Source organism: Flavobacterium hauense (assembly GCF_054457175.1).
Window position 1 is genome coordinate 1 of sequence record NZ_JBTKVX010000025.1, and the last position, 50,213, is coordinate 50,213.

General features: G+C 41.2%; 43 protein-coding genes. 19 read left to right on the forward strand and 24 right to left on the reverse strand.

What is annotated here, in order from left to right; translation table 11 throughout:
* The first annotated feature begins 259 nt into the window (after positions 1-259).
* Genes ACX0HA_RS15495 through mgtE form a run of 3 tightly spaced genes read left to right on the forward strand, consistent with a single transcriptional unit; the run spans position 260 to position 2,729 of the window.
* Positions 260-577: a DUF4286 family protein gene (locus ACX0HA_RS15495; RefSeq protein WP_458846213.1), complete on the forward strand. Its 318-nt coding sequence runs from the start codon at positions 260-262 to the stop codon at positions 575-577.
* A 30-nt stretch (positions 578-607) separates the two neighbouring features.
* The gene (gene rsmA / locus ACX0HA_RS15500; protein ID WP_458846214.1) at positions 608-1,387 is read left to right on the forward strand and encodes a 16S rRNA (adenine(1518)-N(6)/adenine(1519)-N(6))-dimethyltransferase RsmA; all 780 of its coding nucleotides are present in this window, start codon (positions 608-610) and stop codon (positions 1,385-1,387) included.
* Positions 1,377-2,729 carry a magnesium transporter gene (gene mgtE, locus ACX0HA_RS15505; RefSeq protein ID WP_458846215.1) on the forward strand — a complete coding sequence of 451 codons (1,353 nt, stop codon included), beginning with the start codon at positions 1,377-1,379 and terminating at the stop codon, positions 2,727-2,729. The genes rsmA and mgtE overlap by 11 nt, the downstream gene beginning before the upstream one ends.
* Here mgtE and ACX0HA_RS15510 read toward each other — a convergent pair.
* Positions 2,713-3,744, reverse strand: a complete 1,032-nt coding sequence (locus ACX0HA_RS15510) for a hypothetical protein (protein ID WP_458846216.1) — start codon at positions 3,742-3,744, stop codon at positions 2,713-2,715. The genes mgtE and ACX0HA_RS15510 overlap by 17 nt on opposite strands.
* 118 nt (positions 3,745-3,862) lie before the next feature.
* Here ACX0HA_RS15510 and ACX0HA_RS15515 point away from each other — a divergent pair, with 118 nt between their 5' ends.
* The 3 genes from ACX0HA_RS15515 to ACX0HA_RS15525 all read left to right on the forward strand — a co-directional run bounded on the left by ACX0HA_RS15515 (position 3,863) and on the right by ACX0HA_RS15525 (position 6,083).
* Positions 3,863-4,825, forward strand: coding sequence for a 2-hydroxyacid dehydrogenase (locus ACX0HA_RS15515; RefSeq protein ID WP_458846217.1), 963 nt, complete (start codon positions 3,863-3,865; stop codon positions 4,823-4,825).
* 194 nt (positions 4,826-5,019) lie between these two features.
* The gene (locus ACX0HA_RS15520) at positions 5,020-5,415 is read left to right on the forward strand and encodes a DUF805 domain-containing protein (RefSeq protein ID WP_458846254.1); all 396 of its coding nucleotides are present in this window, start codon (positions 5,020-5,022) and stop codon (positions 5,413-5,415) included.
* Between the two features lie 173 nt (positions 5,416-5,588).
* Complete coding sequence (locus ACX0HA_RS15525; protein WP_458846255.1) at positions 5,589-6,083, forward strand: DUF805 domain-containing protein; 495 nt, start codon at positions 5,589-5,591, stop codon at positions 6,081-6,083.
* Positions 6,084-6,136: 53 nt separating this feature from the next.
* On the opposite strand, the gene ACX0HA_RS15530 is transcribed toward ACX0HA_RS15525, so the two are convergent.
* Together ACX0HA_RS15530 and ACX0HA_RS15535 are read right to left on the reverse strand one after the other, a co-directional pair.
* Positions 6,137-7,054: a Fic family protein gene (locus ACX0HA_RS15530; RefSeq protein WP_458846218.1), complete on the reverse strand. Its 918-nt coding sequence runs from the start codon at positions 7,052-7,054 to the stop codon at positions 6,137-6,139.
* Between the two features lie 180 nt (positions 7,055-7,234).
* Entirely contained in the window at positions 7,235-9,058 is a 1,824-nt protein-coding gene (locus tag ACX0HA_RS15535) for a GNAT family N-acyltransferase (RefSeq protein WP_458846219.1), read from the reverse strand.
* A gap of 191 nt (positions 9,059-9,249) precedes the next feature.
* Here ACX0HA_RS15535 and ACX0HA_RS15540 point away from each other — a divergent pair, with 191 nt between their 5' ends.
* Together ACX0HA_RS15540 and ACX0HA_RS15545 are read left to right on the forward strand one after the other, a co-directional pair.
* Positions 9,250-10,011: an exodeoxyribonuclease III gene (locus tag ACX0HA_RS15540; protein WP_458846220.1), complete on the forward strand. Its 762-nt coding sequence runs from the start codon at positions 9,250-9,252 to the stop codon at positions 10,009-10,011.
* Between the two features lie 31 nt (positions 10,012-10,042).
* Positions 10,043-11,005: an OmpA family protein gene (locus ACX0HA_RS15545; protein ID WP_458846221.1), complete on the forward strand. Its 963-nt coding sequence runs from the start codon at positions 10,043-10,045 to the stop codon at positions 11,003-11,005.
* Positions 11,006-11,080: 75 nt separating this feature from the next.
* On the opposite strand, the gene ACX0HA_RS15550 is transcribed toward ACX0HA_RS15545, so the two are convergent.
* From ACX0HA_RS15550 to panC, 9 genes are all read right to left on the reverse strand, one after another.
* Positions 11,081-11,938: a T9SS type A sorting domain-containing protein gene (locus ACX0HA_RS15550; RefSeq protein WP_458846222.1), complete on the reverse strand. Its 858-nt coding sequence runs from the start codon at positions 11,936-11,938 to the stop codon at positions 11,081-11,083.
* Positions 11,939-12,184: 246 nt separating this feature from the next.
* On the reverse strand, positions 12,185-13,528 hold the full coding sequence (locus tag ACX0HA_RS15555) for a PQQ-dependent sugar dehydrogenase (RefSeq protein WP_458846223.1): 1,344 nt from the start codon (positions 13,526-13,528) through the stop codon (positions 12,185-12,187).
* Positions 13,529-13,600: 72 nt separating this feature from the next.
* The gene (locus ACX0HA_RS15560; RefSeq protein WP_458846224.1) at positions 13,601-15,223 is read right to left on the reverse strand and encodes a DUF4139 domain-containing protein; all 1,623 of its coding nucleotides are present in this window, start codon (positions 15,221-15,223) and stop codon (positions 13,601-13,603) included.
* Positions 15,224-15,563: 340 nt separating this feature from the next.
* On the reverse strand, positions 15,564-17,555 hold the full coding sequence (locus ACX0HA_RS15565; protein ID WP_458846225.1) for a transglycosylase domain-containing protein: 1,992 nt from the start codon (positions 17,553-17,555) through the stop codon (positions 15,564-15,566).
* 9 nt (positions 17,556-17,564) lie between these two features.
* Positions 17,565-18,926, reverse strand: coding sequence for a DNA repair protein RadA (gene radA / locus ACX0HA_RS15570; protein ID WP_458846226.1), 1,362 nt, complete (start codon positions 18,924-18,926; stop codon positions 17,565-17,567).
* A gap of 150 nt (positions 18,927-19,076) precedes the next feature.
* Positions 19,077-20,222, reverse strand: coding sequence for an alpha/beta hydrolase (locus ACX0HA_RS15575; RefSeq protein ID WP_458846227.1), 1,146 nt, complete (start codon positions 20,220-20,222; stop codon positions 19,077-19,079).
* A 44-nt stretch (positions 20,223-20,266) separates the two neighbouring features.
* On the reverse strand, positions 20,267-21,229 hold the full coding sequence (locus ACX0HA_RS15580) for a lysylphosphatidylglycerol synthase transmembrane domain-containing protein (RefSeq protein ID WP_458846228.1): 963 nt from the start codon (positions 21,227-21,229) through the stop codon (positions 20,267-20,269).
* A 2-nt stretch (positions 21,230-21,231) separates the two neighbouring features.
* On the reverse strand, positions 21,232-21,582 hold the full coding sequence (panD, locus tag ACX0HA_RS15585; protein WP_458846229.1) for an aspartate 1-decarboxylase: 351 nt from the start codon (positions 21,580-21,582) through the stop codon (positions 21,232-21,234).
* 13 nt (positions 21,583-21,595) lie between these two features.
* The gene (panC, locus tag ACX0HA_RS15590) at positions 21,596-22,441 is read right to left on the reverse strand and encodes a pantoate--beta-alanine ligase (RefSeq protein ID WP_458846230.1); all 846 of its coding nucleotides are present in this window, start codon (positions 22,439-22,441) and stop codon (positions 21,596-21,598) included.
* 103 nt (positions 22,442-22,544) lie between these two features.
* Between panC and ACX0HA_RS15595 the strand changes: the two genes are divergently transcribed.
* The 7 genes from ACX0HA_RS15595 (at position 22,545) to ACX0HA_RS15625 (ending at position 30,366) form a co-directional block, all read left to right on the forward strand.
* Positions 22,545-23,351 carry a glycogen/starch synthase gene (locus ACX0HA_RS15595; RefSeq protein ID WP_458846231.1) on the forward strand — a complete coding sequence of 269 codons (807 nt, stop codon included), beginning with the start codon at positions 22,545-22,547 and terminating at the stop codon, positions 23,349-23,351.
* Positions 23,352-23,370: 19 nt separating this feature from the next.
* Positions 23,371-24,969, forward strand: a complete 1,599-nt coding sequence (locus ACX0HA_RS15600) for a DUF4270 domain-containing protein (RefSeq protein WP_458846232.1) — start codon at positions 23,371-23,373, stop codon at positions 24,967-24,969.
* 5 nt (positions 24,970-24,974) lie between these two features.
* Positions 24,975-26,822, forward strand: a complete 1,848-nt coding sequence (gene glmS / locus ACX0HA_RS15605; RefSeq protein WP_458846233.1) for a glutamine--fructose-6-phosphate transaminase (isomerizing) — start codon at positions 24,975-24,977, stop codon at positions 26,820-26,822.
* Positions 26,823-26,927: 105 nt separating this feature from the next.
* Complete coding sequence (locus tag ACX0HA_RS15610; RefSeq protein ID WP_458846234.1) at positions 26,928-27,695, forward strand: M90 family metallopeptidase; 768 nt, start codon at positions 26,928-26,930, stop codon at positions 27,693-27,695.
* 269 nt (positions 27,696-27,964) lie between these two features.
* On the forward strand, positions 27,965-29,476 hold the full coding sequence (atpD, locus tag ACX0HA_RS15615; protein ID WP_458846235.1) for a F0F1 ATP synthase subunit beta: 1,512 nt from the start codon (positions 27,965-27,967) through the stop codon (positions 29,474-29,476).
* Between the two features lie 89 nt (positions 29,477-29,565).
* Complete coding sequence (locus ACX0HA_RS15620) at positions 29,566-29,853, forward strand: F0F1 ATP synthase subunit epsilon (protein ID WP_458846236.1); 288 nt, start codon at positions 29,566-29,568, stop codon at positions 29,851-29,853.
* Between the two features lie 267 nt (positions 29,854-30,120).
* Positions 30,121-30,366 (forward strand): hypothetical protein, encoded by a 246-nt coding sequence (locus ACX0HA_RS15625; RefSeq protein ID WP_458846237.1) that lies wholly within the window; start codon positions 30,121-30,123, stop codon positions 30,364-30,366.
* Positions 30,367-30,382: 16 nt separating this feature from the next.
* Here ACX0HA_RS15625 and ACX0HA_RS15630 read toward each other — a convergent pair whose 3' ends face one another.
* The 4 genes from ACX0HA_RS15630 to ACX0HA_RS15645 are packed head-to-tail and all read right to left on the reverse strand — an operon-like array spanning position 30,383 to position 32,433.
* On the reverse strand, positions 30,383-30,610 hold the full coding sequence (locus ACX0HA_RS15630; protein WP_458846238.1) for a helix-turn-helix domain-containing protein: 228 nt from the start codon (positions 30,608-30,610) through the stop codon (positions 30,383-30,385).
* 4 nt (positions 30,611-30,614) lie between these two features.
* Positions 30,615-31,115, reverse strand: a complete 501-nt coding sequence (locus tag ACX0HA_RS15635; RefSeq protein ID WP_458846239.1) for a DUF2975 domain-containing protein — start codon at positions 31,113-31,115, stop codon at positions 30,615-30,617.
* Positions 31,116-31,119: 4 nt separating this feature from the next.
* Positions 31,120-31,629 carry a DUF2975 domain-containing protein gene (locus ACX0HA_RS15640; RefSeq protein WP_458846240.1) on the reverse strand — a complete coding sequence of 170 codons (510 nt, stop codon included), beginning with the start codon at positions 31,627-31,629 and terminating at the stop codon, positions 31,120-31,122.
* Positions 31,630-31,632: 3 nt separating this feature from the next.
* Positions 31,633-32,433 (reverse strand): DUF2975 domain-containing protein, encoded by an 801-nt coding sequence (locus ACX0HA_RS15645; protein ID WP_458846241.1) that lies wholly within the window; start codon positions 32,431-32,433, stop codon positions 31,633-31,635.
* Positions 32,434-32,649: 216 nt separating this feature from the next.
* On the opposite strand from ACX0HA_RS15645, the gene ACX0HA_RS15650 reads away from it, so the two are divergent.
* The gene (locus tag ACX0HA_RS15650) at positions 32,650-33,801 is read left to right on the forward strand and encodes an aminotransferase class I/II-fold pyridoxal phosphate-dependent enzyme (RefSeq protein ID WP_458846242.1); all 1,152 of its coding nucleotides are present in this window, start codon (positions 32,650-32,652) and stop codon (positions 33,799-33,801) included.
* Here ACX0HA_RS15650 and ACX0HA_RS15655 read toward each other — a convergent pair.
* On the reverse strand, positions 33,779-34,942 hold the full coding sequence (locus tag ACX0HA_RS15655; RefSeq protein WP_458846243.1) for an AI-2E family transporter: 1,164 nt from the start codon (positions 34,940-34,942) through the stop codon (positions 33,779-33,781). The two genes, ACX0HA_RS15650 and ACX0HA_RS15655, sit on opposite strands and share 23 nt — an antisense overlap.
* A 182-nt stretch (positions 34,943-35,124) precedes the next feature.
* Here ACX0HA_RS15655 and bioD point away from each other — a divergent pair, with 182 nt between their 5' ends.
* The 3 genes from bioD (at position 35,125) to ACX0HA_RS15670 (ending at position 38,229) form a co-directional block, all read left to right on the forward strand.
* Positions 35,125-35,742: a dethiobiotin synthase gene (bioD, locus tag ACX0HA_RS15660; RefSeq protein ID WP_458846244.1), complete on the forward strand. Its 618-nt coding sequence runs from the start codon at positions 35,125-35,127 to the stop codon at positions 35,740-35,742.
* Positions 35,739-37,010: an adenosylmethionine--8-amino-7-oxononanoate transaminase gene (gene bioA / locus ACX0HA_RS15665; protein WP_458846245.1), complete on the forward strand. Its 1,272-nt coding sequence runs from the start codon at positions 35,739-35,741 to the stop codon at positions 37,008-37,010. The genes bioD and bioA overlap by 4 nt, the downstream gene beginning before the upstream one ends.
* Before the next feature lie 64 nt (positions 37,011-37,074).
* Positions 37,075-38,229, forward strand: coding sequence for a beta-ketoacyl synthase N-terminal-like domain-containing protein (locus tag ACX0HA_RS15670; protein ID WP_458846246.1), 1,155 nt, complete (start codon positions 37,075-37,077; stop codon positions 38,227-38,229).
* A 540-nt stretch (positions 38,230-38,769) separates the two neighbouring features.
* Here the strand turns inward: ACX0HA_RS15670 and ACX0HA_RS15675 are convergent.
* The 7 genes from ACX0HA_RS15675 to ACX0HA_RS15705 all read right to left on the reverse strand — a co-directional run bounded on the left by ACX0HA_RS15675 (position 38,770) and on the right by ACX0HA_RS15705 (position 50,106).
* Positions 38,770-40,488 carry a hypothetical protein gene (locus ACX0HA_RS15675; RefSeq protein WP_458846247.1) on the reverse strand — a complete coding sequence of 573 codons (1,719 nt, stop codon included), beginning with the start codon at positions 40,486-40,488 and terminating at the stop codon, positions 38,770-38,772.
* Positions 40,489-41,036: 548 nt separating this feature from the next.
* On the reverse strand, positions 41,037-42,917 hold the full coding sequence (locus ACX0HA_RS15680) for a tetratricopeptide repeat protein (RefSeq protein ID WP_458846248.1): 1,881 nt from the start codon (positions 42,915-42,917) through the stop codon (positions 41,037-41,039).
* The gene (locus tag ACX0HA_RS15685; protein ID WP_458846249.1) at positions 42,877-44,730 is read right to left on the reverse strand and encodes a tetratricopeptide repeat protein; all 1,854 of its coding nucleotides are present in this window, start codon (positions 44,728-44,730) and stop codon (positions 42,877-42,879) included. Before ACX0HA_RS15685 ends, ACX0HA_RS15680 begins: the two co-directional genes overlap by 41 nt.
* A 1-nt stretch (position 44,731) precedes the next feature.
* Positions 44,732-46,576, reverse strand: coding sequence for a tetratricopeptide repeat protein (locus ACX0HA_RS15690; protein ID WP_458846250.1), 1,845 nt, complete (start codon positions 46,574-46,576; stop codon positions 44,732-44,734).
* 99 nt (positions 46,577-46,675) lie between these two features.
* Positions 46,676-47,140: a regulatory protein RecX gene (locus ACX0HA_RS15695; protein WP_458846251.1), complete on the reverse strand. Its 465-nt coding sequence runs from the start codon at positions 47,138-47,140 to the stop codon at positions 46,676-46,678.
* A 59-nt stretch (positions 47,141-47,199) separates the two neighbouring features.
* Positions 47,200-48,072, reverse strand: a complete 873-nt coding sequence (locus tag ACX0HA_RS15700) for a cupin-like domain-containing protein (protein WP_458846252.1) — start codon at positions 48,070-48,072, stop codon at positions 47,200-47,202.
* 159 nt (positions 48,073-48,231) lie between these two features.
* Positions 48,232-50,106, reverse strand: coding sequence for an OmpA family protein (locus tag ACX0HA_RS15705; RefSeq protein WP_458846253.1), 1,875 nt, complete (start codon positions 50,104-50,106; stop codon positions 48,232-48,234).
* Positions 50,107-50,213 lie beyond the last annotated feature (107 nt).

The window sequence follows — 50,213 nt, forward strand, 5'->3', positions numbered from 1 at the left end:
AGTTAATTAAAAGGGAATTGTACCACACAAGATACACAAAGTTTTTTTAGTTAGAATAGTGCGCATAGGTTTTATTCTGCCTTGGCAGAATTTCTTTCTCTGAGTACTTTTAAAGATAATTTCTCCGTGATACTCTGTGAATTCTTTGTGTATCTCTGCGGTATAACTTATGTTGAACTCAGGATAATTAATTTGTACCTTTGCAATGGTTATAGATGTCAAATCAACAATTAACCAAATCAACAAACAAACTCCTTCAATGATAATATACAACGTTACTGTAAATATAGACGACAGCGTTCATGATAAATGGGTGCAATGGATGACTGAAAAACATATCCCTGAAGTGCTGGCAACAGGAAAATTTGTAAAAGCGGTTTTTGTAAAAGTGCTTATTGTTGAAGAAATGGGCGGGAGTACCTATTCTACGCAATATTTTACCGAAAATGCGCAACTTCTGGAGTCTTATCTTAGCGAAGATGCTCCTAAACTAAGGGCAGAAGGCATGAGCCTTTTTGGAGACAAGATGCTTGCCTTCAGGACAGAACTTGAAGTGCTGAAAGAATTTACGGTTTAGAAATTAAGCTGCCTTTAAGGCTAAAATGATATGGATAAAGTTAAAGCCAAAAAACATCTTGGGCAGCATTTCCTTAAAGATGAAAGTATAGCAAAAGATATTGCCGATACACTTACCCTGAAAGGTTATATTAAAGTGCTTGAGATAGGCCCCGGTATGGGAGTGCTTACCAAATACCTTTTGGATAAGCCTGTCGAAACCTATGTGATCGAGATCGATACCGAATCAGTAGAGTATCTTAATGCACATTACCCAAAACTGCACGGCAAGATCATCTCTGAAGATTTTCTGAGATATAACATTACCAAAGATTTTGCCGATGTGCCTTTTGCCATCATCGGTAACTTCCCGTACAACATATCAACACAAATCGTTTTCCGTACTCTTGAGCTTCGCGACAGGATCCCTGAATTCTCCGGTATGTTCCAGAAGGAAGTAGCTCAGCGCATCTGCGAGAAAAAAGGAAGTAAGGCCTATGGTATCCTTTCGGTACTGGTACAGGCATTTTATGATGCCGAATACCTTTTCACGGTAGATGAGCATGTGTTCAATCCTCCGCCAAAGGTAAAGTCGGGTGTGCTGAGGCTTATCCGTAAAGAAAACTACCACCTCTCGGTAGATGAGAAGCTGTTTTTTGCAGTTGTAAAAATGGCGTTTAACCAGCGCAGGAAGACACTTCGTAACAGTTTAAAAACATATAACCTAAGCGATAATTTAAAGGAAGATACTATCTTTGACCTTCGTCCGGAACAGCTTTCGGTGGAACAATTCATAGACCTTACCCAAAAAATAGCGGCCAATGGAGTTTAAAATCAGCAAAGATTTTATTGCTCAGATAGAGCAATACATAAGTGAAAATCGTGAGGAGCAGTTAGTTGCCTTACTAGAGGATATTCACTTTGCTGATATTGCCGAAATTATGGAGGAGCTGGACAGCAGTGAAGCCAGCTACCTGTTCCATATCCTTGACAGTGAAAAGACAGCAGAAATACTGCTTGAGCTGGATGAGGAAGTCCGCGAAAAGATACTAAAAGACCTTTCGCCAAAAGAAATTGCCGAAGAGCTTGATGAACTTAGTACCGATGATGCTGCCGACATTATCGCCGAACTTCCCGAAAACAAAAAAGGGGAGGTTATCCAGGAACTTATCGATGCCGAACACGCCAAAGACATTGTAGATCTTCTTCGTTATGATGAAGATACTGCGGGTGGTCTTATGGGTAAAGAGCTTGTAAAGGTAAACGAGAACTGGACGGTGCTTACCTGCGTGCGCGAAATGCGCCACCAGGCAGAGAATGTTCAGCGTGTGCATTCCATTTATGTGATAGATGACGAAAACAGGCTGAAAGGCAGGCTTTCGCTAAAAGATTTGCTGGTAACGTCGACCAAGACACCCATCAGCGACGTATATATTCCAAAAGTAGATTATGTAAGAGTGACAACCCCCGATGTTGAGGTTGCCCGTATCATGCAGAAGTATGACCTTGAGGCCATACCTGTGGTAGACGAACTGGGCAGGCTTGTGGGGCGTATTACTATTGACGATATCGTAGACGTTATCAAGGAAGAAGCGGACAAGGATTACCAGCTTGCTGCGGGTATCTCCCAGGACGTTGAGGCCGATGACAGTATCCTTGACCTTACCAAAGCCCGTTTGCCTTGGCTTATCCTGGCATTGCTTGGTGGTTTTGTAAGCGTAAAGGTATTGGGTATTTTTGAAGGTGCGATGAACAACCATAAAGAGCTGTTCTTCTTTACACCGCTTATTGCCGCAATGGCAGGTAACGTAGGTGTACAGTCATCAGCGATCATTGTTCAGGGTCTTGCCAATAATACCATTAGCGGGTCGCTTTTTAACCGATTGGTAAAAGAGGTATTGCTTACCCTGCTTAACGGTTCGATACTCGCACTCATCCTTATTCTGGGAAGCCATTTCCTTTTAGGAGTAGGCTATGAGGTAGGGCTTACTGTAAGCGTGTCGCTGGTTTCGGTAATTGTTATCGCATCACTTATTGGTACTTTCGTACCTATCCTTCTTAATAAGATGGGTATTGACCCCGCTTTGGCTACGGGGCCTTTCATTACTACCAGTAATGATATCTGTGGGATTTTGATCTATTTCTCTATAGCTAAGGCTATTCTTGGGTTTTAGATGATCTACCTGATTTTTTTACAGCATCTTTCTTTTTCTTTACTCCGTGCGGATACCTGAATTCTATATGTATGGCATAAATTATCTTATTCCGGATGGTGTATCTTACAATACCTTCGAGCTCGTCAATATATAGTTCATAGGTGTAATAGTTGTTGATGGCACTAAGCGGTGCATCCCAATATTTTAATAAGGTGGTGTTGTCATATTTATTGCAAAGCACCTCTTCGGGGTCGCCTATCTTTACATCATCGATGCTGACGGTGTTCATTCCCGGCTGGCTTCTTGATAAACTGGTATATTCCAGGGCTACTTCACTTATTCGGTCGCCTACGCCATCAAAACTGAATTTCATATCGTTGATATAAAATGCGGTTACTGTCTTGTAAAGCTTTCCGGCTCCCAGGAATACCGAATCGACCCTCGCGACATCAAAAGGATAGACGCTTTTTTCGAATTCCTTTCGTGTCAGCCCGTAAAAAGCTTTTTTGTTAAGAGTTATGCTTGAAGACGGAATGGAATCCATATTCCAACTGCTTATTTCGGATTTATAGTCCCTGCGAAAAAAATCTGTTAGATCTTTAGTAAGAACAGCCTGTATGTTTTTTTCAGGAGCTTCATATTGCAGCTGTTCTTTTGAAAAATAAATGGCCTTGTTGTCTACAGTTGTAAATACGGTATCCCTGAAGCTGTTGACTTCAATAACAAACATATTGGTTACATGAGGCCTTCCTGTTGCGAGCGAATCTTCGCCACATGTAAAGGGCTCACTTTTCCATGATTTAGCTTCAGACTTCAGCTTTAGCAGATTGTAGGCCAGTGTGTCATTGTACGATTCAATGGCCTGGATGTAATGTCCTGAGCGTTTCAGTTTTTTGGCATAATACTCAATACTGCATGGTCCGTGTGAGTCTGAATTTACCAGTCGGCAGGCAGTTACTTTTGTAGTATTCTTAAATTCCTGTGCGTTACACAGGCTGCCTAACAGTAGTAGAGTGAATAGCAGGTGTTTCATGATTGGTTGTTGAATTATAAAAATAACGAATATTTCCTGTAAGAATTGCATTTGTACAATTTGTGCAATTCGTGGTACAAAACTTCTGTAACTTTGTAAAGTAACTTAAAGATTGACGATGAACGTAAAAGTCCTTCACATAGACAGCAACAACCCTATACTTTGGGAACAGCTGGAACAGGCCGGTTTTGAGAACCACGCCGATTATAAATCAACTAAAGAAGAGATCGAGGCAAAGATAGCAGGCTATAATGGCGTTATTATCCGCAGCCGTTTTGACATCGATAAGACCTTTTTGGATGCAGCTACCAACCTGCAATTTATTGCCCGTGTAGGAGCTGGTCTTGAAAGTATTGACTGCGACTATGCCGAAAGCAAAGGAATTCACTTAATTGCTGCTCCGGAAGGTAACCGCAATGCGGTAGGAGAGCAGGCGTTGGGAATGCTATTGTCATTATTCAATAACCTGAACAGGGCCGACAGGCAGATACGCGATGGGCAATGGATACGCGAAGCCAACCGCGGCCATGAGCTGGAAGGAAAAACTGTTGGTATCATCGGTTATGGGAATATGGGTAAATCGTTTGCCAAAAAGCTGAGAGGTTTTGATGTAGAAGTGTTATGCTACGACATACTGCCTATGATGGGCGATGCCAATGCCAGGCAGGTTTCGCTGCAAGAGTTGCAGCAGAAAGCCGATGTGCTGAGCCTGCACACACCATGGACATCTGAAACCAATAAAATGGTCAATGCCGGTTTTATCAATGCGTTTGCCAAACCGTTTTGGCTGGTCAATACCGCCCGTGGCAAAAGTGTGGTAACGCAGGATCTTGCTGATGCCCTTAAATCAGGAAAAGTATTGGGCGCTGCACTTGACGTGCTTGAATATGAAAAACTATCGTTTGAGCACCTATTTACAGATGGTGATATTCCTGAGGCATTTCAATACCTTTTGGATTCAGATAATGTACTGCTGTCTCCGCATATAGCGGGATGGACGTTTGAAAGTCACGAGAAGCTGGCGCAGGTAATAGTTGACAAGATAAAGGCGGTATATTTTGGTGCTGCCGAAAGCGAATAAGCCGAATTTTAGACCCTGAAGGGAATAAGATAGAATTTGGGAGCCTGTTGATAATGCGTTCCTATAATGTTTGTAAGAGTTTTGCCGTCGATATCTGACAGCTTAATAAATTTTGTTATTTTAGCTATTACAGCAGGAGAATCCCGAAAATCCTTAAGAGTAGGGGCAAACCAAAAACAATTATTGAAATGAACATGATCGATTGGTATTTAAAAGTTGTAAGAGATAATTATGCGAACTTTTCGGGAAGGGCAAGAAGGAGTGAATACTGGTGGTATGCGCTTTGTAATTTTTTAATCGGTGCGGTATTACAGGTGGCAGACTATTTTATTGGTTTTGATATAGGTATACTTGGAAGTCTTTACGGACTTGCTGTGCTTGTTCCTGGTCTTGCAGTGTTTGTGAGAAGAATGCACGACGTAGGAAAAAGCGGATGGTTCATACTTCTTCTTTTATTGCCAGTCATCGGATGGATTTGGTTGCTTGTTCTTCTATTTACAGAGGGTAACCAGGGACCTAACGAGTACGGACCGGACCCAAAAAGGCCATATGATGATATCAATGAGATAGGTAGTAAAGAAGACTACTAAAATAGAGATCCCCCGCCATTCGCGGGGGATTTTGTTATAATCTGGTCAATAAAAACAGGGTATGTGTTTTGATTTTTTCGTGTTAATATTTATTTTAGGCGTCGCTAAGAAATACGGAGAAACCTGAAAATCCTTAAGAGTAGGGGCAAACCAAAACAATTATTGAAATGAACATGATCGATTGGTATTTAAAAGTTGTAAGAGATAATTATGCGAACTTTTCGGGTAGGGCAAGGAGAAGCGAATACTGGTGGTATACGCTTTGCAACATCTTAATAGGCCTGGTGCTGCAGGTTTTAGATTATTTCATAGGCTTTGATATAGGAATCCTGGGAAGCCTTTATAGCCTTGCGGTGTTTATTCCGGGACTTGCGGTTATGGTAAGGAGATTTCACGACATCGGTAAAAGCGGCTGGTTTGTAGTATGGACCGGCTTACCTATATTTATAGGAGCAGTATGGCTGGCTGTTGTTTCAGTAACCACAATTTCAGGAGGTAGCTCAGGAGCGTTAGGCTTTATAGTTCCTTTGTTGTTAGTGTTCGGAGGTGCTATATGGCTATTAGTACTTGTATGCACAAATGGTGATACGGGAGTTAATGAATATGGCCCGGATCCTAAACAGCCGTATGATAGCCTTGATGAGATAGGCTTTAAAGAAGAATATTAAAAATATAAATCCCCGCCATTGGCGGGGATTTTGTTTTTTGAGCCGGACTTAAGTTATTCGAAATCAATCTCAAAATAGTTAAGTAGATATTTATAATTGTCTTGGGCAGTTAGGCAGGTGTCTAACAGGTATTCTTTTATTTGTGGCCATTCCTGCAGGCCTCTGTAATAGAATAGTTTCAGGTCTTCATTAATGATAAATGGCACAATATTATTGGCCAGACATTCTTTAAATAGGATCAGCCGTCCTACGCGACCATTTCCATCCTGAAATGGGTGTATAATTTCAAACTGATGATGAAAGCCGATAATGTCTTCAAAAGTTTTCTTTTCTATGCTGTTGTAGTTGGCAAGAAGTTCTTTCATTTTTGCTGATACCTCTTTGGGAGGGCAGGTTTCATTACCTCCTACTTCATTAGGGAGTTTTTTGTAATCTCCAATTTTAAACCAGCCTTTTCTGCCATCTGAGGTTCCGGATTTTAAGATAAGGTGTAGTTCTTTTATAAACGATTCTGTAAGTTTCCCTTTTTCTTTATCAATAATCAGATCAATGCATCGAAAGTGATTTGTGGTTTCAATTATATCGTCGACATTCACACTTTCTTGAGAGACCCCAATGGTGTTGGTTTCAAAGATATGCCGTGTCTGGTCGTGGGTAAGCTTGCTGCCTTCAATGCGGTTTGAGTTGTAGGTAAGGTCAATTTGCGTGCGATGATAAATGCCTCCTTTTAGCCTCATGTCCTTTTGCTCTTTTAGGATATTAAGCAAAATATTAGAACTAAATTTCTTCTTATTTTCTTTTTCAGGCAAGGTAGCTTCTTCAGGGATATTCCATGTTTTACCTGTTAAAAAAGCTCCTGCTATCTTGCCTGTTGCACAATAATGGCGCACTGTCCTTTCGGGCAGGTTTCTACTTTTTGCAAATTGACTTACTGAAATATAGGCCATGACATTTTCTGTTAGCTTTGCCATTATCGGCAAATTGAGGGTAAAAATAATATTTAATTTACAAACATTGCCGTTATCGGCAATGTTTGTAAATTAAATATTAGGTTTATTTTCTTGCCGATAGAATGCTGGCGACATTCAAAAGCCGATTAAAATATAAATCCCCGCCATTGGCGGGGATTTTGTCTTTTGAGTATGGTGATCTTATAGGTGCTCTTCTCCTTTTTCGGCAAGCTTGCGTTCCAATTCGGCCTGGAATTCTTCCATTACGGGCCTCACTGTGCTTTCGGGAAGGTCAGCAATGCGGATGTACATCAATCCGTCAATAGCATTGTTGAATAGTGGGTCGACATTAAAGGCTACAACCCTTGCATTTTGCTTTATGTACTTTTTGATAAGTACCGGAAGCCTAAGGTTGCCCGGCTCTACTTCTTCAATAAATTTGTCAAACTTATTAAGATCAGCTTCGGCTTCGTTAAATACAAAGTCCTTGTCGGCATCTTTCAGTTTTACCTTGTATTCTTTCTTAGGGTGTATGTACTGCGCGATATAAGGATCGTAGTAATGCGATTTCATGAACTCGATCATCAGCGATTTTGAGAAATCAGAGAACTGGTTGCTGATGCTCACACCGCCAATAAGGAATTTATGTTCCGGATAACGCAATGTAGTATGTACGACACCTTTCCATAACAGGAACAATGGCATTGGTTTTTGCTGGTAGGCCTTTATGATAAAAGCACGCCCCATTTCTATGGATTTGCTCATCATATCATATAGTTCCGGTTCAAAACGGAACAGGTCGTGCATATAGAAGCCATCTATGCCATATTTCTTATAGATCTCGTTACCAAGTCCCATACGATAGGCACCTGCTATCTGTTTTGTTTCATCGTCCCAAAGAAACATGTGGTGATAGTACTTGTCGTACTGGTCAAGGTCAAGCGATTCGTTTGTGCCTTCTCCCACTTCACGGAAGGTAATTTCGCGAAGGCGTCCCAGTTCATGAAGAATGTTAGGGATCTTATCTGCCGATACAAAGAATACCTCATAGTTCTTGCTTTGCAGCAAACGGAAGTCTGCTTTACGCAGGGCAGCAATCTCTGCGAGTATCTTATCGTGATTGGCAGGAGTGGCAATGTCTTTAGGGCCTCTTGAAGTAATCTTGTTTAGATTTAAGTTAGCAGTGTCTATAAGCTTGGTTTCCTTTTCAAAAGGGTTCGCCAGCATATAGGTCTTAATCCTGATGAATTCGCTGTAGGCTTCCAGGGTTTCGTGTTCTGCCTGTTCTGCTACCGATATTGGCTTGCCAATCCTTACTTTGATAACGCGGTCTTTCTGTGTCAGCAGTTCCGATGGCAGCTTAGCAGTCCTTAAAGTATCGCTCAGCCTTGAAAGGAAATAGAACAGTCTGCTGTTCTTAGCGTGAAAGTAAATTGGAATTACGGGTACCTTTGCTTTTTTGATAAGCCTCATGGCTCCTTCTTCCCATGGTTTGTCTACAACCAGCTTATCGTCTTTATAGGTAGAAACTTCTCCCGCAGGAAAAATCCCCAATGGTTTGCCGTCGCTCAGGTGGCGCAGCGCATCCTTTATTCCTGTAACGCTTGATTTGGCATCCTTATGGCTTTCAAAAGGGTTAACCGGCATTACATAGGGTTTCAGGGGTTCTATACGGTGCAATAAAAAGTTGGCAATGATCTTGAAGTCAGGATCCTGCTCTACCATAAGCTTTAAAAGCAGTATGCCATCAATACCACCAAGGGGGTGGTTAGAAACCGTGATATACGGCCCCGTTTTAGGCAGGCGCTTAAGGTCTTCTTCAGGAATCTCAAATTTTATCTGGAATTCATCAAGTATGGCGTTCAGGAACTCAAGATCGCTAAGATGCTTGTTCCTGTCATATATTTTATTCATCGTGGAGATCTTCAGAACCTTCATCAGGAGCCAGCCTGAAAAAGTCCCCAAAAACCCATATTTGTCAGTCTTAATTGCTTTCGCAACTTCTTTAGCAGTAACTAAACTCATGCTACATTTGTGTTTTGGGCGAAAAACAAAGATAACAATTATAGCGAAACCGTCAGTGAGAATGCTTTTTTTAAATTGTTTTATTGATGATGGATATATGTTATTGTTTTACAGTGTGTTGAGTTCAATTATTTGCCGGGTATTCCATTTGTATGGTTTTTTGGTTACTTTTGAAATTCAAACTATATGCAATGAGAATTATTTCTTACAATGTAAACGGCATTCGCGCCGCTTTTACTAAGGGATTTATGGACTGGTTAAAGCAGGCCGACCCAGATATCATCTGCCTGCAGGAGATAAAAGCCACCCACGACCAGGTAGCGATACATGAGATTGAAGAAGCAGGTTACCCTTATCATTATTGGTTTTCGGCACAAAAAAAAGGCTATAGCGGCGTTGCCATATTTTCTAAGCATAAGCCTAATAATGTAGTATACGGGACCGGTATAGAGCATATGGATTTTGAAGGACGAAACCTTAGGCTTGATTTTGATACCTTCTCGGTGATGAGCCTGTATCTTCCGTCAGGAACCAATATCGACCGCCTTGACCATAAATTCAAATACATGGACGATTTCAGGGAGTATATCGATAACCTGAGAAAAGAAACTCCGAATCTTATCATCTGTGGCGATTATAATATTTGCCATGAGGCAATAGATATCCACGACCCTGTGCGCAATGCAAAGGTTTCGGGATTCTTACCGCAGGAAAGGGCATGGCTTGATGCATTCCTGAAAAACGGATTTATAGACACATTCCGTCACTTTAATAAGGAACCGCACAATTACAGTTGGTGGAGCTACCGTGCCGGTGCCCGTGGCAATAATAAGGGTTGGCGTATTGATTATGCGCTGGCTACTGAACCGATGCGTGAGCGTCTTACAAGGGCGGTCATATTACCGGAAGCCAAACACAGCGACCACTGCCCGGTACTTGTAGAGTTTGAATAGATTAGATTACCAATAAAACAACATATATAAAATGAAGATGAAGACTATTTCGGCAGGGGTGCTCGCACTGGCACTTATGACGAGCTGTGTTTCTAAAAAGGTATATACCGACCTGGAAACCAAATATGCCGACCTGAAAAAGGAAAACCGCACACTTGCTGATGAGAACGCAGCAATAGGCAAAGAAAAAAATGAACTTGACCTGAAATCAAAAGACCTTCAGGCGCAACTTGATAAGTTGAAAGCTGAGAGGGATAAGCTGTCTAAAGATTATGCTTCTACAAAATCGGGGCTTGACAAAATGCAGTCGTCTTACAACGATCTTGAAAAATCGAGCGGTGAGACCAATGCAAGCATCAGCAAAAAGAACCGTGAATTGTTAGCCGACCTTGAAGCTAAAGAAAAAGCACTGGCTGCCGAGCAGGAAAGGCTGAACAAACTGAAAGCTGAACTTCAGGAGCGCTCTCAGCGTGTGGATGAGCTTGAAGGCATGATTGCTGCACAGGAAGCCGGCCTTAAAAAGCTGAAAGAAACCCTTTCTAAAGCTCTTAACGGATTTGAAGGCAAGGGTCTTACCGTAGAGCAGAAGAACGGAAAGGTATACGTTTCTATGGAGAACAAACTATTGTTTGGTTCAGGTAGCTGGACAGTAGGGACAGAAGGTAAAAAAGCAGTAACTGAAGTTGGTAAGGTATTGGCAGCTAACCCGGATATCTCGGTACTTATCGAAGGCCATACCGATAATGCTGCCTACAAAGGCGGAGGTGATATCGCCGATAACTGGGATCTTTCTACAAAGCGTGCTACGGCCATTGTGCATATCCTGAAAGAGAACAAAGGAGTAGTTCCTAAAAACCTTACGGCAGCAGGACGAAGCGAGTATGCTCCTGTTACCGGAAACGAAACAGCCGAAGGCAAATCAAAGAACAGGAGGATAGAGATCATCCTTACACCTAAGCTTGATGAGCTGAATAAAATGCTTAACGAGATTTAATAATCTCCGCTTATTATAATTAAAAGGCCCCGTACATTGCACGGGGCTTTTTGTCTAAAACCTAAAAATTAAAAACTAGTTTTTCATAAACTTGCCGTTGTAAGCACGATTGTCAGCGGTTTGTGCTTTTATGATATAGACACCCGGGGCAAGCCCTGGAACGTTTATTGCCTCATTGCCTGTTTCCTGTATCTTTTGGCCAGCTATCGTGTAAATTTCTATTTTGGCAATTTCAGAACCATCCGGCAATGCGATATTTAAAACATCATTGGCAGGGTTAGGAAAAACGCTTAATGCAACCAGATTAAAATCTGCCGCACCCAGAACACTGCATTCTGCCGTGAGTTCATACAGCTGCTCCATGTTTATCATCTGGAACCACTCACTAGTATCATTTCCCATAGCCAACGATTCGCCTATAACGCCTTCTCCGGTTTCATAGTGAGCTGTACAGTTCCATGCCCTTGCATCAGAAAGTACACCCATCCAAAATCGTTCCTCTACCAGGTCTCCGTTAAGTACAATTGGTTCAGAAAGTTCAACATTAATATCGCGAATGTAGAAATCATGCATCTCATCATAAGCAATTTCTGTGCTCGTACCTACAGTTGTTGCGGTAACATCGAATAGAATTTCGCCCGGGATATTGCCCGGTGCAACTTCCGGATCCTCGGGTACATTGTAGAGGTTGTCATAAAAACGGAAATGAATGTACTCAGGAATAAGCTTACTCGAAAGCGTCACCTTAATATGGGTGATTGTCATTTGCTGGCTAGCTTCAATAGGAATATCAGCTGCTGCTTTTTGTCCCTGAGCACCACTGATAAAAATTCCATTCTGCTCACTGGTATCGTTTATTACGATAGTGTTGCAATGCTGCGCAAATCCCGTCATGGAGGCAAGCGCAAAAAGTGTCATGTAAAAATTCTTCATAAGTTTGTCGATTTAGTTTTACCGAAGCTAATGTGAATTTTTTACGAAAAAATGATTGTCTTAAAATTTACCGTATTGTAATCTTTTATTTTTAACAAAAATGATAAGGAAAATTCGTGACATTAATGTGTTGACGACTAATAGTTTTTAAAGGAATTAACCAGGCATTCATTGGAAGCGCATGTTTGGTATAAAGCAAAAGCCGCATCCTTAGGATGCGGCTTTTATATTTGGGTTATGTGTTTTCTAATTGATAACAAGTTTGGTGTTGTATCCCACAGTTGGTGTTTGTAGCTTAACCATGTAAAGACCGGTCTGTAATTTAGAGGTGTCAATTTTTGTTTGGCCTTCGCCTAACTTCTGTTCTATTACCAGTTGACCGCTTACGTTAAATATTGAAGCAAGCCCCTCCCCGAACCCTTCTTTGGCAGAAACGAAAACCTCATTACCGGCAGGATTTGGATATAAAGAAAACAATTTGTTGTCAAAATCATTCAGTCCGGCTGTGGTGTCTATCACTTTATAAACAGTACCGCTGCCGGCTGCATATAGTTCCTGGTTAGCATCTACTCCAAAAGTTGTGATGGTGCCGCTAAAATTACCCACCCAGCTTAGCGTTGAGCCATCTACCACGCCAATTTCGGCAGTGCAGTAGTCGGCAAAAAAGTATTTTCCCTGCATGTTAGGATAAGCTGACCCTGTATAAACATAACCGCCTGTAATAGAGCAGCGTGATGTACCTTCATGCTCATATTGGGCAACCGGCATGGTATACATCTCTACAAGCGAGCAGTTGTCGGTACTATATACGTCTGTGCCTTCAAAGCATTTCCAACCGTAATTTATTCCTGAAGCGGTAGCCGACATCCTGTTTATCTCCTCAATGTTTTCCTGGCCTACATCCGCTATCCAGATGTTTCCGTCATTAAACGAAAATTTCCATGGATTACGCAGCCCTAATGCCCATACTGCATCAGCACCATCAATACCTACATAAGGATTTGTTGCCGGAATATAGGGTGCAGCGGCATTTACGTCCAAACGCAATATTTTGCCCAGCAGCTCATTTTTATTCTGTGCCCTGTTGCCTGGGTCGCCGCCACTTCCGCCATCGCCCATCGCGATATATAAGTAACCATCAGGGCCAAAACGAAGACATCCTCCATTGTGGTTGTCAAAAGGCTGCTCTACAGTTAGCATTACCAGTGCAGAATTTGGGTCTGCTGCATTAGCATCTGTCGTGCTTTTGGTATAGCGTGCAATCACGGTATCGCCATTGCCATCAGTATAGTCTACATAAAAATAACCGTTGGTTACATAATCCGGATGAAAAGCAAGCCCAAGCAATCCCTGTTCGTTACCGGTACTAATCAAAGTACTCAGGTTTAAGAAAGGGGTTTCGTTTGTCGTGCCATCGGCATTCAGGATCTGTATACGTCCTGTCTGTTCTACCAGAAATAAGCGGCTGTCTCCCGCATTTGCAATTTCTGCGGGTCTATCAAACCCGTCTGCAAAAAGCTCCAGGCTAATGGTCTGGGCTGATGCCATACCTGTCATGAACAGGCTCAGTAATAATAATTTTGTTTTCATAGCAATACACTAATTGGTTTATATAATAAATTTATTACAATTTAATCAATTAGTGTATTGGTTAACAAAACATTATAAATTATATACCGATTTGTTTTTAGGTGCTTTCACGCGATAGCTTATCCTCACTTTTTTTGTTTCTCCCGCTTTCAGGTTTAGTTCCCAGCTCAGTATGCCTGTTTCGGTTTCTACTTTGGCACTGTCACTCTGTAGCAGCTCAACTTCGATTTCCTTATCAGTACTTACAGGGTACTGATCTTTCATCGTTAGCTTAGCGGCTTCTTTTTTGTTGTTCCTGATTATTATGTCATACGTAAACACCTGTTCCCTGCCTGATGAAAGGAATTTTGTGCTGGATTTCTCGGCAATAAGTTCTCGTTTTACCGAAATCTTTTTGTCCCTGCCCATGCTCAGGTTAAGCGTGTCGGCAGTTTGTGACGGATTAATGCTTGTCTTGCCAATATACATGCCTTCAAAAATGATGTTGGCTTCACCTCTTAGCAGGTTGTATTTGGCATAATCGCTGATTTCTGCCAAAAGGAAAGCCTCCTGCTCAAGTTTGGGTACAGAATAATGCCTGTATGTTGCCGGCAGTTTTATTTCTTTAAGGGTAACGCTGTGCTGCTTGCCGTTAGATGCTATGTCATACGGTACATCAATATCAAACGATACGTTCATCTGGTTTTCAGTAATGGTAGCGGCTACATTAGATACGGCTTTGGTTGATGTGCGATAAGCTTGAACTACTACTTCTGATAGTTGTTTGTCATCAGAGGCAAAGGCTCCCTGTACCTGAAGCCCTGGTACCATATCTTTATATTTTAGATTGTTTGCCAAGCTTAAAAACCATGGGTTCAGTTCCGGTGCATAACTGCTTTGGTTGGGAGAACCGCTGGATAGGGTAAGTTTTACTTTTTTCCAGTCGATGCCTGTTTGTTGTACCACCTGTGCTTTATATAGCATATTAATAGGTGAGGTGATGTTGTCGGCTCTCAAATCATAAAACGGCTGCCACGATGCGCCCTGGGTAAGGTAGCTGATATCAAGCTGGGTGCTGATGGGTGCGTCGCTCATTATCTGCAATACCAGCTTTCCGGTAGATACTTTTTCTTCTTTGCTAATGTTTACTTCGAGTCTGCTTCTCAGGTCGGCCAGCTTTTCATTAAGCTTTTGTTCTTTGGCAACTAATGTGTTTATGGTATTGGCGGTTTCGGTGCGTTTGGCTTTATAATAGTCTACCATCTTCATCAGCTCGGCTACGCTAAGTCCCGACTGCTGTCCATATACCTGATTATTCTTGTCAAGGAGCTCAAGCGTTTTTTGCTCTGATGTTTTCTGGTTAACCACAAGGGCAATTTCTTTCTCGACAAGCTTAATGCTGTCGCGCACTTTTTTCAGGGCAGGGGAGTTTTCGTCGGGCTCATACTCCGAAATGTAATTGTTAGTAAACTGTGACGACAGTACCGTAACGTTAGAAGGTGCGCCTATCTGCAGGGTGTTCTCAATAAGGTAATTGGCTACGTTCTTGATCACGACCTCCGAAGTGCCTGCCGGAAGAGTAACGGCTGCGGATTGCGAAATTTCAGCCGAATTGAAATATACGGTAGCTGCTTTTACTTTTGCAGTTGTAAAAACAGGCTTTTGAGCGTAAGCAAAGCTACAGGCCAAAAGCAGTAGCATAACAATCTTTTTCATAATCTATAAGTTTATCTTTTAGATATAGATTATGAATTTGGTGAAAAGGTTGGGACAGGCTATAAATTTTTTCTGTTTTCTTTTGTCTTGCCACAAAAGAAACAAAAAGGCACGGCCGAACTCCTTAGGCTAAAAATTATTGCATTCTGCTAAACCATCCGAACTCGCCTTTGGCTCAAACAGCGGATGCTTCTTAACGCCTCACTTATAATTTTCTTAACGCCATGGAGTTTAATGCCGTAGCTTCACTCTACTGTAAGATTTGCGTAATCTTTTAATTCGGTTGGCTATCTCCCCCTCTCCTTTGTAGCCCGATAGCTATCGGGGGCTAGGGTGAGGATTAAAAAACCTCCTTAGACAGGTTAAAGAAAAAGTCCTGCACTCCGGTTGAGTCGTTCGCGAAAGGATTGGTTTCCTTTATTTTTATGCGCGAGCGTGCACGGCCGGTAACATCTATCTGGCCGGACTGTGCAATGGTATCTTCGGCTGTAAGCAAGCCACGCCTAAGCATAAGTTTCTTGATATAGTCGTTGTGCTTAACTGCAAACGGCTTTAGATTGCCTTCGTCGTTAAACTGCCACATAAAGCCTTTTGGCCTTGGTATGATGCTTGCCAGGTAAACGCATTCGTCAAGCGTAAGCTGGCTTGGGCTTTTCTGGAAATAATAGGAGGCTGCTTCGCCAATCCCGTACACGTCAGGACCCCATTCGATAATATTGAAGTACACTTCAAGCATACGTTCTTTGCTGGCAATGCGGTTGTTTTCGAGTATGTATACAAGCAGTATCTCTTCCAGCTTTCGCGAAAGTGTTTTCTCGCGGGTCAGGAATACGTTCTTAACCAGCTGCATACTTATTGTACTTGCGCCTCGGGAAAACTTTTTGGTCTTTATGTTCTTGATGATCGACTGCTTGAAGGCCTCGTTGATAAAACCCCTATGGTTAAAGAATGACGGATCTTCGCTGGTAAGTACTGCTTTTCTCAGATAGGGCGATATGTGATCCATTGGGGTATAGTACGGATTGTCTACCGTTAGCGATATGGCACGTTGTACCCTTCCGTTATCAATGGCCCTGTATGTAAATGCGGTATTCAGCTTAGCAAGATCGGCCGCACCATATTTTATGATTTTCAGGCCATCTTTTTTCAGGCTGCTGTCAAATACGAGTTTGTTGGGTTTGTTCTTGTTGTATAAAAAGTCAAGGTTATAGCTAAAGTTACCTTCGGCTTCCATGCCTTCAAAGTTATTGAAAAGTCCTTTTGGGAGCGAGACGATAAAATCCTGAGCGGCCATTTGAGGTATGCGGGCCTTCATCTCATATATAGTGTCTTCTTCTACACTGTATTTAAGGAACGGGTGTACTTTTATCTTGTTCAGCTGCATGGTAGAGGTACTGTCAAGCGCAATAAAGTCGGATCCAAGAAGGAATCGGTAATCAAAACGCGCATTGTCTATAACCACGTCTTTAGAAGAGATACGCCTGTGGTTAACCATAAAGTTGCGAATAGATGCATAACCGTCTACATGCAATTTGCCGCCACTCATGTCTATGTTGTCTACATTAAGGTGAATGGCATCAAAGCCCGACTTGATCCCGTAACGTTCGTTAAGATAAGGTATCGCGATGCGTGTAGTATCGGTATTAAAAAAGTCAAGGTCGGCCTGCTTATTTCTTGGGTCAGCAAGGCCTTTTACCTTCCAGTTCTGGGAAATATCCTTTGCTGTTACCCCAATAGATGATTCCAGTTTTTTGTCGACCAGTTTAAGTTCTTTAAGGTGAAGTGTTACCTTCCTGCCCATGTCGTCAAGGCGAAGGTTCAGGTTGGTCAGTACCATATCCGTAGGAACAAGATTCAGGGCTTTGTTCAGCAAACGGTAGGCGCGCGATGCATAGTCCGGGTCGTCACTATCGTCGTCTTCCTCATCTTTGTCTTTTTTCTTCAGGAAAGCGTCAAAGTTCTTGCCATTGGCGTTTTTTACAAGCTGTATAAAGCCGTCTTTCATCTCAAGGCTTCCCAGCTGCAGGTCGCCCATAAGCAGGTGTCCCAGATTGATGCTTGTCTTCAGCTCTTTTACATTCAGCAGGGTGTCGGCATTTTTTGGAGCAAGGGTTATGCCTTTCATCTCAATATCCGAAAACCCGTGAAAAGAAGCTTCCTTTACGGTAAAGTTGCTGTTGTACTCGGTATTCATTTTGCCCGATATCTTAGTTATGGCCTTTTCAAGGATGGTGTTCCTGAAGGCAAAGAAACCGATACCCGCAAGGATAATGATTACAACAAATATACTGAGCACTATAAGTGCTATCTTTTTTATTCTCTTTTTTTGCATTCTGTATGTTTAACCGAATAAGTAACCTGCTACATCTTCAATTTTCGCTACCAGCTTAACTTCGATCTGTGTATTTTTTAATGAGATCTTATTGTATTTAGAAACAAAAATAGTAGAAAAACCTAACTTTTCTGCTTCCAGTATGCGCTGTTCTACCCTGTTTACGGGACGAATTTCGCCCGAAAGGCCAATTTCTCCCGCAAAACAAAAGTCTTTGTTTACCGGAATGTCTTCGTTGGAAGACAGTATCGCTGCCACCACTGCAAGGTCTATGGCAGGGTCGTCTACATTTATACCGCCCGTTATATTCAGAAAAACGTCTTTGGCACCCAGCCTGAAACCAGCCCTTTTTTCGAGTACGGCCAGTATCATGTTGAGCCTTTTGGCATTATATCCTGTGGTAGAGCGTTGCGGTGTTCCGTATACTGCCGAGCTTACAAGTGACTGTATCTCAACCATAAGCGGGCGCATGCCTTCCATCGTGGTTGCAATTGCCGTGCCGCTTAGCTCTTCCTCTTTATGCGATATCAGTATTTCCGACGGATTGGTTACCTCCCTTAATCCCGTGCCCAGCATTTCATAAATGCCCAGCTCGGCGGTAGACCCAAAACGGTTTTTTAGCGATCGTAGTATACGGTACACGTGATTTCTGTCGCCTTCAAACTGAAGAACGGTATCTACCATGTGTTCCAGTATCTTAGGTCCGGCGATGCTGCCGTCTTTGGTAATGTGGCCAATGAGTAGTACAGGTACATTGGTTTCTTTGGCAAACTTTATAAGTTCTGCCGTGGTTTCGCGTATCTGTGATATGCTTCCTGCCGACGATTCGATAAAATCGGTATGCAGGGTTTGTATGGAGTCAATGATCACGACCTCGGGCTCAATTGCCTCGATCTGCCTGAAAATGTTCTGAGTTTTGGTTTCTGTAAGTATGTAGCAATTGTCGGCAGATGGCGTAATCCTTTCGGCACGCATCTTTATCTGCTTCTGGCTTTCTTCTCCCGATACATACAAAGTACGATAGGGCAGCTTTAACGATATCTGTAGCAGTAGTGTACTTTTTCCTATACCCGGTTCGCCTCCTAAAAGCGTTAACGACCCCGGCACGAGCCCGCCTCCTAAAACACGGTTAAGCTCTGCATCGCCGGTATCAAGGCGAATTTCTGCGGCCGAATCAATCTCGTTTATACGTAGTGGTTTGGGTGCCTTTTTTACTTCCCCAGAGCTGGGTTTCCAGGCCTGTTTCTCCTCTTTCTGGATAACCTCTTCTACAATGGTGTTCCACTGCTTGCAGGAGTTACACTGTCCCTGCCATTTCGCATATTGTGTCCCGCAGTTCTGGCAAAAGAAGGAAGTCTTTAGTTTGGCCATGAATGATGTTCTAATTTATTTGGTTTTCAAAAATAGTCAAAAGTATACACTTTTAAAGTTAAAAATTTAGCCACGAATTACACTAATTCCACAAATTGTTGATTCGTGATAATTGGTGTAATTCGTGGCTATTATATTTATGAGCCTGTATTATTTCAGGTTATCTGCTTTTTCAAGCATCATATCTTTAGAGTATTCACCTACTTCACTATATCCATAGCCTTTCATGTAAGCATTTATGGCTTTTTTGTTTTCGCCCATTTTCTCATAATAAAGGCCTGTATAGTACTCAGAGAAAGTGGTTTTTGGGTAATTTTTAGAAGCTACATCAGAAAGTGCCTTCAATTCTTCGTAAGCACCGTTTTTAAGGATGGCTGCCTCAATAGCCCTGAAGTCGTTAAGGCGAACAGCGATCTTTACGCCAAGGTCTTTCTGGATCACATCATACTTTTTGACCAGGTAATCTACATAGCCTGATTTTAACGTAACCACCTTTTCCTGGTATTCGATAGATGTTATCGGCTGGTATATCGAGAATATGTGGTACATGGCCTCGGGTATTGCAAAAGGCACCAGTGAATAATGCGACGCATTCTTGATGTCGTCAAAATAATATTTCAGCGCAGGATTTGGTGCTTTTTTAATGTTTTCATCAAGCGTTCTTATCTTTTTCTGCATTTTCATTACATCGCCATCTGCAGTAGCCAGATAGTAATATACAGGAGTCTTGATATCCGCAAGTCTGCCTGCCAGGTCAACTTCCATTTCTTTAGGCAGTTCTGGGCTTAGTGCGATGTAAGCATTGAATAACGGATTTTCCTTATACAGGAAGAAGTTTATGTAGCCGGCTGTAAGGTCGTGCCCGGCAATGATTTTGAAGGGTGAGATGCGGTATTTTTTCTCTACATAAGGCATCATTTCGGTAACGATAAAATCAAAGAATTTCTCGCTGAATTCATCTGGAAGCCCAGTTTCTTTCTCAACGTGGCAATCCATCTTGCGCTCGTTGTTCTTGTTTTGGTTTATGCCTACTATAATTACTTCGGGTAAGTCGTTCCAGTATTCGGTATACGACATCATTCCTGAAAAAGGGTCTACAAGGTAATCACCATCGAGCAGTACCAGCAGCGGATATTTTTTATTTTTGTTGGCCGGGAGGTCATACGATGCCGGAGTCACAACAGTTATCTGCCTGGTTGCATTTAGTTTTTGAGACTGGATGTCTTCATTAACCTTTTTCTGGGCGAATAAGGCAGTTGTAAAAAGTAAGAAAAAGAGTAAGGTTTTGTTTTTCATTGCTTTACGTGTTTTTTAGTAGAAAACGTGAAGCAAGGTAACAATTATTTGCGTTTGTAAAGTAAAGGCAACACTAAAAATGACAGTGCTCCAAGGCAAACAATCAGTCCGGTTTGTGAAGCCCATGTTAACCATCCAAAGGCGGTTCCTGCAGCTTTAGGTACTGCATAAAGCCCTAATACTCCTGCAAGTGCAGCAGGATATACGCCAAAGCCCCCATTGCTGAAGGTTACGGCAAGGCTGCCAATGACAAAGCCAACACATACCACGCCAAAGCTAAGTCCGGCCGTTTCGGGTATGGCAAATATGGTAATATAGAACATCAGTACATAGCTGAACCATATATATAACGACAGTAAAAGGAAAGGCCATTTGTTAGGCATGGTGAAAACGCTCATTGCACCTTCTACAAGTCCTGAGATCTTTTCTTTAAGCTTCAATAGCCATTTGTTCTTGCCGTACATGTAAAAAAGCACGGCTCCACCCATTAGTACAGCACAGGTAATGGCATATATCACCAGGTTTTGGTATGGTATGTTTTTGTTCAGGTAATCTTTAAGGGTGCCAAATTGCAGTACTACTGTTCCGGCCACACAAAAGAGGAGCAGGAATAAGTCGACCACGCGCTCACTGATGATGGTGCCAAGGCCTTTGTCGAAAGGTACATTGCTGTAGCGCTTTAATACCAGGGCGCGGCTCACTTCGCCGCTTCGGGGTACGGTCATGTTCATTAAGTAGGTAATGCATACAGCACTGAACTTTACCATGAAAGGGCTCGTGTAGCCTATGTGGTTAAGGGTATACTTCCAGCGATAAGCGCGGGCAATGTGGCCTGATAGGCCTACAAGCATTGATAGGTAGATGTAGGCATAGTCGGCATTTTTAAAATAGCCTTTTATCTCCTCCAATTGAGCGGGTGTAAACTGATTGTAGGTATATATAATTAAAAATACTCCCACGGCCAGTGGGAGTATTATGCTTAAAATTTTGCTTAATTTTTTATTCAAAACTATGTAAGGGTATTGTCTTTCTCGTTAGGGAATACCAGTGAAGGCTTAAAGCTTTTGGCTTCTTCGAAATCAAGTATCCCGTAAGATATTATGATAATTATGTCGCCACGCTGTACCTTTCTTGCCGCAGGTCCGTTTAGCGTGATATCGCCGCTGTTCCTGTTACCTTTAATCGCATAAGTTTCAAGGCGTTCACCATTGTTGATGTTAACGATAGAAACTTTCTCACCTTCAATAATATTGGCTGCTTCCATTAACGCTTCGTCTATGGTAATGCTGCCTATGTAATTTAAATCAGCTCCAGTCACCATAACGCGGTGAATCTTGGACTTTACAACTTGAATTTGCATGGCGCAAAGGTAATCAATTTAATGAAATATTGTCTATTAACCTAACATTGCTTAAAAAAACTGCAATAAAGCCTCTGTAAGCTTTGTCTTCCTTAGTGTTTGCAGGCACTAAGTCGTCTTCGGCGGCTATCTCAAAATAGTCCATTTTAAATTCAGGACGTGTGGAAAAGGCATCATAAACATGTTTTTTAACACTTGCTATATCCTCATTTGCAAAAATTTGCCTCGCTTCCTGAAGTGTTTTGTATATAAATGCGGCTTTGTCTTTTTCTTCGTGTGTAAGCCTTTCGTTTCTTGAGCTCATGGCAAGGCCATTTGTCTCGCGGCTGATAGGGCAGCCTACGATAGTTATGGGCATGCCTTCTTTCTCTGCCATTTTTTTGACGATCTGCAATTGCTGGAAGTCTTTTTCGCCAAAGTAGGCATTAGTAGGGGTAACGATCTCAAAAAGTTTTTTTACGATAGTGCCTACGCCGTCAAAATGGCCGGGGCGGTGGCTGCCTTCCATCTGGAATTCAAGGCCGTCAAAAGAAAAGTGGCCCGAAATGGTGTTTCCGTCATACATCTCATCAACAGAAGGAGCAAAAATTACGATCTTGTCGCTCACTGTTTTTATTTTCGCTTCATCGGCTTCAAGTGTCCTTGGGTATTTTTCGAGGTCCTCGGGGTTGTTGAACTGGGTAGGATTTACAAAAATGCTGATTACCGTAATATCGTTATCCTTTGCCGACATCTCTAATAATGAGAGGTGTCCTTTGTGTAATGCCCCCATTGTGGGGACAAAGCCAATTGAGGATTTGTTGTTTTTGTAAGCTGATAGAAATGAGGCTAAATCGGCCTTTTTGTTGAAAATGAGCATTGGGTTTCTATTATATTCGAAGCAAAATTAATATAATAGTTATAAAATGCGCAAAATTGTTTAATTTTGCGTGTTTTTACACTTAATAAATATAAGTTTTACAATGGAGGATAAGAGGATATTGTATGTATCATCTGAAGTAGTGCCTTATTTGGCAGAGAATGAAGTTTCTCTAATGTCGTATGATGTGCCAAAAATGATTAATGACCAGGGCGGGCAGATTAGGATATTTATGCCAAGGTATGGTAATATTAACGAAAGAAGGCATCAGTTGCATGAGGTAATCCGATTATCAGGGATGAACTTGGTAGTAAACGATATGGATATGCCACTTATTATAAAGGTGGCCTCTATTCCTAAAGAAAGAATACAGGTTTATTTTATTGACAACGACGAATACTTTAAAAGGAAAGCTACTTTTAGTGATGAAGATGGGGTATTGTATCCTGACAACGACGAAAGAGCTATCTTTTTTGCTAAAGGCGTTGTGGAGACTGTAAAAAAGCTAAACTGGGTGCCGGACATCATACACGTTCACGGATGGCTGGCAGGAATGCTTCCCGTGTATATGAAACACTACTACAAGCACGAAGCGCTTTTTGCCGATACTAAAATTGTTACATCTGTATACAACCAGTCTTTTGACGGGACACTGGATAAAGACATGCTTAAAAAAGTATTGTTTGACAATGTGCCTGAAAGCGATGTGAAAATGCTTGAAACGCCTGATTACAATAATGTAATGAAGGCTTCGATAGCACATTCTGATGCTCTTATCATCGCTTCTGAAAACCTGTCTGATGAATTAGTTAAGTTTGTAGAAGCCTCAGGAAAACCGTTCCTTCCTTTTGTTGGGAAAGATAAATTTGCAGAGGCATATACTAATTTCTATAGAAATCAGGTTTTATAGTAAATCAAAAAAATATATAATGACGAATAGTTCATTTCTAAAGAGAACAATCTTTGCTTTATTTGCGTTGAGTGCTGTGCTTTTAGTATCGTGCGACGACGACTTTAATTTTATAGGAGCTGATGTTATAGGAGGCGATACACATAGCAACATGACAAAAGATACTGTTGATGTAGTCGCTTATGACAGGCCTATGGGTGCTGTGCAGTCTAATAACATGCTCCAAAACCAGCTAGGTATATATGATAACCCTGTATTTGGTAAAACTGTTTCGCACTTTGTTACGCAAATAGCAATGGCGTCAGAAAACCCTACTATATATGATCCGGTTGTAGATTCTGTTTATCTTTATGTGCCATATCGTGTTAATATAGAGTCGGTAGCAGATGACGGAGAGACCCTATATAAATGGGATAAGGACTACTTTATTGGAGATGAAACGGCTACATTTGACCTTAAATTGTACCGTAACGGATATTATCTGAGAGATTCTGATCCCGGAGCAACAGATAATATACAGCGTTATTTTTCTGACGATAAACAGATGGTAGATAACATGGTCGTAGAGCAGTTGTATGATGCTCCTTCTTTTAGTTTCAGCAGAAAAGAGCTGGAGATCCATGCTAAACAGTCTGATAATTCAGATAAGCTTGTTGAAACCAAAAAGCCGGGTATGTTATTTTACCTTGATGCTAACAGGATGAAAGAGATATTCTTTAGTGAGGCAAACAAAGGAAATCTTTTAAATAATACTATTTTCAAAGATTATTTCAGAGGATTGTATTTTAAAGTACAGCAAACCGGTGGAGCTGTGATGAATACGCCTGACTTTACGTCAGGAACCATTACCTGCAAGATACATGATTATGAATCGAGGACTGATGGTGTAGCGGGGCCTAATCTTGACAAGCCGCGTATAAGTAAAACGGTTACTTTTAACCTAAAGGGTAATACGATAAACTTTTTTGACAATTCTTACAACTCGACATTTAATACGGCAGTAACAACATCGGATGCTGTAAATGGAGACGATCAGCTTTTTGTAAAAGGCGGTGCAGGATCTATGTCGGTTATAGAGCTTAACCAGGATCAGCTTAATGCGCTTATGCCGGATGCTATTGGCGAAAAGATACTGATAAACGAAGCTAACCTTATTTTTCATATTGACAAAGGAGCTATGGCTAATGCCCCTGAGCCGGCAAGGATCTATTTATATGATCTGACAAACAAGAAGCCTATTGCCGATTATTCTATGGATGGAACTACGAGTTTAGGAAACCCTAAGGGAGATAAGAAGATTTATGGCGGTATCAGGGATACCATCAACAATCAGTATAAAATAACGGTTACAAACCATATTAAGAATATTATAAAAGGAAACAACAAGCCCGGAGATTCACTTAATGTGAAGCTTGGCCTTGTGATTACTGATAATATAAATATTACAACCAATTATAAGCTTAAAACACCTTTCACGGAAGGGGATACACAAGTTAAAGACGTTCCGTATGCTTCGGTACAAAGCCTTTTAGGCACTGTACTATATGGCACCGGGGCTAATGTTCCTGACGGGAAGAAAATTAAGCTTGAAATTTATTACAGCAAACCTAAAGAATAAGTAGTATGTGTGGAATTGTAGGTTACATAGGACATAGAGAAGCTTATCCTGTTATTATCAAAGGCCTTAAAAGGCTTGAGTACAGGGGATATGACAGTGCAGGTGTTGTTCTTTACGACGGTACTGATCTTAAGCTTTCAAAAACAAAAGGAAAAGTGTCTGACCTTGAAGCAAGGGCAGAAAAAGAAATAACATTAAATGGTTCTATAGGGATAGGGCATACACGTTGGGCAACACATGGTGTTCCTAACGATGTGAATTCTCACCCCCATGTATCTAACTCGGGCAACCTTGTTATAGTACACAATGGTATCATAGAAAACTATGAGCCGCTTAAAAAAGAACTGATCAACAGAGGGTATGTTTTCCATTCTGATACCGATACTGAGGTTCTTGTGAACCTTATAGAAGAGGTTAAGAAACAGGATAACCTTAAGCTGGGTAAGGCCGTTCAGGTGGCGCTTAACCAGGTGGTAGGAGCTTATGCCATTGCGGTGTTTGATAAAGAAAGGCCAACAGAAATTATTGCTGCCCGTTTAGGAAGCCCGCTTGCTATAGGTGTTGGAAAAGACGAGTTCTTTGTGGCATCTGATGCTTCACCGTTTATAGAATATACATCTAACGCTATTTACCTTGAAGATGAGGAGATGGCTATCATCAGGCTTGATAAAGCACTGAAAATAAGAAAAATTAAGGATGACTCTTTAGTAGATCCATATATCCAGGAGCTTCAGATGAACCTTGAGCAGATAGAAAAAGGCGGTTACGACCACTTTATGCTTAAGGAGATTTATGAGCAGCCAAGTGTTATTAAAGATACTTACCGTGGTAGGCTTCATGCTAATGAAGGCCTTATCAGGATGGCAGGTGTTGAAGATAACCTTCAGAAATTCCTTAATGCCGAAAGGATACTGATTATTGCTTGTGGTACTTCATGGCATGCCGGTCTTGTGGCCGAGTATATCTTCGAAGAATTTGCACGCATACCAGTAGAGGTAGAATATGCTTCTGAGTTCCGTTACAGGAACCCGATCATAAAATCAACGGATGTTGTTATCGCTATTTCACAATCGGGTGAAACTGCCGATACCCTAGCAGCAATTAAACTTGCTAAAGAGCACGGAGCATTTGTATTTGGTGTATGTAACGTTGTAGGTTCGTCGATTTCGCGCGAAACGCATGCCGGTGCCTACACACATGCCGGCCCGGAGATAGGGGTGGCTTCTACAAAAGCATTCACTACCCAGATCACGGTACTTACGCTTATCGCGCTTCGTTTGGCTCAGGCTAAAGGAACGCTGAGCAATTCAGATTTCCACAGGTACCTGCAGGAACTGGAGCTTATTCCTGAAAAGGTAGCTGAAGCATTACAAACCAATGATGTTGCACAAGCCATAGCTGCAGTTTATAAAGATGCGCCAAATGCACTTTACCTGGGTAGGGGTTATAACTTCCCGGTAGCACTTGAAGGCGCATTAAAACTAAAAGAAATATCATACATCCATGCCGAGGGCTATCCTGCAGCTGAGATGAAACACGGGCCTATTGCACTTATTGATGAGTCGATGCCGGTTGTTATCATTGCGCCGCAGCAGGAGCACTACGACAAGATCGTGAGTAACATACAGGAGATAAAATCAAGAAGCGGAAAAATTATTGCTGTGGTAACACAGGGCGATACGCAGGTAAAAGCGTTGGCTGACCACGTTATCGAGATTCCGTATACTGTTGATGCCTTATCGCCGCTATTGACTACTATACCATTACAATTGCTTTCATACCACATTGCGGTAATGAGGGAATGTAACGTAGACCAACCAAGGAATTTGGCGAAGTCGGTTACGGTAGAGTAATCATTGAGATATAAAATTTTAAAACCCGTTAAGAATTTCTTAGCGGGTTTTTTGTTTGTGATAAGATGCTTATATTAGTATCACTAATATTAACTTTGGTAAGTTATGATCTTCGCCATTTTTCTCGTAATCGCCATATTTGCCGGTTTCTATTTTTATAAAAGCTCAAAACCTAAAACGGCAACATCTTTTCCGCCGGAGTGGGAAAGCCTGCTCGAAGAGCATGTGCGCTTTTATCGTAACCTGCCCAAAGAAAAACAGCCTGAATTCAGGAGGCGCATTCTGGGTTTTTTGGGTGAAACCTATATTGACGGTGTTGATATGGAAATTACCGACCTTGACAGGCTGCTGATAGCCAGCAGTGCGGTAATACCGGTCTTTGGATTTAAGGAATGGCATTATTATAACCTTACCGGTGTTTTGCTATACCCTGATTATTTTGATAAAGACATGCAGTTTGCTAATACCGATAAGGATCGCAATATAGGCGGGCTGGTAGGCAGCGGCAGGTTCGAAAGGAAAATGATACTGAGCCGAAGGGCATTATATGCCGGCTTTGATAATACAACCGATAAGAACAATACGGGTATTCATGAATTTGCTCACCTTATCGATAAGATGGACGGCGCTACCGATGGTATTCCGGAGCATTTGCTGGGGCATCAATATATTATTCCGTGGGTAGACCTGATGCACAAGACCATGGAGGAGATCAATGATGATGAATCGGACATACGAAAATATGGTGGTACCAACCAGGCAGAATTTTTTGCGGTGGTATCGGAATATTTTTTTGAGCGTCCCGACTTACTGGAAGCCAAACACCCCGAGCTTTTTAAAATGCTTCAGGCTTGTTTTTATCCCAAAGCATAAGGAGCGTCAAATTTTGATAAAGCAGTGCTCAGGCTAAGAGGTGCAGCCAATTTTACATTTGCCGATGTATAAGGAGTGGGTATACGAATTCAGCAATAGAGCTAAGTACTTAACATACATTTGGAAGCGGATTTTTAAAAATCCGCTTTTTTATTGAAAAAAATGCATTTTTGGTGTTGCATAATTCAAGGATAAAAAACTATCTTTGCACTCGGAAAAATAAGGTTTTTTCGTAAAACGTAAATAGCTGTTTAATAAATACATAAGCAATGTCTAAAGTAATAGGAAAAGTTGCACAGATCATCGGGCCAGTAGTAGACGTGGTGTTTAACACACAAAATGCTGAACTTCCAAAGATCTATGATTCATTAGAGATCACTAAGAAAGATGGTACAAAATTAATCCTTGAAGTACAGTCTCACGTAGGTGAAGACACTGTTCGTACTATCTCAATGGACTCAACTGACGGTATGAGCAGAGGCCAGGAAGTTATTGGTACAGGTGCTCCTATCCAAATGCCAATCGGCGCTGACGTTTACGGACGTTTGTTTAATGTTATTGGAGATGCTATTGACGGTCTTGGCGATTTGCCTAAAGAAGGTGCTAATGGTTTACCAATTCACCGTTCGGCTCCAAAATTTGAAGATCTTTCAACTTCATCAGAAGTTTTATTCACAGGTATCAAAGTAATCGACCTTATCGAGCCTTATGCAAAAGGTGGTAAAATTGGATTATTTGGTGGTGCAGGTGTTGGTAAAACGGTATTGATCCAGGAGTTGATCAACAATATTGCAAAAGGTCACGGTGGTCTTTCTGTATTCGCAGGAGTAGGTGAAAGAACACGTGAAGGAAACGACCTTCTTCGTGAGATGCTTGAGTCGGGTATCATCAAGTATGGTGATGACTTCATGCACTCTATGGAAAATGGTGGTTGGGACCTTTCTAAAGTAGACAAGCCTGGTATGCGCCAGTCTAAAGCTACATTCGTATTCGGTCAGATGAATGAGCCACCTGGAGCACGTGCACGTGTTGCGCTTTCAGGTCTTACTATCGCTGAGTACTTCCGTGACGGAGCTGGTGAGTCTCAGGGGAAAGACGTTCTTTTCTTCGTAGATAACATCTTCCGTTTTACACAAGCAGGTTCTGAGGTATCTGCACTACTTGGCCGTATGCCATCAGCGGTAGGTTACCAGCCTACACTTGCTACTGAGATGGGTGCGATGCAGGAGCGTATTACTTCAACTAAAAAAGGTTCAATTACTTCAGTTCAGGCGGTATACGTACCTGCGGATGACTTAACTGACCCGGCACCGGCTACAACCTTTGCTCACTTAGATGCTACAACAGTACTTTCTCGTAAAATTGCTGAGCTTGGTATCTACCCTGCGGTTGACCCTCTTGATTCAACGTCAAGGATCCTTACACCACAGATCTTAGGTGATGAGCACTACAACTGTACACAAAGAGTAAAAGAAATACTTCAGAAATACAAACAACTTCAGGATATCATCGCGATCCTTGGTATGGAAGAGCTTTCAGAAGAGGATAAACTATCTGTATCACGCGCTCGTCGTGTTCAGCGTTTCCTTTCTCAGCCGTTCCACGTTGCTGAGCAGTTTACAGGTATCCCGGGTGTTCTTGTAGATATTAAAGACACTATCAAAGGATTCAATATGATCATTGACGGTGAGCTTGATCACCTTCCTGAGGCAGCTTTCAACCTTAAAGGTACCATTGAAGAGGCTATCGAGGCAGGACAGAAAATGTTAGCTGAAGCGTAATTAGTCGACAGTTTACAGTTTACAGTTAACAGTAATGTTGGCTGTCAGCATGACAACTGTTAACCGTTAACTTATAACTTATAACTATTATGTTATTATTAGAAATAGTATCTCCGGAAGGCCACTTGTTTAAAGGAGGCGTTACATCGGTAACGGTTCCAGGAGTAGATGGCGAATTCCAGATGTTGAACAACCACGCTAATATTGTTTCAATATTAACTGAAGGCAACATTAAGATCGCAGTACCTGATTTTAAAACCAACACTGAGTTTTCGGTTAAGTTTATGAAGTCAGAAAAAGACCAGAAATTCCTTTTGCCAATAACATCGGGAACACTGGAGCTTAAAGACAACAGAATTATTATCCTGGTAGGTTAATTCCTCCACGAAATATAAAGTAAAAGCCCCACGCATTGCGTGGGGCTTTTTTGTAGTGTTTTTTCTTATATATTTGCTCCACCTAATTAATGACACCAGAGCGTACTAATGAAATTTTATAAAAGCTTTCTTGTTATAATAATTATTTCCTTACTGACATTTTCGCTCGGGGAAAAAACAATTGTGGGAACTTATGCGAGCAGAACCGCAACTAACATGGAAGCTATAAGTTTAATGTACTTGAGGGGATATTATCCATTCTTGGAAATGGGTGACAATGACGTAAAGCTTATAATTGAAAAAGACAGTACTTTTCTTTATAGTGTAAATAGTAAAGGGAATTCCGGAAGATGGAAGGTTAACGGCAAAACCCTTATACTTGACTTTACCGATGTTTCAAGAGACGATCTCGAACTAAAAATAAAGAACAATAAGCTTTATAATATATCTGAAAGGACATTATGTAAGAGCAAGGAAAAAATGATGTGTTTACTGTTGTTAGAGAAAAAATAAGATAAAACAGATGGATTTATCCATCTGTTTTTAATCTTTCCTCCGGTATATATTCCATAATATCGCCGGGCTGGCATTGTAGCACTTCGCAGATGGCTTCTAACGTCGAAAACCGGATGGCTTTTGCCTTACCGGTTTTAAGTATCGAGAGGTTTACGGTGGTAATGCCTACTTTTTCTGCCAGTTCGTTAGAGCGCATCTTCCGTTTGGCAAGCATTACGTCAAGGTTTATGATGATAGGCATAGGCTTATACAGTTAAGTCGTTTTCTTCCTTAAGATTTTTAGCCCATTGGAATACACCAGCCAGTACATCAAAAAATAACCCCATTGCGAAAATAAAGATCATCTGTAGTATAAAACCAAGGTCAATAGCCAGCATTCCGCGCGTAAGCCTGAATAGTATTGCACCAGCGATGAATAAAATGCCACCAATGTAAATGATGCGTCCCATCTTCCTGAAATTTGTTATCACGGCAATATCAAATACTTTCTTCTTTTCGAACAGGATAAGATTCTTCTTGAAAATGTATAGTGCATATATAAAGCATCCTATGCCACCAATGGCAATGAATACTACAAGTTTTGAGGCTAAAGACACGTCTTTTGCCATTTCGCCATCAATCTTGAAAGGAATACTCTCCGGCATGACGATAGAAATGAGCATAAATGGCACAAGAAAGAACATTATAAACAGGGAAGCTGCAAATAGTATTTGTACAAGTTGTTTTAAGGAGCGTAGTTGAATCATGATATTATACAGTTAGATCGTTTTCTTCTTTCATTCGTTTTGCGGCCTGGAATACTTCGCTAAGTACTAAAAAAAACAAGCCTAATGCAAGTGTAGAGAGTGTATCAATCAACCAGTCTGACGGGTCGGCTAATTCGATTACGGGAGTAACAAATATTTGGTACACCATCCAGGGTAAGGATGATATAAGGTATCCGGCTACAATTGCTTTTCCTATCTTATTGAAATTTATGCCTACTTCGGTTTCAAAAAAATAGCCATCCCTGAAATATACCAGTGTATTGCTAAGAAGACGCAGCGCATATATGCCAAAATACAGGCTGCCAATCATTATAGTTATAAGGATAACTTCTGCTTTTGGTATATCGGATGCTTTAACATCCATGAATTCCCTTGACATGATATGGGGAGCAAATAGAAGCATAAAGCAAAAAGGCATTCCTATAACAATTGCTGCGATAAGGAGTACACGTAGTATATCGATAAAGCTTTTTAAAATGGATAGTCGTTTCATATATTATATAGTTAAGTCGTTTTCTTTCTGTAAATTATATCCGTAGCCTAATAACTGTGCAATGCATAATAAGCCCAAAGCAAAAAAGATGATTTGCAGGTCATATTCAGGATAAGTAGAGTATCTCAGTGTTGCAGTTTCTGCACCGCTAATAGTGGGTACTGACGTCAGGGTTTCTGCCTTTGGCAGGTAATGCATATTAATAAGGCTCAGGATAAGCATAATCAGCTGATAGGTCATGAGTGAGAAAGCAATGGTCTTTAGCCTAACCTTGAGGTTGACATGAAAAGAAAAATCCCTGCCTAATGCTTTGAAAAAACGGCTCATCTGCCAAAAGATAAAAGCGGCCAGGAAAAAAACCAGATAATACCTCGCCGCTAACATAAACGCGAAAACCGGATCTTTTGGGGCAACTAATATTTCTCCTTTGGAATGACTGAAAGGATAAGTAGTTTTCATGAACTGGGTTGATATATCCTGATCTTTATCATCATAGAGGGCAAGCCGCTGCACTACCAAAGCTTTTTGATAGGAAGCATCGTTCATGACATTATAGGTTTTTTGGCGATAGAGATTTAGCTTGTTTTTGCTGTGTATGCGCTCTTTATTTCCTTTTTTATAGCTGATAAGAGTATCTGCTGCTTCAGACCTTATATTCACCTTTAAAGGGTAGCCGGTAGTTACGTCATGGCTGCTCATTAGTTGGGAAAAGCAAAAAATGCTTACTATTGCCATAAGGCATCCGTAAAAACATACCAAAGAGAAAATGTATAATGCTTTCGCAAAATTTTTGGTTTTATTCATGATTGAAATGGTTGATAGGTTACTGCAAATATATAAAAATTATCGAAAAACAATAATTAATAATTATTTTTCGATGTTTTTTTAAATCGACAAAGTTTCAAAGCAATAAAGTAGCGAAGTTCATAGCGACTCGATGAGGATATTGCAGATGTGCGATTTTGTGACTTTGTAACTCAGCGACTTTGTCACTCTTTTCAATCTTCTTACTTTTGAAACATGAACCATTTTCCCCAATCATTATCCGATAAGCTGAAGCAACGTGAAGCCGATAACGCTTTGCGAAAGCTTACAGAACCTGACCACAGGATAGATTTTTCGTCTAATGATTATTTGGGATTTTCCGGTAGCAGCAGGATATTTGAGGATGCTCACGAACTGCTACTCAACAGGCAGATAACCGATAATGGTGCTACAGGATCGAGACTTATATCTGGAAATCATCAGTTGTACAGTGATGCCGAAGCAATGATTGGCAAATTCCACAATGCTCAAAGCGCACTGATCTTTAACTCCGGTTATGATGCCAATGTAGGATTGTTTTCTTCGGTTCCGCAAAAAGGTGATACAGTTCTGTATGATGAGTATATTCATGCGTCCATCCGCGACGGTATGCGATTGTCGTTGGCAAAAGCCTATAAATTTGCCCATAATAACCTTACCGACCTTGAACGGCTACTTAAAAATGCTTCTGAAAACGAAGACAGGGGCGAATTGTATATAGTTACCGAGTCGGTTTTCTCGATGGATGGCGATAGTCCTGATCTAAAGGCGATGGTTGAAATGTCCGAAAAGTACAAGGCGCGACTTGTTGTAGATGAAGCCCATGCTTTAGGGGTTTTTGGGCATAAGGGTGAGGGACTCGTGCAGGCACAGGGCTTGGAAGATAAGATATTTGCCAGGGTAATGACCTTTGGCAAAGGATTGGGCTGCCACGGTGCCGCTATATTGGGTGAGCCGCAGCTACGGGAATACCTCATTAATTTTGCGCGTAGCTTTATCTATACTACGGGTCTCCCACCGCATTCGCTGGCAACGATACTTTCGGCATATTCTTTTTTAGGATCACATCCCGAAAATCAGGAATCGCTAAAAAATATCGTCAGTTTTTTTAGGACTGAAGTAAAAAGACTAAACCTGAAAGGCTTTATCGATAGTGACTCGGCCATACATTGCATAGTAGTTCCCGGAAACGAAAAGGTAAAGAATATATCGTCAGTTTTACAGCAAAATAACTTTGGCGTAAAGCCCATACTTTCGCCCACGGTACCGCAGGGACAGGAAAGATTACGTTTTAGCCTGCACAGCTATACCACAGAGCAACAGGTAACAGATGTTCTTGAGCTGCTTACTGCTCTCCTTTCTTCATAATTCTTTTAACCTTGGTGTCGGTTTCCTTGTTCTTAGCTTTTTCGGCCTGGGCTTTTGGCGTCCTGCGTTCACGTTTTTTGAACCAGTTACTGTCTTCTTCGCCAAAGAGATAAGCGTAGGGCTGCGTATCGGGACTCAGTTCAAACAGTTTCTTAAGTATGGCAATGGACGGAATGATGAGTATCATGCCCGTTACACCCCAAATGGTGCCACCTACAAGCAGGCCTATAAAAGTAATAAGGGCATTGAGGTTTACATTACTTCCGGTAATCTTTGGTGTCAGGAATGCTCCTTCAAGTAATTGTATAAAGGTAAAGGCCACCAGTATGGCTATTGGATAAAACATACTGTCTTTGGTCATCAGGGCAAAGGTAAATGGCAGTATTATGCCCAGCGACGGGCCAAGATATGGTACAATATTGAGCATGCCTGCCAATACCCCGAAAAATATTGCGTGCTTGATGCCTAAGGCAAACAATACCCCGGTATTTACTACGGCGAGTATAAGCATTACTTTACCCGCACCCATAATATAGGCATGTACGATCTTACGGATGGAGGTAAGCTTCTCTAAAAGAAAGCTGTTATCCTGTTTGCTGAATACTTTGGTAATGAATATGGCAAGGTGATCACGGTAAATGAGCAGGAAAAAGATAAATACCGGCAATAATATAATATCAGACAGGGTGCCCAAAGTCTTGATGATCATCTGCGTTGGCTTTGTATTTTCAGGCTGTACGATCTCGACCGCTTTTTTCATCTCAAAGCCATTTGGCATGCCCAGGTCAAAGCCAAAGTTGTCCATGCTCCATTTGTTGGCGGTAATTACAAAGTGGTTTATCCTTTCGGTAAGACCGCCGCCAAGGTCGTTCATAAAACCACGTACCTGCATGTAAATAAAGAAAACCACACCTCCTATAACCGCAAGAAATATAAGCAGGCATATAGCCGCGCTGATGGATCTCGGAATCTTGCGTCGCTCCAGCGCATTGCAGGAAGCCGTAAGCAGCATGGCAATATATCCCGATATGAGCAGCGGAACCAGCAGCTGTTTGGCAATGATCATAAAGAATACGATAATGATAATCAGTAGTGCTATGTATACGGTCTTTATATAGTTGGGTACGCGTAAGGTTTCCATATTTAGAGGGAAATGTGTTAATTGTTCAAACTTTTCTTATCAAAATTACTCATTATTAACCCCTTGACTGATAATATTATATTAAAATTATGTTGATGTTTTGGTAAAAAATAAACCGGTGATAATTCGCATCGTTTGGTGCGGTTTCATTTAGTAAGTTTGTATATCCGAATACAACACACATGAAACTATTTATAACAGGTATAGGAACCGATGTTGGCAAGACCATAGCATCGGCGATTATTACCGAAGCCCTTGAAGCAGATTACTGGAAACCTGTACAGGCCGGAGATGCCAATAACTCTGACACCCATAAGGTAAAACGCTATATATCTAACACCAAAACACAGTTCTTCCCTAACAGTTATCTGCTCAATACACCTGCGAGCCCGCATCTGGCCGCAGAAATTGATGGTGTAACGATTGACCTCAATAACATTATGGAGCCAAAAACAAAAAACCACCTGGTGATTGAAGGGGCAGGAGGACTGTTCGTTCCGCTGAATGATACCGATACCATTGCCGACCTTATTCGACCCGATTATAAAGTGGTTGTGGTGTCGCGCCACTACCTTGGCAGCATCAACCATACGCTGCTTACCATTGAGGCATTAAAACAAAAGAATATCGCTATTGCGGGAATCGTCTTTAACGGCGATGCAATGCCTTCTACCGAAGATATCATCCTGAAAAAAACAGAACTGAAAATGATAGGGCGTATTGAAAATGAACCTTATTTTGACCAAAACGTAATCGCGGACTATGCCGATGTTTTCCGTGAAAATTTACAGAGCTTATGAGTTTACAGCGACGCGACGGCCAATACCTTTGGCATCCGTATACACAACATAAAACAGCGGCCCTGCCTATTGGTATCACTAAAGGCGAAGGTGCTTTGCTGTGGGATGAGAACGGCAACGAATACATAGATGCCATTGCTTCGTGGTGGGTAAATCCCTACGGGCACAGTAATAAATACATTGCCGATGCCATTTATAAACAGCTTACCTCTTTAGAGCACGTGCTTTTTGGAGGCTTTACGCATGAACCTGCCGTGCTTTTGTCGGAAAGGCTGATGGAGATACTTCCGTCAAACCAAAAGAAACTTTTCTTTTCCGATAACGGTTCTACCGCGGTGGAGATCGCTATTAAGGTCGCATTGCAATATTATTATAACAAAGGTGGGAAACGTGTTAAGATCATTGCCTTTGAGAATGCTTTTCACGGCGATACATTCGCAGCCATGGCGGCAAGCGGAATCTCTTTCTTTACCGAAGCCTTCCGTGGGTCGTTAATCGAGGTGGTGCGCATTCCCGTGCCGGAAAAGGGCAGTGAAGAAAAGTCATATACAGCATTGAAGGCTTTGGCAGCAGCCAATGAATTTGCCGCGTTTATCTTTGAGCCCCTGGTTCAAGGAGCAGCAGGCATGGTGATGTATGAGCCTGAAGCGTTAGATACGCTAATAAATATCTGTAAAGCCAACGGTATCTTTACCATTGCCGACGAAGTGATGACGGGTTTTGGTAAAACAGGAAAGACCTTTGCCTGTGACTATCTTACTACCCAGCCCGATATGATGTGCTTATCGAAAGCATTGACGGGCGGAACCATACCTATGGCGATAACGACTTTCACACAGCAATTATATGATGCTTTCTATGATGACGATGTTAACAAGGCATTGTTTCATGGGCATACCTTTACAGCCAACCCAACAGGTTGTGCGGCGGCACTGGCAAGCCTTGACCTGCTTCAGCAGGAAGAAATGCAGTTAAGCATTCAACGTATTAATAAAAGGCATCTTGCTTTTAAAGCGAAAATGGAAAACCACCCAAGGGTAAAAACCACAAGGGTATTGGGGGTAATATTTGCGCTTGAGATCGAACGTGAAGGCGAGTCCTATTACGGGAGTTTCAGGAACAGGCTGTATGACTTCTTCATCGGTAGCGGAGTTATCATGAGGCCGGTGGGTAATATTGTTTACATATTGCCGCCTTACATCATCAGTGACGGACAGCTGGATAAAGTATATAGCGTTATCGAAGAGGCGATAGAAACAATAATATAGCAAAATCATTACAATTGTGGCTTATTATATGTTTTGCAGTATTTTTGCATAAAATTTCTCTACGTTGTCAACACCTGTTTCCATACTTTCCATTGCCTCGTTCTCTCCGTTAGGGGTAACACCTGAAGAGGTTTGGGAAAACTATCTCAATACCAATACCCTGATACATGACTTTAAATCAGGCAATAAAATCGTTCCTGCTGCAGCTTTAACAGCATCGCAGGAAGCAATGGTTGCCCGGCTTAAGGATTTTGACCCCAGGTATGGTTCGCTCGATAATTCGGTACTGTATTCAATGCTGGCATCAAGAGCTGCAATAGCAAGGGTAGGCTGGACAGAGGATGATGTATTCGGAATCAATATTGGCTCTTCCCGCGGTGCCACCGACCTGTTCGAGAAACACCACGGTGAATTTCTTGAGACCGGTAAAACGGGGGTACAGGCATCGCCGGCTACCACATTGGGCAATATTTCAACCTGGGTAGCTCAGGATCTTAAAAGTACCGGGCCGGAGATATCTCATTCTATTACGTGTTCTACAGCGCTACACGCGCTTTTAAATGGCGTGGCGTGGCTTCGTGCCGGTATGGCTCATAAATTCCTTGTAGGAGGCAGCGAAGCGCCTTTAACGCCGTTTACAATTGCACAAATGCAGGCCATGAAAATATACAGCACTGCAGGAGGAGAATATCCATGCAGGGCTTTTGATCCCGATAAGAAACAAAACACTATGGTGCTGGGCGAAGGGGCAGTTTCTGCCTGCCTGATGGCAGGGGTGTTTCCGGATGCACTTGCTTATGTCGAAGGTATCGGCTATGCTACAGAAACGCTGCAACACAGTGTGTCGATTTCGAATGATGCGGAGTGTATGCAAAAATCGATGATGATGGCACTTCAGGATACTTCTATTGATGAAGTTGACGCTATAGTAATGCATGCGCCGGGTACTATCAAGGGAGATAGCTCCGAATATGCTGCCATACAAAAGGTATTTGGCAATACAATACCGCTTCTTACTACCAACAAATGGAAGATAGGCCACACGTTTGGTGCATCAGGGCTGTTGAGCCTTGAATTTGCAGTGCAGATGCTACAGCACGATAAATTTATTGATGTCCCTTTTATTGCACCACAGCTACAGCGCAGGCCGCTGAGGAAAATATTGGTAAATGCCGTAGGCTTTGGCGGTAATGCGGTAAGTGTACTGGTTTCCAGGTAATTTACAGTAGGGTATAAAAAAATAGAATCCCGGCTACTACCCCGGGATTCCGCATCCAACTAAAAAATTACTAAAACATTATGAGACAAGCCCATAATTACCGTTACTGTTAAAAGTGTATGTTTATTTAATTTATAAATATTATAAATTAATGTTTATCAAAAGTTTTTGCAAATATATTGATTTATAAGTATTTGAAGTAGTTATGAATTGTTTTTGTCAATATCTCAAGCCTATTGTGAGATAATTAAATATTAAATATCATTCCTATCAAATTTAAGCATAATTTTCAGTTTTAAACGCGTTTCAAAGCTAATATTTTCGTTAGGAAGTTAATTTTTTTGAGAGAATATATCTACGTCGTTATATTTCAGTGCTTTGGTGGCGGTTTTTAGCTTGTAAAGATAAAACCCCGCCAACTTTCACTGGCGGGGTTATCCAACTAAAAAATTTACTAAATAATTATAAAAGACCTTACTCAATTATAATTCTCTTAAAACCGGTTTGTTTCCGGTTTGCCTTTCGGCAATGCTGTTGTGGTTATTGCACCACTATTTTTTTAGAGACTACAGCCCCGTTGTTCAATGTTATTTTAACGATTACAGGCACAGTAACGTTGAGTACCGCACTTGTAAAGTCTGCCGAAGCAATAGTATCCTGTTTAAGCAGTAACCTGCCTGTAATATCATATATGGCGACAGAATTAATCTCTTCTGAAGACTGAACTTTTACCTGATGATTATTGCTGTAGGCAACGATGCTTTTTTCTATTGCAACAGGATTTTCAATACCTGCAGTATCTTCATTATATACAACTCTAAAGCGGTTCTCAAATGTACCGGCCGCTATGGTAAATGTATAAGGTTCTTCAGTAATATCGGTTACGCTACCATTAGCTGTGTCAACGATATAAATTGGCTGGCCCTGTGTAAAGAGGCCATCTTTATGGTTTAGCGAAAAAGTATAGGTGCCTGCTGTATCGGTTTTAAAGCCCAGTGGTACACTATCGTTGTCTTCAAATTCTGGTCGTGCCTGTATGGACAGTTTTTTGTTACCTGCAAAGCTGTATAGCGTGGTTTTACCATCCATTAGCGTCTCGCCATCCAGTCCGTTATCATAATCTGCGGTTCCTTCAGCTGTATAGCCCAAAAGCACCTGAGAGAAAACATTCGTACCGGTTACATTTAGCCAAAAACGGCTTGTTTCATTATCTTTTTGCGGTGGAGGACGAAAGAAGGACTGAGAACTTACCGGCAGACGCATCGCATTATTAAAGACCAGATTTTGCTGTACCGTTGCTTTTACAAGAAATCCCTGTGCTGTATTAAGAAGCCCTTCTTCGTGCAGGGTAAAAGGATCTTGTATGCTGCTAGTCTCTGAATTTGACTGGTAGCCCAGTTTGGTAACGGTTGCATAGCTTGATGTGCCGGGGTCGGTAGTTTTTCTCCACAGCCATAGCGTGCCTTCTATAGTTCCTTCATTAGCATCAATAAATTTCGTGATGCTGATTGGAGACGGGTATGGGTTGCCTACCGTGTTATATGCCTGGTTGGCATTGTTGTAACACAGCAAGGTTGAGATATTACCTGTAGTAGGTGTGCCTTTAAAGCGGCCTTCCCATGTTGTAGGGGTAAGCGGATGGTTCTCTCCGGTACGGATAAGGTAGCCTTTTGCCGTTTCAAATGCTGTTGTCGCAGGAGATGTAATAGTGTTGTAGATGTTATCTACCGTGTTGAATGTGTAAAAACGATTGGTCAGGGTTTGTGGCGAAAAGCCAAGCAATAGCTGTCCGCTTACAGGCGAAGACCATAAGGTGTAGTCATCTTTAACTATTTCAGATGAATTCCTTTTAATGGTCACAAGACCTGTGTTTGCCTGTCCTTCTGTTTGTACAAGATTACTGCTGCTTTCAAAAACAACTTCTGCATCTTGTGCAACATGTATATTATGCGTAATTACCACATTGGTATTTTGTGCAAAAGTTACGTGTACAGAGGCGAAAATGTTTAGAGAGCATGCCTTAAACGTTCCTTCATTGAAGTTATAATCTGCGGCAATAATTGCGTCTTTACCGGCTTCAGGTTGTCCGTTGCTCCAGGTAGTTCCGTTCCATGTAGTAGATGCATCACAATACACAACAGGATTATTCTGTTGGTCTAGTGCTGCAGTTCCTTGAGAACGTGCCGCCATGGGCAATAGCATGAGTAAATACAATAGCGTGATTGCAATTCTATTTTGCTCGTTGAATAAAGTAGTCATTGGGGGGATAACTTTTTATTAAATCAGTGCAAAAATATAAATATGTTTTAAGCTCTTCTTTAGTGTTTAATTGTTTAAAACTATATAACTATAGGTGATCTTTTGGGGGCAAAAAATAACCTTTTCTCATCAGAGATTATCTCTGTTTTGGGTCAAATATACTATAAAACGGGGGGCTCATTTTATAGTACAACAATTTAGAAAACAGTATGCCATTGGGGGCAGATGGCATTAAAATTATTTTGGTTCAATAGTTATTTCATCAGTGTTTAGTATTTTTCTAGTTTGGATAAAAAGCTGCCGGGTTCATTATTGTAAGGAGAATTCCGGTAGATTTCTGAAGCAAAGTAACGGCTAAAATTCGGATTATTAACATTTTTTTAATAGACAAAGTATAGACATTGTGTTTTTGAGTGTTTTTTTACATCCTCTAAATCAATATGTTGCAGATTATGGGGAAAAAAAGTAGACGAAATGCATAGACGATGCCTTAAAAAGGCGTCAAATGTATGCACACATACATAATGTAAGAATTATTTAATTGCCATCTAGATGCTTATGAGCAATTTCTCAAAATCTTCGTCTTCGGCAATACCCATTTTCTTTTTAATGCGGTATTTTTTTGTGACTGTACTTTCATAAGAGATCTGTAGTAATGAGGCAATCTCTTTATATGATAAATTTAGTTTTAGCAGAGAGCAAAACTGAATATCATTTCGGGTAAGCATCGGATATTTTTCGGTTAGCTTATTTTCAAATTCGGGGTTGGCATTCTTAAAGCGAATATCAAATTCTTTCCAGTAATTTTTTTGCTGTGTTAACTGGATAAGCTCTTTTTTCACATCAGCTAATTTCAGGTTATCGCTATCCAGTTTTTCAATTACCGAATGCAGGGCGTCATAATAATTTGCCATCTGTAATGCCATCGAAGTTGCGTCGCGTTGCTTCTCATCTATCATTTGTTTTTGAGAGTTGCTCAATTCCTGCTCCAGGGCATGCTGTTGTTCAAGATAATTTTTTTCTTTTTCTACAGATTTAAACGCTTCTTTCTGCAATCGTGCTTTAAGCCAGTAGCCACGTAGCATTACCAATATAAGCGCAATTATTCCCAGGCTCCCAATGATGTACATGAATGAAAGTTGCTTTTCGGCCTCAACTTTTTTCTTAAGCGATTGGTTGTTATTGGCCAGCATGGTGTTCTTTTCGCGCTGAAAATCGGTTTGGAACTTTGCCTGCATGGCATTGAGGTTACGGCCGTTTTCATGCATCCTGAGGGTGTCACACATCAGCATTGCCGTTTCAAAGGCTTTAGAGCTTTCTTTCCAGTTGCCTGTTCCGGTATAAATTCCAGCGATAGCCCTTTCGTATTCATAACGCTCATGGGTGTGGCTTTTACGATAGGCAGGAGTATTCCTAAATTCATTAATGAGCTTTATGGCCTCATTATATTTTTTTGTTTCATTAAGTACGGCAATGTAATTGCTGAAAATAAGCATTGTATACTTTGATTTTTTCTCAGAAAGCATATTATATGCTATCGCATAATGGGCAAGTGATTTTTGTGTATTGCCTCTCAGGTTTTCTATATTGGCAATTTTGGCATAGATTACAGCTTCAAGTTCTTTATCGCCAGCCTTTTTTACGTTTGGAATAATTTCTGAAAGCAGGGTATAGGCTTTATCCGTTTGGTTTAGCTCTATTAGGTTTTCAGTGTAGTTTACTGTCGCAATAAAATAGACCTTAGTATCCTTTTCGGCCTTGTTCTTTGTTAGGTATTCTTCCAGCAGGTCGGCAGCAAAGCGGTAGTTGTTGCTTTGCAGGTAGGTGCCGGCAAGGGTAATTTTTAGCTGCCATATATAACAGTTGTCGTTTCTTTCTTCCAGTATTTTAATTCCCTTCAATACATAGGCTGTGGCTTTTTCTATATCTCCCTTGTAAAGATAGGAGGCTGCCATTGTATGATATATCTGGGCATTATAAATGGCGTTGCCTTTCTTTTTGTTGATTTTTAAAGCCTCTTTACTCCATTTTAGGGCAGTGTCAAATTTCCCCAAAATGTTGTTTTCTATGGCAATGTTAACCATTGCGGCAATCTTTTTTTCGGGATATTTATTAAGTAGTGTAATGGCTTTTTTATAACAGCTAATCGCTTTATCAGGGTTGCCTGTAAAATCATAGTAAATGCCTGTTATGTCCTGGGCTTTCGCATAAATGGTGTCATGCAGCCCTTTGGTAGCCAGTATTTTGGCATACCTGTTCTTTTCTGTTTCGGCGTGCCTCAGGTTTTTATAATCGGCCTTGAACCAAAAGTTTTGGTAACCACAGCCTTTCTGCTGTGCTGATACCGAAAAATAAGCAAATAAAAATGTGAGCCAGATTGTTGTGTGACTAAATTTCCATAAGCAGTTTTTCGAATTCGGTATCATCATTAATTTCCATTTTCTTTTTTATCCTGTATTTTTTTGTGATAGCACTTTCGTGCGATATCTGTAACAGGGTTGCTATCTCTTTATTAGAGAGATTAAGCTTGAGCAAAGAGCAAAACTCAACATCATTCTTAGTGAGTTTTGTATAACGCGTTGTCAGGGTTTGGGAAAAATCAGGATGAATGTTGTTAAACCTTGTTTCAAACTGTTTCCAGTAATCTTTTTGCCTTAATAGTGTTACCAGGTCTCTTTTCAGTTCATTAGCATCAGTAATTTGTCCTTTCTCACATTTTTCTATAATGTCATTAATATTATCCTGATAGCTGGCAAGCCTTAAAGCTGTCGATGTCAACTCCCTTTCCTTTTCTTCAATAACTTCCTTTTGTGCATTGGCAAACTCATGCTCATGTTCATGCTGCTGCTTGATCAGATTTTTCTCGGCATTCATGTTGCGCAATGCTTCTTTTTGCAGCCTGTTTTTAAGCCATGAGCTGCGTAAGAACAATAGTACAATTATAATAAAAAAAATACTGGCAAATATATAAAGGAATGTTAGTTTTGTCTTAGCTTCTTTTTGTTTTTGCAGTACTTCGTTTTTTGTCTTGAGGATATTGCTTTTTTCATGCTGAAGTTCCTTTTGCAGGCGCGCCTGTAATTCTACAACGTCGCCTTTGTTAGATGTGCGCGCAATCGAGTCCTTAAGCTTTACAGCACTCTCAAGTCCTACAACCGCCTCTTTGTGGTTGTTTGTGTTTTTATACGTTTCGGCGGCGGCAACATCAAACCGTAGCCTGTCTTCTGAGTTTATTTTAGAAAAAATGGGGGCTTTTTTGATCGACTCTACAATCGTCAATGCCTCATCATATTTCCCCTGTTTGTTAAGATATTCTATAAACTCGGCACCTATCATTACCGTATTGAGCGAATTTGCCTTCAGGAATATTGTAAAGGCAGTAGAGTAGTTTTTATAGGCAACTGCATGCTGCTGTTCGTAGGCTGCGATAGTGGCAAGCTTAGAATAGGCCACAGCAAGATGTTCCTCATTTTTTATGGTCTTGAGTTCTGTTATGGCCTCATTCAATGCGCGTTTTGCGTTATTCACTTCTTCAAGGTGTATCACGCATTCGGCATAATTAATAAGAGTAAGGGCATAATTTACTTTGTCATTATTAGCTTTAAATATGGCGAGGCATTCGGTATACATGTCTTTGGCAAAAGTAAAATTGCGCATTTTCATGTAGGTATTTGCCAGCTTTTGGTTCATATTTACCAGGCTGCTCTTGTCATCTTCAGTCTTAATTATTGCAATTCCCTTACGGAGGCATTCAATAGCCTTGTCATACTCCAGCTTAAACTGGTATATAGAGGACATGTGGCTGTATATCGATGCTTCGGCTACTCTCAGGTTTAGCTTTTTACTGATGGTAAGTGCATCGTCAAGGCTCTCGAAAGAGGCATCATATTCGCCCTTAGTGCGGTAAGCAACCGAAACATTCATAAGGGGCATTATCTTTATTTTGGGATAGTTCTTAAGCTGGGCTATGGCTTTTTTATAATAATAAATAGACGAATCGGTCTTTCCGACATTGCCGTAATATATACCATAAATATTATATACCGTCCCCCTTATACTGTCGGGGATGTTTTTTTGTGCCAGTGCATAGTTAATGTAATATCTGGTACTGTCGGGCGAAGAAAAAATGTGCTTTTTGATCTTTGCCTCAACAAATTTATAATTAAAAGTATTGTCCTGTGCCTGTGCTCCAAAAAAGCACAGATATAGGAAACAAAAGATGAGGATCTGTTTTTTTGCCATATTACATTTCCATTAGAAGTTTTTCGAATTCGCTATCATCTTTGATCTCCATTTTCTTTTTGATCCTGTATTTTTTGGTAATAGCGCTTTCGTGTGATATTTGCAGCAGCGAGGCTATCTCTTTGTTAGAAAGATTAAGCTTGAGCAGTGAGCAGAATTCTATATCGCTTTTGGTGAGGTTAGGAAACTTACCTGTAAGCATATTGCCAAATTCAGGATGCAATGTATTAAAACGTGTTTCAAACTGTTTCCAGTAATCCTTTTGCTTCATCAGCAGCTGCAGTTCTTTCTTGATATCATTAACACTAAGTGTTGCATTGTTGTTGCATTTTTCTATGATATCGGTAATATTATCCTGGTAATTCGCCATCCTTAGTGCCGTAGAAGTTAACTCACGCTGTTTTTCTTCAATAATCTCTTTTTGAGAATGTGTGAGTTCCTGTTCGTGCATGTGCTGCTGGCGTATTACATTCTTTTCGGTCTCGATCGATTTCAGTTCTTCTTTTTGCAGGCGGTTCCTGAGCCAGTATCCTCTCAAAAACAAAAGTATAAGTACAATCAGAGCAACACTGATAAAGATATAAAGAATCATTAGAATCTTTTCGGTCTCCATTTGCTTTTGCAGTGACAGGTTGTTGGCTTCAAGGGCAAGATTCTTCTCACGTTGAAGGTCGGTCTGGAATTTTGCCTGTATTTCCTCTATGGCGACCGCTTTCTGTGCACTGGCAATAGAGTCCATTATTACAATGGTATTTTGGTATGCTTTAATGGCTTCTTTGTCGTTATTGGTTGCCTTGTATGTTTCAGCAATTGCATTTTGGTAGGTGAGCTGCTCTTCGTTGCCGGCATTCCTAAACTTTTTGGTACCCTCAATCAGGGCTATCACTTTCAAAGCTTTCTGATGTTCGCTCTGTTTGTTTAAAAAGTTAATGTAACTGCCTCCCATGGCAATAATGCGTGTCGAGCCAGATTCTTTAAGGTTTTTAATCGCTTTTTCAAATTCGGCTGTTGCCTTTGCCTTATTTCCTAAAGCTACTTCCAGCTCCGCACTTCTAAAAGCGGTAATGCCTATGTGTTCCTTATCTCCAAAGCTTTGCACGCCCAGGGCGGCTTCATTAAGGACTTTACGGGCTTCGCCATATTTTTTGGCATGGGTGAGCGCATCGCCCAGGCTTATAAGGGTAAGGTAATAATTATGCTTAGAATCGCTTTGCTTTAAATAATCGGCACACTCCCTGTACAGGTCTATAGCGAAAGAATAATTTTCTTTGGCAACATAGGTACCGGCAAGTTTTTGCTTTATTACGATAAGCTCTTTTTTATGTTTTGTATCCTTTAAAAGCTTTATGGCTTTAGTAAGGTAACCTATCGACTTCTCGTAGTCTGTTGTGTAGTTGTAATTTGTAGCAATCTCACCATAAGCAATGGCAAGGCCCAAATTGTTCTTTAATTTCTTTTGTATAGCTACTGCTTGTTTCAACAGTTTTATAGATGTAGTATATTCGCCTTTATTCCTGTAGCCTATGGCAAGGTTCATAAGACTCTTTACTCTGATTTTAGGATAATCCTTAAGATAAGTAATAGCCTTCTTTGTATAGTAAATAGTAGAATCGGGCTTGCCGGTCACCCCATAATAAATTCCATAAAGATTGTAGGTGTTTCCGTAAATGGAGTCGTGAAGGTCATCCTGCGCGAGTGTTTTTTTAATAATGGCCAGCGCAGCCGCAGGATTGGAGCTTACAAGTTTTCGGGCATTAGCATCGGCTTTCTTAAAGTCATAGTCATTATCCTGTCCAAATGATAATGCAGTAATAAGCAGAATTGCAAGGTGTAGTTTTTTAACCATAGCATTTTAAGGGCTTTATTTCTAACAAAATGGGAGCAGGGGCGTACTGCAATTTAACGAAATTTTATGATAATTTTAGCATTTCAAGGTTAAAAAATGCTAGTTAAAAGCATATATTTTTTCCTGTACGAGATTACTTTCATAACCTTTTCGCAACAGGAAATCCATTACTTTCTTTTTTTTCTTCAGTAGGTTGGATTCGTGTACTATTTCCCACTGTTTATCGGCTATCAGGTGAAAAGTTTCAAGGTATTCGCCTTCAGGGATTTCCTTCAGGGCGCGGTCTATATTATATTTTGAAATGCCCCGGGCCTTAAGTTCATTGGTTATCCTGCGCTTACCCCAGTGCTTGATCCTGAATTTTCCGCGGGCAAAACTGCATGCAAAACGTTCTTCATTCAAAAAATTGTGGTCAAGCAGGTGTACTACAATAGTATCTATGGCCTGTGGGATCATATTAAGGCTCTTCAGTTTTTGTATCACTTCGTCATGGCAGCGTTCCTGATAGGCGCAGTAATGCTCCATCTTTTTTTGCGCTTCTTCTACCGTATACGATTTATACATACTCCCTGATTTATAAGCAAAGTTAAAACAAAAGCCCATTACATAATGGGCTTGTTTTGTTATACCGGTAAGTTTAAATTTTTGTGGGTGTTCACCACGGCCTGCCTGTTCTTATAATCTATCCACTCCTGGCCTTTGTACCTGCGCATAAGGTTGTCATAATACCTCATGATGGCTATATTGTATACAGCTTTGCCTAAATTCATCATCTTTCTTGGAAAAGCCCTGAGGCTCATAGAGAACCCCGGTGTTACATATTTCATGTAGTGCCAGTAGCCTTCGGGCATGTACAGCATTTCACCGTGCTTCAGGTCGGCTACCAGTCCTTTGGCATATTTAAGTGCCGGCCATTTGTCAAAATCAGGGTTGTCAAAGTCAATGTCTTCACGGGATATTAGCGCATGCGGCACTTTGTACAGATAGGGAGTCTGGTCGGGTGCAAACAGGATGCAGCGTTTCTCTCCGTGAAAATGAAAGTGCAGTATGTTGGAGTAATCTATATCATAATGAATGAACACTTTTGAACCTTCGCCACCAAAGAAAAGCATGGGTAGTTGCTTTACCAGCCTCAGGCCAATGTCGGGCCACCTAAAGTCATCCTTTAGCGACGGCACTTCTTTCATGAGGTTGTATAAAAATATCCTGTAATTGGTAGGTTTCGACTGCAATAAATCGATATAGTCGGCCATTTTCATTTTGGCATGGGCTTCATTAAAGCCATCCTTGTGCGATACCGGGCGGTCATCATACAGCGGTACCGTTTTTTCTCCCGCTATGTCTTTTATGTAGTTGAGCCTCCATTTTTCATAGGCAGGCCAGTCTTGTGTAAGCTGCTCTATTACAACAGGCTTTTGCTTTTTAACGTAATTGTTATAGAAGTCTTCTTTGGTAATGGTTTTTACGCGTTCAATTTCTGTCAGATCAAAAGGCATCGGATAGTATTTAGCTAAACAAATTTACTAAAGCGTAACCAAATTGTTAAATAATGAAATCTTAAAATTTTGATGCTGAAATTAAAATTTATTAACAACGGAAAATAAAAAAAGCGGCCTTTCCCGGGGCCGCTTTCACATAATAGTTGCATTCTCAATTTATTTCTTTACAATAAGAAATTCAATCCTTCTGTTTTGTGCATGCTGCTCTTCAGTACAGTTCTCGCCACAATTCACTTTTGGCTGGCTTTCGCCATAGCCCTGTCCTGAAATCCTTGCTGTATCAATACCTTTAGAGATAACATACTGTACTGTTGCCTTTGCCCTGCGGTCAGACAGCGCAAGGTTGTACTCGGCACTTCCACGGCTGTCGGTATGTGCTTTTGCTGCAATAACCATGTTTGGCATCGATTTCATTACAGCTACAAGCTTATCAAGTTCCGCAGCGCCTTCGGGTGTTATGTTGCTTTTATCATACTCAAAGTATATTTCCTTAAGCTGAACATAGCCGTCTACAATAAGCGTTTCTGCCGGTACCAGGTCGGCTGCGATATTTACCACGCGCTCCCTTGATTTTGCAACCGGAAAACTGTTTTGCAGGTAACCGTCTTTAGAGGCCTGTATAACATAAGCCCTGTCGCAGTCTACGTTATAGGTAGCTTTACCGTTAGCATCGGCTGTAGTGTTCTGGATCACGTTGTTCCTGTCATCCAGTATAGAAACGGTGGCACCGCCCAGTACTTTTCCTGTCTTGATGTCCTTAACGGTTACAAGTGCTTCAACGCCGCATATCGGTGTTGCCAGGTACAGGTTGTCTTTGCCGGCTTTGTTGCTCGAAAAGAAACCGATGTTTTTAGTATTGTTAAACGTAAAAGCAAAATCGTCCTGGGGTGAGTTTACCGGAAGCCCTATGTTAATGGCTTCGCTGCCCGGCTTAGTAAGGTCTATCATGAAGATGTCCATACCTCCGAAGCCTTTTCTGCCTTCCGAGGCAAAGAAGAGCTTGTTGTCATCAGTGATGAACGGGAAGTTTTCCCTGCCTTCGGTGTTTACTTTTGGGCCAAGATTTTCTGGTTTGCCGTAGGTATTGTTTCCTTTTACTTCCACTTTCCAGATATCGGTACTTCCACCTGTAGATCCCTGCCTGTTTGAAGCAAAATACAGCGTTTTGCCATCTTTAGATATCGATGGATTACCGGTAGAATATTTTTTATCATTAAAAGGAACCGCTTTTACATTACCCCATTTGCCATTCTCTTTCGTGGCAACAAACAGGTATATCAGGCCTGTGCGCTGGCCGGGAGTGTCTTTTTCAAAGCTGCCTTCTTTCCAGCTTTCACTGGCAAAATACATGGTATTGCCATCTCCCGTAATGCTTGCAGGGCCGTCATGCCACTGGGTGTTCAGGTCAGATAACGGTGTCGGGGTACTAAAAGAGCCATTGTCGTTATAGGTAGCGGTGTACATGTCCATATAAGGCTCTTCGTTCCTGCCATAGGTCCTGCGGGCTGTATTTCTTGTTGAGGCAAAGTAAAAGGTGTTATCATCAGTCACAAAACCGCCAAAATCGGCATATTTCGGGTCATTGATATCCAGTTTCTTTTCATCATACAATTTAGTCTGCGACTTTAGCTTTGGCAGGTAGTCAGGGTCCTGATTAAACAATGCAGCCCTTTGGTCATTAGGTGCCAGCGATGCAAACTTCTGCATCTGCTTGTTGGCTTCCTCATATTTGCCTTCTACCTTCAGCATTTGTGCATAACGATAGTAGGTTTCTGCATCCTGCTGTTTCAAATCGATAAGCTTTGCATACCATTTAGATGCTTCTTTGGCATTAAAAAGGTTATAGTAGCTGTCGGCTATCTGTTTGTACACATAAGGGTCTTTACCTTTTGCGGCCAGTTTTTCATAAGCTTTTGCTGCATCCAGGTAGTCAAACTTTGCATATAGCTTGTCTGCAGTTTCAGTGTCTTTATTTTGTGCCGTTACGGTCAATGCCATAAGCAGGCTAAGTGAAATGTATAACTTTTTCATTTTGTAACGGGCTTAAATTAGAAATAACGGGGTGAACGAGATACTTTTTTAGGGAAGTTCAGGTCAAACAACAGCATGATCTCGTGAGAGGCAGGTGTAGTCACTTT

Coding starts and splice junctions, on each gene's coding strand:
- ACX0HA_RS15495 (WP_458846213.1), top strand. CDS start 260: ATGATAATATACAACGTTACTGTAAATATAGACGACAGCGTTCATGAT.
- rsmA (WP_458846214.1), top strand. CDS start 608: ATGGATAAAGTTAAAGCCAAAAAACATCTTGGGCAGCATTTCCTTAAA.
- mgtE (WP_458846215.1), top strand. CDS start 1,377: ATGGAGTTTAAAATCAGCAAAGATTTTATTGCTCAGATAGAGCAATAC.
- ACX0HA_RS15510 (WP_458846216.1), bottom strand. CDS start 3,744: ATGAAACACCTGCTATTCACTCTACTACTGTTAGGCAGCCTGTGTAAC.
- ACX0HA_RS15515 (WP_458846217.1), top strand. CDS start 3,863: ATGAACGTAAAAGTCCTTCACATAGACAGCAACAACCCTATACTTTGG.
- ACX0HA_RS15520 (WP_458846254.1), top strand. CDS start 5,020: ATGATCGATTGGTATTTAAAAGTTGTAAGAGATAATTATGCGAACTTT.
- ACX0HA_RS15525 (WP_458846255.1), top strand. CDS start 5,589: ATGATCGATTGGTATTTAAAAGTTGTAAGAGATAATTATGCGAACTTT.
- ACX0HA_RS15530 (WP_458846218.1), bottom strand. CDS start 7,054: ATGGCAAAGCTAACAGAAAATGTCATGGCCTATATTTCAGTAAGTCAA.
- ACX0HA_RS15535 (WP_458846219.1), bottom strand. CDS start 9,058: ATGAGTTTAGTTACTGCTAAAGAAGTTGCGAAAGCAATTAAGACTGAC.
- ACX0HA_RS15540 (WP_458846220.1), top strand. CDS start 9,250: ATGAGAATTATTTCTTACAATGTAAACGGCATTCGCGCCGCTTTTACT.
- ACX0HA_RS15545 (WP_458846221.1), top strand. CDS start 10,043: ATGAAGATGAAGACTATTTCGGCAGGGGTGCTCGCACTGGCACTTATG.
- ACX0HA_RS15550 (WP_458846222.1), bottom strand. CDS start 11,938: ATGAAGAATTTTTACATGACACTTTTTGCGCTTGCCTCCATGACGGGA.
- ACX0HA_RS15555 (WP_458846223.1), bottom strand. CDS start 13,528: ATGAAAACAAAATTATTATTACTGAGCCTGTTCATGACAGGTATGGCA.
- ACX0HA_RS15560 (WP_458846224.1), bottom strand. CDS start 15,223: ATGAAAAAGATTGTTATGCTACTGCTTTTGGCCTGTAGCTTTGCTTAC.
- ACX0HA_RS15565 (WP_458846225.1), bottom strand. CDS start 17,555: ATGCAAAAAAAGAGAATAAAAAAGATAGCACTTATAGTGCTCAGTATA.
- radA (WP_458846226.1), bottom strand. CDS start 18,926: ATGGCCAAACTAAAGACTTCCTTCTTTTGCCAGAACTGCGGGACACAA.
- ACX0HA_RS15575 (WP_458846227.1), bottom strand. CDS start 20,222: ATGAAAAACAAAACCTTACTCTTTTTCTTACTTTTTACAACTGCCTTA.
- panD (WP_458846229.1), bottom strand. CDS start 21,582: ATGCAAATTCAAGTTGTAAAGTCCAAGATTCACCGCGTTATGGTGACT.
- panC (WP_458846230.1), bottom strand. CDS start 22,441: ATGCTCATTTTCAACAAAAAGGCCGATTTAGCCTCATTTCTATCAGCT.
- ACX0HA_RS15595 (WP_458846231.1), top strand. CDS start 22,545: ATGGAGGATAAGAGGATATTGTATGTATCATCTGAAGTAGTGCCTTAT.
- ACX0HA_RS15600 (WP_458846232.1), top strand. CDS start 23,371: ATGACGAATAGTTCATTTCTAAAGAGAACAATCTTTGCTTTATTTGCG.
- glmS (WP_458846233.1), top strand. CDS start 24,975: ATGTGTGGAATTGTAGGTTACATAGGACATAGAGAAGCTTATCCTGTT.
- ACX0HA_RS15610 (WP_458846234.1), top strand. CDS start 26,928: ATGATCTTCGCCATTTTTCTCGTAATCGCCATATTTGCCGGTTTCTAT.
- atpD (WP_458846235.1), top strand. CDS start 27,965: ATGTCTAAAGTAATAGGAAAAGTTGCACAGATCATCGGGCCAGTAGTA.
- ACX0HA_RS15620 (WP_458846236.1), top strand. CDS start 29,566: ATGTTATTATTAGAAATAGTATCTCCGGAAGGCCACTTGTTTAAAGGA.
- ACX0HA_RS15625 (WP_458846237.1), top strand. CDS start 30,121: ATGGGTGACAATGACGTAAAGCTTATAATTGAAAAAGACAGTACTTTT.
- ACX0HA_RS15630 (WP_458846238.1), bottom strand. CDS start 30,610: ATGCCTATCATCATAAACCTTGACGTAATGCTTGCCAAACGGAAGATG.
- ACX0HA_RS15635 (WP_458846239.1), bottom strand. CDS start 31,115: ATGATTCAACTACGCTCCTTAAAACAACTTGTACAAATACTATTTGCA.
- ACX0HA_RS15640 (WP_458846240.1), bottom strand. CDS start 31,629: ATGAAACGACTATCCATTTTAAAAAGCTTTATCGATATACTACGTGTA.
- ACX0HA_RS15645 (WP_458846241.1), bottom strand. CDS start 32,433: ATGAATAAAACCAAAAATTTTGCGAAAGCATTATACATTTTCTCTTTG.
- ACX0HA_RS15650 (WP_458846242.1), top strand. CDS start 32,650: ATGAACCATTTTCCCCAATCATTATCCGATAAGCTGAAGCAACGTGAA.
- ACX0HA_RS15655 (WP_458846243.1), bottom strand. CDS start 34,942: ATGGAAACCTTACGCGTACCCAACTATATAAAGACCGTATACATAGCA.
- bioD (WP_458846244.1), top strand. CDS start 35,125: ATGAAACTATTTATAACAGGTATAGGAACCGATGTTGGCAAGACCATA.
- bioA (WP_458846245.1), top strand. CDS start 35,739: ATGAGTTTACAGCGACGCGACGGCCAATACCTTTGGCATCCGTATACA.
- ACX0HA_RS15675 (WP_458846247.1), bottom strand. CDS start 40,488: ATGACTACTTTATTCAACGAGCAAAATAGAATTGCAATCACGCTATTG.
- ACX0HA_RS15680 (WP_458846248.1), bottom strand. CDS start 42,917: ATGATGATACCGAATTCGAAAAACTGCTTATGGAAATTTAGTCACACA.
- ACX0HA_RS15685 (WP_458846249.1), bottom strand. CDS start 44,730: ATGGCAAAAAAACAGATCCTCATCTTTTGTTTCCTATATCTGTGCTTT.
- ACX0HA_RS15690 (WP_458846250.1), bottom strand. CDS start 46,576: ATGGTTAAAAAACTACACCTTGCAATTCTGCTTATTACTGCATTATCA.
- ACX0HA_RS15695 (WP_458846251.1), bottom strand. CDS start 47,140: ATGTATAAATCGTATACGGTAGAAGAAGCGCAAAAAAAGATGGAGCAT.
- ACX0HA_RS15700 (WP_458846252.1), bottom strand. CDS start 48,072: ATGCCTTTTGATCTGACAGAAATTGAACGCGTAAAAACCATTACCAAA.
- ACX0HA_RS15705 (WP_458846253.1), bottom strand. CDS start 50,106: ATGAAAAAGTTATACATTTCACTTAGCCTGCTTATGGCATTGACCGTA.